At 73.3% G+C, this 57,671-nt stretch carries 39 protein-coding genes and 15 pseudogenes (2 of these 54 cut by a window edge); 32 read left to right on the top strand and 22 right to left on the bottom strand.

All coding sequences use genetic code 11. The features are described from left to right. From recX to UK82_RS37800, 3 genes and pseudogenes are all read left to right on the top strand, one after another. Positions 1 to 17: the 3' end of a recombination regulator RecX gene (gene recX / locus UK82_RS14570; protein ID WP_044883783.1), read on the top strand. It extends 592 nt beyond the left edge of the window; the window shows 17 of its 609 coding nt (coding positions 593–609); its start codon lies beyond the left edge, outside the window; the stop codon is at positions 15 to 17. 347 nt (positions 18 to 364) lie between these two features. Beyond that, the coding region (locus UK82_RS14575; protein ID WP_236705937.1) for an Rnase Y domain-containing protein at positions 365 to 2,058 on the top strand (1,694 nt) is incomplete at its 3' end. A 1-nt stretch (position 2,059) separates the two neighbouring features. After that, positions 2,060 to 2,536 (top strand): annotated as a pseudogene (locus UK82_RS37800) (HDIG domain-containing metalloprotein); the annotation flags it as partial. Positions 2,537 to 2,569: 33 nt separating this feature from the next. Here UK82_RS37800 and UK82_RS14580 read toward each other — a convergent pair. The 6 genes and pseudogenes from UK82_RS14580 to UK82_RS14595 form a co-directional block, all read right to left on the bottom strand. Continuing rightward, positions 2,570 to 3,487: an amino acid ABC transporter permease gene (locus UK82_RS14580; RefSeq protein WP_055407700.1), complete on the bottom strand. Its 918-nt coding sequence runs from the start codon at positions 3,485 to 3,487 to the stop codon at positions 2,570 to 2,572. Further along, positions 3,484 to 3,702 (bottom strand): annotated as a pseudogene (locus tag UK82_RS37805) (amino acid ABC transporter permease); the annotation flags it as partial. The pseudogene UK82_RS37805 and the gene UK82_RS14580, both read right to left, overlap by 4 nt. Position 3,703: 1 nt before the next feature. Further along, positions 3,704 to 4,131, bottom strand: a pseudogene (locus UK82_RS37810) (amino acid ABC transporter permease); the annotation flags it as partial. Between the two features lie 75 nt (positions 4,132 to 4,206). After that, entirely contained in the window at positions 4,207 to 5,193 is a 987-nt protein-coding gene (locus UK82_RS14590; protein WP_044883779.1) for a glutamate ABC transporter substrate-binding protein, read from the bottom strand. 180 nt (positions 5,194 to 5,373) lie between these two features. After that, positions 5,374 to 5,586 (bottom strand): annotated as a pseudogene (locus tag UK82_RS37815) (amino acid ABC transporter ATP-binding protein); the annotation flags it as partial. Position 5,587: 1 nt separating this feature from the next. Further along, positions 5,588 to 6,108: pseudogene (locus UK82_RS14595) on the bottom strand (amino acid ABC transporter ATP-binding protein); the annotation flags it as partial. Positions 6,109 to 6,423: 315 nt separating this feature from the next. On the opposite strand from UK82_RS14595, the gene miaB reads away from it, so the two are divergent. The 7 genes from miaB (at position 6,424) to UK82_RS14630 (ending at position 13,163) form a co-directional block, all read left to right on the top strand. Next, complete coding sequence (gene miaB / locus UK82_RS14600; RefSeq protein ID WP_055407781.1) at positions 6,424 to 7,917, top strand: tRNA (N6-isopentenyl adenosine(37)-C2)-methylthiotransferase MiaB; 1,494 nt, start codon at positions 6,424 to 6,426, stop codon at positions 7,915 to 7,917. Further along, the gene (locus tag UK82_RS14605; protein ID WP_044883777.1) at positions 7,914 to 8,687 is read left to right on the top strand and encodes a class III extradiol dioxygenase subunit B-like domain-containing protein; all 774 of its coding nucleotides are present in this window, start codon (positions 7,914 to 7,916) and stop codon (positions 8,685 to 8,687) included. Before miaB ends, UK82_RS14605 begins: the two co-directional genes overlap by 4 nt. 61 nt (positions 8,688 to 8,748) lie before the next feature. Next, positions 8,749 to 9,561, top strand: a complete 813-nt coding sequence (locus tag UK82_RS14610; RefSeq protein ID WP_236705939.1) for an alpha/beta fold hydrolase — start codon at positions 8,749 to 8,751, stop codon at positions 9,559 to 9,561. Positions 9,562 to 9,630: 69 nt separating this feature from the next. After that, positions 9,631 to 10,542, top strand: a complete 912-nt coding sequence (gene miaA, locus UK82_RS14615) for a tRNA (adenosine(37)-N6)-dimethylallyltransferase MiaA (RefSeq protein ID WP_044883775.1) — start codon at positions 9,631 to 9,633, stop codon at positions 10,540 to 10,542. A 216-nt stretch (positions 10,543 to 10,758) separates the two neighbouring features. Beyond that, the gene (locus tag UK82_RS14620) at positions 10,759 to 11,541 is read left to right on the top strand and encodes an EAL domain-containing protein (protein ID WP_396230560.1); all 783 of its coding nucleotides are present in this window, start codon (positions 10,759 to 10,761) and stop codon (positions 11,539 to 11,541) included. Positions 11,542 to 11,610: 69 nt separating this feature from the next. Further along, positions 11,611 to 12,549, top strand: a 939-nt coding sequence (gene dapF / locus UK82_RS14625) for a diaminopimelate epimerase (protein ID WP_236705940.1), incomplete at its 3' end; no start/stop codon positions are given. Between the two features lie 203 nt (positions 12,550 to 12,752). After that, on the top strand, positions 12,753 to 13,163 hold the full coding sequence (locus UK82_RS14630) for a VOC family protein (RefSeq protein WP_044883773.1): 411 nt from the start codon (positions 12,753 to 12,755) through the stop codon (positions 13,161 to 13,163). Here UK82_RS14630 and UK82_RS37820 read toward each other — a convergent pair. Then, positions 13,151 to 13,384 (bottom strand): annotated as a pseudogene (locus UK82_RS37820) (AraC family transcriptional regulator); the annotation flags it as partial. The gene UK82_RS14630 and the pseudogene UK82_RS37820 overlap by 13 nt on opposite strands. A gap of 1 nt (position 13,385) precedes the next feature. Beyond that, positions 13,386 to 13,984: pseudogene (locus UK82_RS41505) on the bottom strand (DUF6597 domain-containing transcriptional factor); the annotation flags it as partial. Between the two features lie 391 nt (positions 13,985 to 14,375). Between UK82_RS41505 and hflX the strand changes: the two are divergent. After that, the gene (gene hflX / locus UK82_RS14640) at positions 14,376 to 15,836 is read left to right on the top strand and encodes a GTPase HflX (RefSeq protein WP_044883772.1); all 1,461 of its coding nucleotides are present in this window, start codon (positions 14,376 to 14,378) and stop codon (positions 15,834 to 15,836) included. A gap of 164 nt (positions 15,837 to 16,000) precedes the next feature. Here the strand turns inward: hflX and lexA are convergent. Both lexA and UK82_RS37835 read right to left on the bottom strand, forming a co-directional pair. Next, on the bottom strand, positions 16,001 to 16,452 hold a 452-nt coding region (gene lexA, locus UK82_RS37830), incomplete at its 5' end, for a transcriptional repressor LexA (RefSeq protein ID WP_236705941.1). 1 nt (position 16,453) lies between these two features. Beyond that, positions 16,454 to 16,762 (bottom strand): annotated as a pseudogene (locus UK82_RS37835) (repressor LexA); the annotation flags it as partial. Between the two features lie 640 nt (positions 16,763 to 17,402). On the opposite strand from UK82_RS37835, the gene UK82_RS14650 reads away from it, so the two are divergent. The 7 genes and pseudogenes from UK82_RS14650 to UK82_RS14670 all read left to right on the top strand — a co-directional run bounded on the left by UK82_RS14650 (position 17,403) and on the right by UK82_RS14670 (position 23,079). Continuing rightward, a complete protein-coding gene (locus UK82_RS14650; RefSeq protein ID WP_052680960.1) occupies positions 17,403 to 17,708 on the top strand; it encodes a LysM peptidoglycan-binding domain-containing protein in 306 nt (101 codons plus the stop codon). A gap of 386 nt (positions 17,709 to 18,094) precedes the next feature. Then, on the top strand, positions 18,095 to 18,889 hold the full coding sequence (gene nrdR / locus UK82_RS14655) for a transcriptional regulator NrdR (RefSeq protein WP_044883770.1): 795 nt from the start codon (positions 18,095 to 18,097) through the stop codon (positions 18,887 to 18,889). A gap of 382 nt (positions 18,890 to 19,271) precedes the next feature. Further along, positions 19,272 to 19,907, top strand: a pseudogene (locus tag UK82_RS37840) (vitamin B12-dependent ribonucleotide reductase); the annotation flags it as partial. Position 19,908: 1 nt separating this feature from the next. Beyond that, a pseudogene (locus UK82_RS37845) lies at positions 19,909 to 20,202 on the top strand (hypothetical protein); the annotation flags it as partial. Position 20,203: 1 nt separating this feature from the next. Further along, positions 20,204 to 22,289: pseudogene (locus UK82_RS14660) on the top strand (vitamin B12-dependent ribonucleotide reductase); the annotation flags it as partial. Between the two features lie 92 nt (positions 22,290 to 22,381). Then, on the top strand, positions 22,382 to 22,663 hold the full coding sequence (locus UK82_RS14665; RefSeq protein WP_199865328.1) for a hypothetical protein: 282 nt from the start codon (positions 22,382 to 22,384) through the stop codon (positions 22,661 to 22,663). Beyond that, complete coding sequence (locus tag UK82_RS14670) at positions 22,645 to 23,079, top strand: type II toxin-antitoxin system VapC family toxin (protein WP_055407716.1); 435 nt, start codon at positions 22,645 to 22,647, stop codon at positions 23,077 to 23,079. Before UK82_RS14665 ends, UK82_RS14670 begins: the two co-directional genes overlap by 19 nt. Before the next feature lie 41 nt (positions 23,080 to 23,120). Here UK82_RS14670 and UK82_RS14675 read toward each other — a convergent pair whose 3' ends face one another. Further along, on the bottom strand, positions 23,121 to 24,458 hold the full coding sequence (locus UK82_RS14675) for an MGH1-like glycoside hydrolase domain-containing protein (protein ID WP_044883768.1): 1,338 nt from the start codon (positions 24,456 to 24,458) through the stop codon (positions 23,121 to 23,123). Positions 24,459 to 25,186: 728 nt separating this feature from the next. On the opposite strand from UK82_RS14675, the gene UK82_RS14680 reads away from it, so the two are divergent. Next, positions 25,187 to 26,455 carry an RNA polymerase sigma factor gene (locus tag UK82_RS14680; protein WP_082121681.1) on the top strand — a complete coding sequence of 423 codons (1,269 nt, stop codon included), beginning with the start codon at positions 25,187 to 25,189 and terminating at the stop codon, positions 26,453 to 26,455. Positions 26,456 to 26,640: 185 nt separating this feature from the next. Here UK82_RS14680 and UK82_RS14685 read toward each other — a convergent pair whose 3' ends face one another. After that, a complete protein-coding gene (locus tag UK82_RS14685; protein ID WP_044883851.1) occupies positions 26,641 to 28,683 on the bottom strand; it encodes an acetoacetate--CoA ligase in 2,043 nt (680 codons plus the stop codon). A gap of 201 nt (positions 28,684 to 28,884) precedes the next feature. Between UK82_RS14685 and UK82_RS14690 the strand changes: the two genes are divergently transcribed. From UK82_RS14690 to UK82_RS14705, 5 genes and pseudogenes are all read left to right on the top strand, one after another. Further along, positions 28,885 to 30,153, top strand: a complete 1,269-nt coding sequence (locus UK82_RS14690; RefSeq protein ID WP_173667287.1) for an acetoin utilization protein AcuC — start codon at positions 28,885 to 28,887, stop codon at positions 30,151 to 30,153. Beyond that, complete coding sequence (locus UK82_RS14695) at positions 30,150 to 32,795, top strand: bifunctional GNAT family N-acetyltransferase/acetate--CoA ligase family protein (protein WP_044883767.1); 2,646 nt, start codon at positions 30,150 to 30,152, stop codon at positions 32,793 to 32,795. Before UK82_RS14690 ends, UK82_RS14695 begins: the two co-directional genes overlap by 4 nt. Positions 32,796 to 33,628: 833 nt before the next feature. Next, the coding region (locus UK82_RS14700; protein ID WP_236705958.1) for a SpoIIE family protein phosphatase at positions 33,629 to 36,161 on the top strand (2,533 nt) is incomplete at its 3' end. A gap of 1 nt (position 36,162) precedes the next feature. Continuing rightward, positions 36,163 to 36,877 (top strand): annotated as a pseudogene (locus UK82_RS37850) (ATP-binding protein); the annotation flags it as partial. Positions 36,878 to 36,971: 94 nt separating this feature from the next. Next, a complete protein-coding gene (locus UK82_RS14705; RefSeq protein ID WP_044883766.1) occupies positions 36,972 to 37,796 on the top strand; it encodes an ABC transporter ATP-binding protein in 825 nt (274 codons plus the stop codon). 402 nt (positions 37,797 to 38,198) lie between these two features. On the opposite strand, the gene UK82_RS34055 is transcribed toward UK82_RS14705, so the two are convergent. After that, positions 38,199 to 38,978 carry a hypothetical protein gene (locus tag UK82_RS34055; protein WP_152989900.1) on the bottom strand — a complete coding sequence of 260 codons (780 nt, stop codon included), beginning with the start codon at positions 38,976 to 38,978 and terminating at the stop codon, positions 38,199 to 38,201. A 437-nt stretch (positions 38,979 to 39,415) separates the two neighbouring features. Between UK82_RS34055 and UK82_RS14715 the strand changes: the two genes are divergently transcribed. Then, entirely contained in the window at positions 39,416 to 39,757 is a 342-nt protein-coding gene (locus tag UK82_RS14715) for an Lsr2 family protein (RefSeq protein WP_011606763.1), read from the top strand. Between the two features lie 220 nt (positions 39,758 to 39,977). On the opposite strand, the gene UK82_RS14720 is transcribed toward UK82_RS14715, so the two are convergent. Beyond that, positions 39,978 to 41,381: an aminopeptidase P family protein gene (locus UK82_RS14720; RefSeq protein ID WP_055407720.1), complete on the bottom strand. Its 1,404-nt coding sequence runs from the start codon at positions 41,379 to 41,381 to the stop codon at positions 39,978 to 39,980. Between the two features lie 1,175 nt (positions 41,382 to 42,556). On the opposite strand from UK82_RS14720, the gene UK82_RS14730 reads away from it, so the two are divergent. Beyond that, complete coding sequence (locus tag UK82_RS14730) at positions 42,557 to 44,095, top strand: LCP family protein (protein WP_044883763.1); 1,539 nt, start codon at positions 42,557 to 42,559, stop codon at positions 44,093 to 44,095. Here the strand turns inward: UK82_RS14730 and UK82_RS37855 are convergent. The 6 genes and pseudogenes from UK82_RS37855 to UK82_RS37870 form a co-directional block, all read right to left on the bottom strand. Further along, positions 44,089 to 44,781: YihY/virulence factor BrkB family protein (locus UK82_RS37855; RefSeq protein ID WP_236705942.1), on the bottom strand; the 693-nt coding region annotated here is incomplete at its 5' end. The genes UK82_RS14730 and UK82_RS37855 overlap by 7 nt on opposite strands. Before the next feature lies 1 nt (position 44,782). Beyond that, a pseudogene (locus tag UK82_RS37860) lies at positions 44,783 to 45,489 on the bottom strand (YhjD/YihY/BrkB family envelope integrity protein); the annotation flags it as partial. Between the two features lie 208 nt (positions 45,490 to 45,697). Then, entirely contained in the window at positions 45,698 to 45,898 is a 201-nt protein-coding gene (locus tag UK82_RS14740) for a hypothetical protein (protein WP_009742431.1), read from the bottom strand. 159 nt (positions 45,899 to 46,057) lie between these two features. Beyond that, on the bottom strand, positions 46,058 to 47,932 hold the full coding sequence (sepH, locus tag UK82_RS14745) for a septation protein SepH (RefSeq protein ID WP_044883760.1): 1,875 nt from the start codon (positions 47,930 to 47,932) through the stop codon (positions 46,058 to 46,060). Between the two features lie 247 nt (positions 47,933 to 48,179). Further along, a pseudogene (locus UK82_RS37865) lies at positions 48,180 to 48,595 on the bottom strand (ROK family protein); the annotation flags it as partial. 1 nt (position 48,596) lies between these two features. After that, a pseudogene (locus UK82_RS37870) lies at positions 48,597 to 49,049 on the bottom strand (ROK family protein); the annotation flags it as partial. A 381-nt stretch (positions 49,050 to 49,430) separates the two neighbouring features. Here UK82_RS37870 and moaA point away from each other — a divergent pair. Genes moaA through UK82_RS14765 form a run of 3 tightly spaced genes read left to right on the top strand, consistent with a single transcriptional unit; the run spans position 49,431 to position 51,402 of the window. Then, positions 49,431 to 50,417 carry a GTP 3',8-cyclase MoaA gene (moaA, locus tag UK82_RS14755; protein ID WP_055407728.1) on the top strand — a complete coding sequence of 329 codons (987 nt, stop codon included), beginning with the start codon at positions 49,431 to 49,433 and terminating at the stop codon, positions 50,415 to 50,417. Continuing rightward, positions 50,414 to 51,028 (top strand): molybdenum cofactor guanylyltransferase, encoded by a 615-nt coding sequence (locus UK82_RS14760; protein WP_044883757.1) that lies wholly within the window; start codon positions 50,414 to 50,416, stop codon positions 51,026 to 51,028. Before moaA ends, UK82_RS14760 begins: the two co-directional genes overlap by 4 nt. A 2-nt stretch (positions 51,029 to 51,030) precedes the next feature. Continuing rightward, the gene (locus UK82_RS14765) at positions 51,031 to 51,402 is read left to right on the top strand and encodes a DUF6457 domain-containing protein (protein ID WP_173667288.1); all 372 of its coding nucleotides are present in this window, start codon (positions 51,031 to 51,033) and stop codon (positions 51,400 to 51,402) included. Here UK82_RS14765 and UK82_RS14770 read toward each other — a convergent pair. Further along, the gene (locus tag UK82_RS14770) at positions 51,366 to 51,788 is read right to left on the bottom strand and encodes a hypothetical protein (RefSeq protein ID WP_044883756.1); all 423 of its coding nucleotides are present in this window, start codon (positions 51,786 to 51,788) and stop codon (positions 51,366 to 51,368) included. The two genes, UK82_RS14765 and UK82_RS14770, sit on opposite strands and share 37 nt — an antisense overlap. Before the next feature lie 496 nt (positions 51,789 to 52,284). Between UK82_RS14770 and UK82_RS14775 the strand changes: the two genes are divergently transcribed. Both UK82_RS14775 and UK82_RS14780 read left to right on the top strand, forming a co-directional pair. Then, positions 52,285 to 52,944 (top strand): hypothetical protein (locus UK82_RS14775; protein WP_236705959.1); only part of this gene is annotated, 660 nt, incomplete at its 3' end. Positions 52,945 to 53,063: 119 nt separating this feature from the next. Then, the gene (locus tag UK82_RS14780) at positions 53,064 to 55,622 is read left to right on the top strand and encodes an AAA family ATPase (protein WP_370657114.1); all 2,559 of its coding nucleotides are present in this window, start codon (positions 53,064 to 53,066) and stop codon (positions 55,620 to 55,622) included. A gap of 19 nt (positions 55,623 to 55,641) precedes the next feature. Here UK82_RS14780 and UK82_RS14785 read toward each other — a convergent pair whose 3' ends face one another. Further along, a complete protein-coding gene (locus tag UK82_RS14785; protein ID WP_083507200.1) occupies positions 55,642 to 56,997 on the bottom strand; it encodes an MFS transporter in 1,356 nt (451 codons plus the stop codon). 207 nt (positions 56,998 to 57,204) lie between these two features. Here UK82_RS14785 and UK82_RS14790 point away from each other — a divergent pair, with 207 nt between their 5' ends. Next, positions 57,205 to 57,671, top strand: partial view of a DUF222 domain-containing protein gene (locus UK82_RS14790; RefSeq protein ID WP_052680957.1) — the 5' portion only. The gene runs 7 nt beyond the window's last position; 467 of the gene's 474 nt are visible here — the first part of the coding sequence; the start codon lies at positions 57,205 to 57,207; its stop codon lies beyond the right edge, outside the window.

The raw sequence follows: 57,671 nt of genomic DNA on the forward strand, positions 1-57,671 counted from the left end.
TCGACCCCTCCGCCTGAGCGCTAGCGGGAATTCCGCCGATTGTCAATGTGACGAATTTCTTGACCGGAGAATGTGACCCGACTTATTCTCCCAGAAAGGTGACAGGATCCCCCGCGGGGACGCGGTGACGATAGCTCGTTCAACTTCACAAGGAGGCAGCCGCCGCGAGCGGGTGTCCGAGTCGCTATGCCGGGTGGGCCATCACTGTTGATGGTCTGCTCCAGCGTGCCGTCGTGGGCTCCTTATCGTAATGGTGGAGTCCGCGTGCTGCCCCTCCACGGCTGTGATCGCGCCGGGTCGTGGGTCCTTCGCCGCTCCGATCCAGCCCGCCTGGGCGGGTCCGACGATAGCGGAGGGAGCAGCGGTGGACGGCGTTCTCGTCATCCTCTTGTCACTCGTTCTCGTCGTGCTCGCCGCGCTTATCCTCGCCGTGGCGTGGCTGGTGCGCACGGCGCGGGGGGATCGGCATTACGGCGCCGCGATACGCGCAGCCCGGAGCTCCTCGGGTATCGCGGCCTCGGCCGACGCGCTTCCGCTCGACGACGACTCCGAACCCGCGGTGCGGGTGCTGCCCCCCGTCCGGTCCGCGGCCGGTGGCGACCAGCAGGCGCATGACGCTCCCGCTGCGGCCGGCGGTGAGTCAGCGGCCGCACCGGACGCCGGCGCCGACCCCCCAGCCCCCCGGACGCCACGCCACGATGCGGCACCCGCGTCGGGGCCCGGGGCAACGGGCGGTGGCGCGCCCGCGCCGGCCACCGGATCGCCCGCCGACGCGGATGCGGGCCGGATCGCCGAGACGGTCGTCACCGGGGCGACCAGGCAGGATGCCTCGACGGAGGTGGCATCGGTCGATGGGCCGTCGCGGGAGCCGGCGTCGCGGGAGCCGGCGGCCGTGTCGGCGGTGTCAGCGGTGTCGGCGGAGTTGTCGGGGTCGGTGCGGCGGGCGGCCGAGCGGGAGGCGGCGCAGATTGTCGCGCGCGCGGAACGTGAGGCCGCGGAGCGGCTCGCCCGGGTCGAGCGGGAGGCCGCGGAAATCCGCCGACGTGGCGAGGACGAGGTCGCCTCGCTGCGCAACCAGGCCCGCGCCGAGGCCGCAGCCGATGCCTCCCGCGCGGAGGCCGCGGTGCGCGACGCGGCCCGTGTCGAGCTGGAGGCCGCCCGGGCCGAGATCGCCTCGGCCCGGACCTCCTTCGAGGACGAACTACGAGTCCGGCGGGCCGAGCTGCGCGGCCGGGAGGAGGCGCTCGCGGCCCGGGAACAGCGGGTCGAAGAGCGCACCGCCGGTCTGGACGAACACGCCAGCCGGGTCGCCGGGCGTGAGCAGGATCTGCTCGACCGGGAGGACGAGCTGGCCCGCAGGACGGCCGAGGCGGCGGATGTCGAGGCCGCCCGGCAGGCGGCGCTGGAGCGGATCGCCGAGCTGACCGCCGCCCAGGCCCGGGCGGAGCTGGTCTCGACCATCGAGCACGAGGCCCGCCGCGAGGCCGCCCTGCTGGTCCGTGAGATCGAGTCGCGGGCCGAGGAGGAGGGAGAGGAGCGAGCCCGCCGGATCGTGACCACGGCCATCCAGCGGGTCGCCTCCGAGCAGACCACCGAGTCGGTCGTGACCGTGCTGCACCTGCCGGGCGACGAGATGAAGGGCCGGATCATCGGCCGCGAGGGGCGCAACATCCGGACCTTCGAGTCCGTCACCGGGGTGAACGTGCTGATCGACGACACCCCGGAGGCGGTCCTGCTGAGCTGCTTCGACCCGGTGCGCCGGGAGATCGGCCGGATCACGCTGGCGGCGCTGGTGTCCGACGGGCGCATCCACCCGCATCGCATCGAGGAGGAGTACGCGCGGGCCCAGGTGGAGGTCGAGGAGCGCTGCGTGCGGGCCGGCGAGGACGCGCTGCTCGAGACCGGGATCTCCGAGATGCACCCCGAGCTGATCACTCTGCTCGGGCGGCTGCGTTACCGCACCAGCTACGGCCAGAACGTGCTCGCACACCTCATCGAGAGCGCTCACCTCGCCGGAATCATGGCAGCGGAGCTGCGGATGGCGCTGCCCCTGGCGAANCGCGCGGCCCTGCTGCACGACCTCGGCAAGGCGCTGACGCATGAGGTCGAGGGTTCCCACGCGCTCATCGGCGCGGACGTGGCGCGCCGCTACGGGGAGACCGAGGAGGTCGTGCACGCGATCGAGGCGCACCACAACGAGGTCGCGCCCCGCTCCCTGTGCGCCGTGCTGACCCAGGCGGCCGACCAGATCTCCGGCGGCCGACCGGGGGCGCGCCGCGACAGCCTCGAGTCGTACGTGAAGCGGCTCGAACGGATCGAGCAGATCGCCGGTGATCGCCCGGGGGTCGACCGGGTGTTCGCGATGCAGGCGGGCCGGGAGGTGCGGGTCATGGTCGTCCCCGAGGAGGTCGACGACGTCGCCGCCCACCTGCTCGCCCGCGACGTAGCCCGGCAGATCGAGGACGAACTCACCTATCCGGGCCAGATCCGGGTGACCGTGGTCCGCGAGACCCGGGCGGTGGACACGGCCCGCTGACCAGGCGGCCGGCCGGTTCAGGTCCGGGGCGGTTCAGGTCCGGGTACCGCCCGGCCCACCCTGCTCGGGCACCGCTGCCGCCGGCCGGGCGCCCGTGGCCACCGCGCCGTCCACCGGCAGCTCCGCGTGCCCCCCGCCGAGCCGGCGGTTCTGCCGGCGGTCGAGCCATCGGGCCAGTGCCGACAGCAGGTTGTTGGTCACGATGTAGATCACGGCGATCACCGTGTAGATCGGCAGGGCATACCGACTGCCGAGGAACTCCACGGCGCCGCGCCCGGAGCGCAGCAGCTCGCTGTAGGCGATGACGAAACCGAGCGAGGTGTCCTTGAGCAGGGTCACCAACTGGCTGATCAGCGTCGGGCTCATCCGCCGGACCGCCTGCGGGAACTGGATGAGTCGGAAGATCTGCACCGGCCGCAGCCCGAGCGCGGCGGCGGCCTCGGTCTGCCCCCGGTCGATCGAGGCGATTCCCGCCCGGAAGATCTCGCTGATCACCGCCCCGTTGTAGGCGGTCAGGCCGAGCACCAGGGCCCAGAAGGCCGACAGCTTCCAGCCGAGCGCCGGCAGCCCCAGGTAGGCGAATAGGATGAGCATGAGCACCGGCAGGCTGCGAAACAGCTCGACCACGGCGACGGCGGGGATGCGCACGGCCCGGTGCCGCGACATCCGGGCCATCGCCAGCGCGACGCCGAGGATCACGGCGAGGACCATCGCCGTCAGTGCCGCGCGCAGCGTGTCGAGCAGGCCGTTCCACAGCAGGGTCCGCAGGTCGGGCTGGTCGACGAACACGCTCCACAGCTCGCCGTCGAGCTGACCCTTGCTCGCCAGCCGCAGCAGGGCCAGCGTGACCAGACCGGCGATGACGACGAGCGCGATGATGCTGGAGATCAGGATGCGTCGCCGACCCCGGGGGCCGGGCGGATCCGCCAGGACGATCGGCGTGCCGCTCATCGTGCCCTCGCCACCCGTCGTTCGGTCAGGGCCAGCGCGCCCGCCAGCGCCAGGGTGAGGATCAGGTAGGCGACCACGCCGCCGAGCAGCACGGCGATGACCGAGTCCGGGTTGGCCGTCGTCAGCCGCTGCACCACCCCGGTCAGCTCCTGCACGCCGAACGCCGCGGCGATCGAGGTGTTGCGGATCAGGGCGCTGATCACGCTGCCGAGTGGNTGGAGCACGTTGCGGAACGCCTGCGGCAGCACGATCATCCGCAGCGTCTGGGTGAAGGTCAGACCGATCGCGCGGGCGGCCTCGGCCTGTCCCAGGTCGACTCCGTTGATGCCCGAGCGGACCGCCTCGCAGACCAGCGCCGCGTGGTAGATCGACAGGGCGACCACCGCGAAGGTGAAGTAGGAGAACACGATGTCGACCTGCGGCAGGACGAACACGACGAAGAAGAACACCACCGTCAGCGGGGTGTTGCGGACGATCTCCACGTAGGCGGTGCCGAACCAGCGCAGCGGGGGCACCGGGGAGACCCGCATCGCCGCGAGCGCGGTGCCGAGGATCAGCGCCGCGATCGCCGCGAACAGGCTCAGGCCCACCGTGCGGCGGAACCCCTCGGCGAAGATGTCGAGGTTGTCGAAGACGGCGTCGATCGCGATGCTCCCTCGTGCGGTGGAACGCCTGGTCGCGGTGACCGGTGGAACCAGCCGATCACCGCGACCAGTGGGTCAGGAGGTGTAGCGGTCGACGGGCGGCGGAGTCGGCGTGTTCGGCTCCACCTTGCCGACGGTCGAGCTGAACGCCTTCGCCCAGCGGCCGTCGGAGTACGAGGCCTCCAGCGTGTCGTTGATGAAGGTCCGGAAGGCGGTGTCGCCCTTCTTGATCCCGATGCCGTACGGCTCCCTGGTGAAGGTGCCGCCGACGAGCTTGAAGGCGTCCGGATCCTTGTCGATCAGGCCGAGCAGGATCACGTTGTCGGTGGTGACCGCGTCCACCTGCCCGTTCTTCAACGCGTCCGCGCACTTGCTGTACACGTCGAACAGCACCAAGTGGGCGGCCGGCGCCACCTTGCGGATGTTCTCCGCCGGGGTGGAGCCGCTGACCGAGCACACCTTCTTGCCGGCGAGGGAGTCCTTGCCGGTGATGTCGGTGTTCTTCTTCGCCACCATGATCGATTGTCCGGCGACGTAGTACGGGCCGGCGAAGTCGACGACCTTCTTGCGCTTGTCGTTGATCGTGTACGTGGCGACGACCATGTCGACGCGGCCCTGCTGAATGAACGGCTCGCGGTTGGCCGACACCGTCTCGACGAAGTTCACCTTGTCGCGGGGGATCCCGAGGGCATCCGTGATGATCTCCGCGATCTGGACGTCGAAGCCCTCGGGCTTGCCGCTGAGGTTCTTCAGGCCGAACAGGTTCTGGTCGAACTTCGTCCCGACGGTGATCTTCCCTGCGTCGTGGAGGCGGGCCATGGTGGTGCCGGGGGCGAAGCTGGTCGCGGGGGTCGGGGCGGCCGAGTCCCCGCCGTCGTCGCTGCCGCAGGCGGTCAGGCCGAGGGTGGCGAGCATCGCGGCGCCGAGCAGCAGCGCGCCGCCGCGCCGCCGGGCGCGGCCGGCCCCGCCGGACTGTCGGGGCGAGCCCGCGCCGGGCTGCCCGGGGTCCCCGGGAAGACGCCCGGCGGTTGGCCGCCGGCCCCGACTGAACGGTGTACGCATGACCGATCCTCTCGCGATGCCCCGGACCGCCGGATCCGGAGCGGGGGCTGGTGTCGAATGAGGTGTCCCGGTGCTGCTCGGGGCGCGGCTCCCGCCCGGCGCGCGCCGGGCCATGGGGGTGGCCCTGCGCCGGAGCCGAGGCCGTCCCCGTCCCCATCAGTGCTGCGGTCGGTGCTGCGATCAGTGCTGCAGGATTCGGGCCAGGAAGTCCCTGGCCCGTTCGGACTTGGGCGCGCCGAAGAAGTCGTCGGGCGGTGCGATCTCCAGAATGCGACCGTCGGCCATGAAGGCCACGCGGTCGGCGGCGGAGCGGGCGAATCCCATCTCATGGGTGACCACGATCATGGTCATCCCGGTCGCGGCCAGGGACCGCATGACGTCGAGTACCTCGGANATCATTTCGGGATCCAGCGCCGAGGTCGGCTCGTCGAACAGCATGAGAACCGGGTCCATGGCCAGCGCCCGGGCGATGGCGGCGCGCTGCTGCTGGCCGCCGGAGAGCTGCCGGGGCAGCCGGTCGGCCTTGTCCGCGATGCCGACCCGGGCCAGCAGTTCGCGGGCGCGGGCCTCGGCCTGGCCCCGTTTCTGCCCGAGCACCTTCGTCGGCCCGAGCGTCACGTTGTCGAGAATCGTGCGGTGGGCGAACAGATTGAACGACTGGAAAACCATTCCCACCCGGGACCGCATCCGAGCGAGTTCCCGCCCCTCCGCGGGCAGCGGGTTCCCCTCGAACAGGATACGGCCCTCGTCGATCGTCTCCAGCCGGTTGATGCAGCGGCACAGCGTTGACTTCCCGGATCCGGAGGGCCCGATGACGACAACGACCTCCCCTGCCTCGACGGACAGATCGACGTCGCTCAGTACCCGGTTGTCGCCGAAGGATTTCCCGACTCCCTCCAGGGTCACCAGGGGCACATCGACCTCCCGACACAATGGCAGAACGGTGTGGTGGTGGACCGAGCATCCCGGCGGATCCGGGACGGACGGGCCAGGCGCGCGGATAGTCGTGGGTCGGACAGGTGGACGGTCGCTGCGCTGGCGTTTCCGGACCGTTGCAGCGACATTCGCGGATGATACGCGACCGGTCGCCGAAGTCCGCGAATCTGTATATTTAGTGACATTGATTCGGGGGTGCTCGTCCCTCTGGGTGCCGTTCCGGCGCTGTCGTCCGGCCCGGCGGGGCGCCGGTCGCCCGCCGGGCTGCGGGCGACGCGCCGTAGGCTGGTTGACGTGATAGGCCGCAGCTACGAGGTACGCACGTTCGGGTGCCAGATGAACGTTCACGACTCCGAACGGCTCTCCGGACTGCTCGAGTCCGCCGGCTACGTCCCGGCCGCCCCCGGCAGCGAGGCCGACGTCGTGGTGTTCAACACCTGCGCGGTGCGGGAGAACGCCGACAACCGGCTGTACGGCAATCTCGGCCAGCTCGTCCCGATGAAGAAGAGCCACCCGGGGATGCAGATCGCCGTCGGGGGCTGCCTGGCGCAGAAGGACCGCTCGACGATCCTCGACCGGGCTCCCTGGGTCGACGTCGTCTTCGGCACCCACAATCTGCATCGCCTGCCGGTGCTGCTGGAGCGGGCCCGGCACAACGCCGCCGCCGAGCTGGAGATCGCCGAGGCGCTGGAAGTGTTTCCCAGCTCGCTGCCGACGCGGCGGGCCAGCCACCACTCGGCCTGGGTCAGCATCAGCGTGGGCTGCGACAACACCTGCACCTTCTGCATCGTGCCCAGCCTGCGTGGCCGCGAGCGCGATCGCCGGCCGGGCGAGGTACTGGCCGAGGTCGAGGCGCTCGTCGGCGAGGGGGCGCTGGAGATCACCCTGCTGGGGCAGAACGTGAACTCCTACGGCCGTTCGCTGGGCGATCCCGGGGCGTTCGCCAAGCTCCTGGTCGCCTGCGGCCGGGTCGACGGCCTGGAGCGGGTGCGCTTCACCTCGCCACATCCGCGGGACTTCACCGACGACGTCATCGAGGCGATGGCCGCCACGGCCAACGTCTGCCACCAGTTGCACATGCCCCTGCAGTCCGGTTCGGACGACGTGCTGCGCCGGATGCGCCGCTCCTACCGCCGGGACCGGTTTCTCGGCATCGTCGAGCGGGTGCGGGCGGCGATGCCGGACGCGGCCATCACCACCGACATCATCGTCGGTTTCCCCGGCGAGACCGAGGCGGACTTCGCCGACACCCTCGACGTCGTGCGCCAGGCGCGCTTCTCCGGGGCGTTCACCTTCCAGTACTCCCCGCGCCCGGGAACCCCGGCGGCGACGATGGACGGCCAGATCGACCGGGCCACCGTGGCCGAGCGGTACGCCCGCCTGGTCGCACTGCAGGACGAGGTCTCCTGGGAGCAGAACCGCGAGCTGGTCGGCCGGCGGGTCGAGCTGCTCGTCGCGGAGGGCGAGGGCCGTAAGGATGACGCCACCGGCCGGTTGTCCGGTCGGGCGCGCGACGGTCGTCTCGTGCACTTCCGGGCCGGTCCGGGACCCGTGGTGCGGCCCGGTGACGTCGTCGAGACCGTGGTGACGCGGGGGGCGCCGCACCATCTCACCGCCGACGGTTCGCTGCTGTCCCACCGCCGCACCCGCGCGGGTGACGCCTGGGAACTCGGCCGCACCGCTGCCGCCCACACCGGCGGCGAGGGCGGCGGCACTGCGGCGGCCCGGCAGACCGTCGCCCTCGGCATGCCGTCGGTGGGGCCGGCGCCGAGCCCGGACCGCCGGTGACCTTCGTCGCCGCGGCCGTCTGCCCGCACCCGCCGCTGCTGGTCCCCGAGGTCGGCCGCGGCGAGCAGGTCCACGCCCGCGCCGCAGCCGTGGACGCGGTGCGACGGCTGTGCGCCGCGCGGCCGGACCGCATCGTGGTGGTCGGGGACGCGCCGGCCGAGACGCGCTACGGGCCCGAGTCGGCCGGGTCGCTCGCCGGCTTCGGGGTGGACCTGCACGTGCCGCTCGGACCGCCCGCCGCAGGGCCGCCCGCCGCCGCGGCGCCGTCGCTGCCCCTGTCGTTGACCGTCGGCGCCTGGCTGTTGGCGAGCGCCGGCTGGTCCGGGGACCGCACGGCGCTCGGGGTGCCGGCCGGTCATTCCCCGCGGCAGGCAGCCGGCCTCGGTGAACGTCTCGTCGCGCAGGTGCGGCGCGGGGAGCGGCTCGCCCTGCTCGTCATGGGTGACGGGTCGGCGCGGCGCACCCTGAAGGCGCCAGGAGGGCTTGACGAGCGCGCTGCGGCGTTCGACGCCGCCGCCGCGGCGGCCCTGGCCGGACCTGATCCGGCCGCGCTGCTCGACCTCGATCCCGAGCTGGCGGCCGAGCTGCTGGCGGCCGGCCGGGCGTCGTGGCAGGTCCTCGCCGGTGCGCTACTCGCCGCGACTCGGGACGACACGCCAACCGAAGCCTGGTCCAGCGAGCTCATCTATGACGACGCGCCCTACGGTGTCGGCTATCTGGTTGCCGTATGGAATCGGGGGGGCGCGCAACGTGGTAGGGAGTCCGGCTGAACTGCCGCCAGGTGTGTGGCGGACCGATGTCGCCGGCCTGGCCGCGCTGAGGTGCGGGTCGGTGGACGCCCCGGGGGTCCTCCTGCTGCCGGGCTACGCGGCAAGCAAGGAGGACTTCCTGCCGATCATGCCGGCAGTGGCCGCTGCGGGCTTTGCCGCGACGGCGCTTGATCAGCGAGGCCAGCACGAGTCGCCCGGCCCCGACGAGATCGCGGCGTACAGCCTGGAGGCGTTCGCCGACGACGTACATCGCGTGATCGACGCGCTCGGACCGGGGGGTACGGGGGGCGTGCACCTGGTCGGGCACAGCTTCGGCGGCCTCGTCGCCCGCGCGGCGGTCATCGCCGACCCCGGCCGGATACGCACGCTGACCCTGCTGTCCTCCGGACCCGCCGGGATCGTCGGGCGGCGTCAGGCCGCGTTGCGCACGATCCGGCTGCTCCTGGAGCGGGGCGGGCCGGCCGCGGTGTGGGCCGCGCTGCACGCCGTGGAGCGGCCCCGGCCGGCGCCGACGGCCGACTTCCTGCGCCGGCGGTTCTTCGCCCACAACCAGACCGCTCTGATGGCGATCGCCCAGCATCTGCTCGACACCCCCGACCGGGTTGCGGACCTGGCGGAGACCGCCCGCGGCGCGGGCCTGCCGGTGCTCGTCGCGCACGGGGAGAGCGACGACGGATGGCCGGCTGCCGTGCAGGCCGACATGGCCCGCCGGCTCGCGGCCCGCTACGAGGTGCTGCCGGGTGCCCGCCACGACCCGGCGGCCGATGCCCCGGACGCGCTGGTCGCCGCGCTGGTCGGCTTCTGGCGGTCGCCGGGCCTGCCGGTGCGGCGCCCGGCGCCCGCCGGCGCCGAGGCCAGCTCCGGGGTCGGTTGACCGGCTGGGCCGGGACGCCGACCGGGCGGGCGCGCCGGCGCCGCGCCGGCGCGTGGCACGATCGGGGCGATGAGCAAACGGGAGCGGTCAGGGTCGGGACCGGTGGTGGCGGTGGTGGGGCCGACGGCCGCGGGCAAGAGCGATCTCGGCATCGAGCTCGCGCTCGCGCTCGGCGGTGAGGTCGTCAACGCCGACTCGATGCAGCTCTACCGCGGGATGGACATCGGCACCGCCAAGGTCCCGCCAGCGCAGCGCCGCGGGGTGCCCCACCATCTGCTCGACGTCTGGGACGTGACGCGCACCGCCGACGTCGCCAGCTTCCAGGCCGACGCCCGCCGGGTGATCGACGGTCTGCTCGCGGCGGGCCGGACCCCGGTGCTGGTCGGCGGCTCCGGGCTGTACCTGCGCGCCGCTCTCGACGATCTGACCTTCCCGGGCACCGATCCGGCAGTACGGGCGCGCTGGGAGCGGGAGCTGGCCAGCCGCGGCGCGCCGGCGCTGCACGGTGAGCTGGCGCGGCTCGCGCCGCGGGCCGCCGAGGCGATCCTGCCCAGCAACGGTCGCCGCATCGTGCGCGCGCTGGAGGTCGTCGAGCTGACCGGAACCTTCGAGGCCACCCTGCCCGAGCACCGCTCCGTCTACGACGTCGTCCAGATCGGGGTGGACCGGACCGATCTGGACGAACGCATCGTCGAACGGGTGGAGGGAATGTGGGGCGCGGGTTTTCCTGACGAAGTGCGGAGGTTGGCGGAAATGGGCCTCAGGGAAGGTCGTACGGCGTCCCGTGCGCTGGGATACGCTCAACTGCTCGCCTGGTTCGATGGAGCAATGGACTCCGCCGAGGAGGCCAAGCAGGCCACAATTACCGCGACGCGACGCTTTGCCCGACGGCAAAGGTCCTGGTTTCGTCGCGACGAACGGATAGTCTGGCTGGACCAACCGGATGTCACCCAGGTGCTACGGCTGGTGGGTTCGCTCTGACGGGTGATCGGTCAAACGGCTCCGGGGCGACGGGTCGGCGCCGAACCACGGCGTCGCCGACGCCCGGCGTGCGGCGGCCGGTCCCGCTCGGCGTCTGGAGAGATCGATGTGACCGCGCCCTCCGCTGCTGCCGGTTCCCCACCCGACCTGACTCTCGTTCCCNCCCTCTACGCCGCTTTCGACGACGGCTCGTTGCGATTGCATTTCCAACCCGAGGTGGACCTGCGTAACGGGTCGGTTCCGGGAATGGAAGCCCACCCGCGCTGGCAGCATCCTGAGCGCGGCGTGCTCGGCCCGGCGGAGTTCATGCCGATCGCCGCCGCCGCCGGCCTCGTCCACCAGGTCGACCAGTGGGTCCTGCGGATGGCGGTGACGGAGGCGCGCACCTGGCACCGGATGGCCGCGGGCACGCCGATCCGGCCGCCCCGGCTGTGGATCAACGTCGACGGCCGCCAGCTCGCCAGCCCCGCCTTCGTCGCCGAGATCGACCGGTTGCTCTCCGGCCGGCTGCTGCCGGCGGGGGCGATCGGCCTGGAGTTCAGCGAGCGGGACCTCGGGCTCGCCGCGCCGGTGGTGCCCCGCCTGCTGGAGCGGCTGCGCGCCCTCGGCGTCGCGATCGCCGTCGAGTCGTTCGGCACCTGGTTCGGGTCGCTGGCGATGTTCGACCTGCTGCCGCTGGACCACGTCAAGCTCGATGGCGTCTTTCTGCGGGCGACCATGCGCGATCTGGAGGGAGAGGCGGTCGTCGCGGCGATCGCTCGGCTGGCCCACCAGCGGCGGCTCACCGTGGTCGCCGACGGCGTCGACACCGCCCGGCTGGCCATCCGGGTGGTCGACCTCGGCTGCGACCGGGCGATCGGGCCGGTGTTCTGCCCGCCGGTCCCGGTGGAGGACGCCCGGCTGATCGCGCTGGGCCGGGGCCGCCCGGACCGCTGGTACAAGCCGCCGGCCCGGACCGACGACCGGATGCGGGAGTGGGTGCGCGCCGCCGGGGGATGAGCCGCGGCGGCGGCCCGGGCGGCTCGGGCGGCCTGGGCGGCCTGGGCCGCAGCGCCGTACGATCGCCTCGTGCGGGACGACCGGGAGCTGCGCTTCGTCAAGGGCCACGGCACGGGCAACGACTTCGTCGTGCTTCCCGACCCGGACGGCGACCTCGACCTCACCGCGGACCTGGTCCGCGCGCTGTGCGACCGGCGCACCGGCGTCGGCGCGGACGGGGTGCTGCGGGTCGTGCTGTCCGCCGCGGTCCCCGAGGCCGCCTCCCTCGCCGGGATCGCCCGCTGGTTCATGGACTACCGCAACGCCGACGGGTCCGTCGCCGAGATGTGCGGAAACGGCGCCCGCGTGTTCGCCCGCTACCTGGTGGCCGCCGGTTACGCCCAGCCCGGCCGGTTCACCATCGCGACCCGGGCCGGCCTGCGGGTTGTGGAGGTGCCGGCCGCGGGGGATGTCACGGTCGACATGGGGCCGCCGAGGCTGTCCGCCGGGCCCGGGTCGGCGGTGACCGTCGCCGAACGCGACTTCACGGCGGTCGGAGTGTCGATGGGCAACCCGCATGCGGTCTGCTTCGCCGACGATCTCGACGTGCCCGCGCTGCGCGGCCTCGACCTGACCCGCCCCCCCGCGTTCTCCCCGGTGGACTTCCCGGACGGGGTGAACGTCGAGATCGTCGTGGACCGGCCGGGCGGAGTCGCCATGCGGGTCTACGAACGCGGGGTCGGGGAGACGGCCTCCTGCGGCACCGGTGCCTGCGCCGTCGCGGTGGCCTGGGCTGCCCGCCGTGGCCTGCGTCCCGCGCCCGCTCCAGGGGTCGAGGGAGGCGCGGCGGCTGCCCGCCCATCGGCCGCGGCGGGGGTGCGTAACGGCGCCGGCGCGGCGCCGCCGGCGGTCGAGGTCGAGGTCGACGTCCCGGGCGGCGGACTGGTGGTGGTCTGGCGTCCCGACACCGTGCTGCTGCGGGGACCGGCCGAGCTGGTCTTCGACGGCGTGCTGCGCTCGGTGTCCCTGNGCTCGGCGGCCCCGGGCGGGCATGGTGCGGCCGCGAGCGCGGATGCGGCCGGGGTCGGCGACGCCACCGAGATCCTGGCGGCCGCCGGGCTGACCGACTCTCCCACCCGCTGACCCGCTCCGGGGGACCTCGGGCGTGTCCTCCGACGGCGACGTCCGTTTTCGACAAGACCGCCTGGCCTGGGGCGTCCTACGGTGCGGTCATGCCATCCACGTTCAACCTCATCGGCCTGATCGTCGCCGACATGGCCCGCAGCCTGGCCTTCTACCGCCTGCTCGGGCTGGACCCGCCGGCCGGCGCCGAGGCCGAACCGCATGTCGAGGTGACCCTGCCCGGCGGGCTGCGCCTGGCCTTCGACACCGAGGAGACGATCCGTTCCTTCGACCCGGACTGGGCGCCGGCGACCGGCGGTGCCGGGCGGGTGAGCCTGGCCTTCGCCTGCGACAGCCCCACCGAGGTCGACGCGCTCCACGCCGAGCTGCTCGCCGCCGGCCACACCGGCCATCTGCCGCCCTGGGATGCCTTCTGGGGCCAGCGCTACGCGACCGTTCTCGACCCGGACGGCAACCACGTCGACCTGTTCGCCCCGCTACCCGCCGTTCAGGCGCCCTGACCGAGTGGGCCGGCGGGCCCATCCTTATCCGGCAGCCCCGGCGGTTCCGCGAGACCCGCTGGTGCCGGGCTGCTCGGCCGGGCGGGGCCGAGCAGGCTGGTCAGCGCGACGCCGGTCAGAGCGCGCACCTCCCGGGCCAGATGGGCCTGATCGGCGTAGCCGGCGTCGGCCGCCACCACGGCCAGGCGTCGGCCGGTCCGCGCCGAGCGCAGCGCCTCCTGNAGCCGCAGGATGCGGGCGAGCGTCTTCGGGCCGTACCCGAACATCTGCCGGCAGCGGCGCAGGAGCTGACGTTCGCTGAGCGCGGCCGTTCGTGCCACATCCGCCACCGCTGACCCGGCCCGGATTCCGGCGAGGATCGCCGGCACCAGCGGATCGCCCAGTCCCGGATGGCAGGGGCGGGCGGCGACGCATGTCTCGAGCACCAGCGCCGGGTCGCCCGCATCGGCGAGCCGTTCGGCGAGTCGCCGGGCCGGCCCCGCACCCCACAGGTCGGCAAGGTCCGGGCGGCGGTTGCGCAGCTCAGCGGCGGGCACCCCGAGCCGGGCCGGCCCGCGCCCGGGGTCGAAGCGCAGGCCAAGGTGGCGCACCCCCGGCGCCCAGCTCGCGAGCGTGGCGACCGTGTCCGGGCCGGCGACGATCAACCGGCCGTCGGAGCTCCAGATGATGTCGATGCAGCCGTCGGGCAGGATCCGGTGGACCTGCGCGGCCCGCCCGGCGGGGGTCGGATCGCCCGCCGGCAGGCGTGGCCGCGGCGGGCTGGCATCCGCCTGAGCGAGGTCGTAGGGGGGCCCGGACGGGCCTTGCGCGGACCAGAGCATCGCCGGCAGCCGGGTCGTCGGCCGTTCCCGGTACACGGCGTCGACGGTACGCGGCCGGCGACCAGCAGGGGCGCCTCTCCCGTTGGGGTGCCTGTCCCGTTGGGGTGCCTGTCCCGTCCAGGTGCCTGTCCCGTCCAGGTGCCTGTCCCGTCCAGGTGCCCGAGCCGGCCGGTGCGAAGGTCACGGCGTTCCAGCCCGGAAACCGTTCGCGATCGTCACGGCGGCGTGGGACCCTGGTCGGAGACGGGATGAATCCGCAAGCGAAGCGGCCGGCGCCCCGCGCCGACCCTTGCTGCGGACCTCATCAGGTCGCCGGAACCCGCGCGCGTGACCTGGCCGGACGAAGCGGCGCGGAATCTCGCGGCAGCGAGCCGCGTTGAGAACGGATGGTATGACTCTTCCTGCCGACGCCCTGACGGCGTCCACTTTCGACAGATCCTTCATCGACCTCGCCGATTCGGATTCGGCGTACCTCTCGGGTTTCTATGACGATTCGGGGGACGGCTTCGACCTGGAGGAGCGCGCGGCACTGCGCCGCGTGCCCGGTCTGGCCACCGAGCTCGACGACGTCACCGAGGTCGAGTACCGCCAGCTGCGGCTGGAGCGGGTCGTCCTCATCGGCGTGTGGACGTCGGGTTCGCTGCGGTCGGCCGAGGCCTCCATGGCGGAGCTCGCCGCCCTCGCGACCACGGCGGGTTCGGTCGTGCTGGATGCGCTCGTGCAGCGTCGCGACCGGCCGGACGCGTCGACCTACGTCGGGTCCGGCAAGGCCCGCGAACTCGCCGAGGTCGTCACCGCGACCGGCGCGGACACGGTGATCTGCGACGGCGAGCTCACCCCCGGCCAGCTACGCCAGTTGGAGGAGATCGTCAAGGTCAAGGTCATCGACCGGACCGCGCTCATCCTGGACATCTTCGCCCAGCACGCGACGTCTCGGGAGGGCAAGGCCCAGGTCGAGCTTGCCCAGCTTCAGTACATGCTGCCCCGTCTGCGCGGCTGGGGTGAGTCGATGTCCCGGGCCGCGGCCAGCGGTGGTGGGCGCGCGCCCATCGGTACCCGTGGGCCTGGCGAGACGAAGATCGAGACGGACCGCCGGCGGCTGCGTGCCCGGATGGCGCGCCTGCGCCGGGAACTCGCCGGGATGGCGACCGTGCGGGAGACGAAGCGGTCGGCCCGCCGGCGCGGCGAGGTGCCCGCGGTGGCGATCGCCGGCTACACCAACGCCGGCAAGTCCTCGCTGCTCAACCGACTCACTGGCGCCGGCGTCCTCGTCGAGGACGCACTGTTCGCCACGCTGGATCCCACCGTGCGGCGCGCGACCCTGCCGGACGGCCGGGCGTTCACCCTCACCGACACGGTCGGGTTCGTCCGACACCTCCCGCACCAGATCGTCGAGGCGTTCCGCTCGACCCTGGAGGAGGTCGCCGACGCGGACCTCATCCTGCACGTCGTCGACGGCTCCGCCCCCGACCCGGCCGCCCAGATCTCGGCCGTGCGCGAGGTGCTCAACGACATCGACGCGGGCGACGTCACCGAGCTGATCGTCGTGAACAAGGTCGACGCCACCGAGCCGACCGTCCTCGCCGGCCTGCGCCAGCTCGCGCCCGACGCGGTCTTCGTCTCGGCGCGCACGGGGGAGGGGCTGACTGCGCTCGTCGACGCCCTGTGCGTCCGGGTTCCCCACCCCGACGTGGAGATGAAGGTCCTCGTCCCGTACACGCGGGGCGATCTCGTCTCCCGGGTACACGCCCACGGCGAGGTGCTCGAGTTGGAGCACACCGCGGACGGCACCCGACTGCTCGCGAGGGTGTCCCCGTCGCTCGCCGCGGAACTGCACACCTTCCAGCCCTGACCGTCACCCAGCCCTGACCGTCACCCAGCCCTGACCCGTCAGCCCTGATCTGTCGGGACCGGCATCGACCCGCCGTCGGCGAGCACGGCGCGGTCGGCGGGGCACATCGCCCGGTCCACGGCAGCCGAACCGGCCGGCCGCCTCGCGCGGCCGGCCGTCCACGGTCAGACCCGGCGCAGCACGGCGACGATCCGCCCGAGGATCGTCGCCTCCTCGCCGGGGATGTCGCTGAACGTCGGGTTCTCCGGGTGCAGCCAGACCTTGCCGTCGCGGACCCGCAGCCGCTTGACCGTCGCCTCGCCGTCGATCATCGCGGCGACGATCTCACCGTTGTCCGCGACCGGCTGCTGGCGCACCACCACCCAGTCGCCGTCACAGATCGCGGCGTTGATCATCGACTCGCCGACGACCCGGAGCAGGAACAGGGTGCCCTCGCCGACGATCTCCTTCGGCAGCGGAAAGACGTCCTCGATCGCCTGCTCGGCCAGGATCGGGCCGCCGGCGGCGATCCGCCCGAGGACCGGCACGTAGGCCGCGGACCCCTCGCCGCTCGCGCCCGCCGGGGCCGCCGCGGCACCCGGGAACGTCGACACGACCGCCGCCGCGCTGGAGTCTGNCTTGCGCCGCGGCCGATCGGGGCTGAGTACCTCCATCGCCCGCGGGCGGTTCGGATCCCGGCGCAGGTAGCCCTTCTCTTCCAGCACCTTGAGCTGATGCGCCACGCTGCTCGTGCTGGTCAGCCCCACCGCCTCCCCGATCTCCCGCACGCTGGGCGGGTATCCGCGCCGTTCCACCTCGGCCCGGATGACCTCGAGCACCTTACGCTGCCGGGGGGTCAGGCCGGCTGCGTCCGCGGGGTTTTCGGGAAAGGCCCGTACGTTGCCGCGGGCCCCGCCCCGGCGTGTACCCCTGCCTTGGCTGGTCATCGCCTACCGCTCTCCTCGTCGCCTACTCTGTCGCCGGGGGCCGCCGCTCGGTCGCGCGCCGGACGTGCGCGCGGCTGTCGGCGCTCGCCCGGCGAGACCGGCACCCCCACGGCACCCGGCTGTCCGCGACCGGGGGAGACCGCCCGGTGCAAACCTGATCGTCTCGACGGTAACCGCCTGGTCGCGGAATCTCAAACGTCTGTTCGAGCGTGTCCCTTTCCCCGGCGGGACTCCGGTGCGACAATCGATCAGGAGTTCGATCGAACGGGAGTTCGTGGCGTCGACGACGTGGTCCGGGGCGCCTTGGGAGGAAGCCGTGCACAGCGCGCACACCACACAGGTGGTCGATCTGGCGGCTGCCCGGGAGCGGGCGGCGCGCCGGGCCGGGGGATGGCCGGCGGGCGGTCCGGCACGGATGCGGGTGGCCCGGCCGGCCGCCGGGGTCGGTGCCAGGAGGCCGGTTGTGGGGGCATGCCCCCCGCGCTCGCCGGTTCCCCGGTCGACGAGGTCCGAGGCGCAGAACCCCCAGGCGCGGAACTCCCAGGCGTCGAGGTTCGAGGCATCGGGATCGCGGTCGCGGAGGTCCCCGTCGTCGGGTTCGCCGCGGCAGCTTGCCCGCGGACCAGGATCCCGGCCGACGGTGCGCCGCGCCGCCGGCGAACCGCTGCCGCCGCTGCGGCTGACCCACCGCGGCCGGGTGGTCGTGGTCGCCGTCGTCGCGCTGGCGATCGCCGCGGTGCTGGTGCTCGTCCTGCCGCGCGCCTCGATCGCGTGGTCCGGCGAGCCGCCGCGGGGTCACCTGGTCCTCGCCGGGGAGACGTTATGGGAGATCGCCGTCGCGCTCGATCCCGACGCCGACACCCGCGCCGTCGTGGATCGGCTGATGCGGATCAACCATCTCCCCTCGGTCGAGCTCACCCCCGGCCAGTTCCTGTTACTGGGCTGACCCTCCGGTTGGCCGGTCCACTCCGGCACCGTCCGGTCCCGATCGGCGCTCGGCGGCTCGCCGCCGTGACGGGCCGGTGTCCGGCGGCAGCGGGCGGGTGAGGCGCCCTCGCGCAGGGTTGTCGCGCCCCCGCGGGCTGATGTCCTGGTGTGACACGCGGGGGGGTCGGTGTCCCCATCACTGGGGTTGTGCGCTAGGTTGGACACAACATCTGGTGCTTACGAGGGTGTAAGTCATCCACAGGTTGATGCACAGGCTTTCCACAGAGGTGCGGGCGGCTGTCCACAGGGGCGGCTCGGCCGGTGCGGGGGCGCGGGTCGGTTCACGACTCGTCCTCCCGCCACGCCGGGTGGTTCGCGCCGGACCGGACGAAGGAGGCNTATCGCGTGCGATGCCCGTTCTGCCGGCATCCGGACAGCCGTGTCGTCGACAGCCGGGAGGCTGAGGAGGGCTCGGCGATCCGGCGGCGGCGGTCCTGCCTGTCGTGTGGTCGCCGGTTCACCACCATGGAGGAGGCGTCGCTGCGGGTGCTCAAGCGCAGCGGCGTGGCGGAGCCGTTCAGCCGCGCGAAGGTGATCACCGGCGTGCGCAAGGCCTGCCAGGGCCGGCCCGTGCGCGACGACGATCTCGCCCTGCTGGCCCAGCGGGTGGAGGACGCCGTGCGCTCCTCGGGCTCGGCGGAGGTCCCCGCGGAGGCGATCGGCCGGGCGATCCTCGGCCCGCTTCGCGAGCTCGACGAGGTGGCCTACCTCCGCTTCGCCTCGGTGTACCTGGCCTTCGAGTCGCTCGGCGACTTCGAGAGCGCGATCGCGGCGCTGCGGGCCGAGACGTCCGGCACCCGCCGCGGCGCCGAGCCGGACGACCTCGACGACCTTGACGAGCTGGGCGATCCGGCCGTCCGTCCCGCCGGTGGGGCGTTCACCGACCCGGCGGACCCGTCGCAGCGCGCCGGTCCCGCCGGCCCCCCGCCCGGCGGCCGGCGGGTCGACCCGGATACTCCACGCCCCGGCCGTCCAGGCCGGGACACGCTCGCCGCCGTCCGCGAGCCCCCGGAGACCCCGGGCCGCCGCGGCGGCGGAAACCAGTTGAACATCGTCGAGGGCGGGCTCGGCCGGGCCGAGCCGACCACGGGGGAGTACAAGGTCGGCCGGGCGCGCGGCGCCTCGGCCACCCGCACCTGACGGGGTCGCCGAGGCCCCGTTCCGCCCGTCCCGCCAGCAGCTCGCCGCCCCGCCGGCCCGTTCCCGTGTGCACGGGACGACCTGACCCGGCCGGCGTGGGCGTCCGATCCCGCGTGACCCGGTTTCGCGCGTCCTGCCCGCCACCCGTACCCGGCCGCGCCCGTGGCCGGACGGCGCGGGGACGGGGGCCGGACCGCCGGGGCCGGTGTGTTCGTCATGCGTGCCGTTCCCGCCGGACCCGGTCGACCCCGGGGTCCGGCGTCGGCCGGCACGCCGATATGCCCGCGGTCCGCCGTCCACGCGTGCAGTGGACGGGCCCGGGCGGGGATGCCACCACCAGTGCGCCAGCGCGCGCCGATGAGAAGACAGGACGAGGAGCGTCATGACCGAAAGTCGCGGCACGAAGGCGGGCAGGTCTGCGGCCAGGGCGGGCGGATTGAAGATCCGGCGCTCGCGCACCACCGCCGGCGTCCACCCGTACGACGAGGTCACCTGGGAGACCCGGGACGTCGTCATGACCAACTGGCGGGACGGCTCGGTCAACTTCGAGCAGCGCGGGGTGGAGTTCCCCGAATCCTGGTCGGTCAACGCGTCGAACATCGTGACGAGCAAGTACTTCCGCGGGGCGCTGGGCACGCCCGGGCGGGAGTCCTCCCTGCGCCAGCTCATCGACCGGGTCGTGCACGCCTACGGCGCCGCCGGCCGCGAGCACGGCTACTTCGCCGCCGACGCCGACGCCGAGATCTTCGAGCATGAGCTGACCTGGATGCTGCTTCACCAGGTGTTCAGCTTCAACTCCCCGGTGTGGTTCAACGTCGGAACCCCGGCCCCCCAGCAGGTGTCAGCGTGTTTCATTCTTTCAGTTGATGACACCATGGAGTCGATTCTCAACTGGTACCGCGAGGAGGGGCTGATCTTCAAGGGCGGCTCGGGGGCCGGGCTCAACCTGTCCCGCATCCGCTCCTCGAAGGAGCTGCTGTCCTCCGGCGGCACGGCGTCCGGCCCGGTGAGTTTCATGNGCGGTGCGGACGCGTCGGCGGGCACGATCAAGTCGGGCGGGGCGACCCGGCGGGCCGCGAAGATGGTCGTGCTCGACGTCGATCATCCGGACATCGTCGAGTTCGTCGAGACGAAGGCCCGGGAGGAGGACAAGATCCGGGCGTTGCGGGACGCCGGGTTCGACATGGATCTCGGCGGGCGCGACATCGCCTCCGTGCAGTACCAGAACGCCAACAACTCGGTCCGGGTCACCGACGAGTTCATGCGCGCGGTCGTCGACGGAGGGAGCTTCGACCTGCGGGCGCGCCTCGACGNCCGGACGATCGAGACGATCGACGCCAAGGGGCTGTTCCGCACCGTCGCCGAGGCGGCGTGGGCCTGCGCGGACCCCGGCATCCAGTACGACGGCACGATCAACGACTGGCACACCTGCCCCGAGAGCGGCCGGATCAGCGCCTCCAACCCGTGCAGCGAATACGTGCACCTGGACAACTCCAGCTGCAACCTCGCGTCGCTGAACCTGCTGAAGTTCCTGCGCCCGGACCGGACGTTCGACGCCGAGGGGTTCGTCGCCGCGGTCGAGCTGATCATCACCGCGATGGACATCTCGATCTGCTTCGCGGACTTCCCGACGCCGGAGATCACGGCGGTCACCCGCGCCTACCGACAGCTCGGCATCGGGTACGCCAATCTCGGGGCGCTGCTCATGGCCAGTGCCCGCGCCTACGACTCCGACGGCGGCCGCGCGCTCGCCGCGTCGATCACCTCGCTGATGACCGCCACCGCCTACCGGCGCTCGGCGGAGCTCGCCGGCATCGTCGGCGCCTACGACGGCTTCGCCCGCAACGCCGACGCGCACCGCCGGGTGGTGCGCAAGCACTCCGCCGCGAACGACGCCGTGCGGTCCGTGCACACCGAGGACACCCGGGTCCTCGCCGCGGCGTCCAAGGAATGGGCGCGGGCGCAGACCGTCGGCGACCGGCACGGCTGGCGCAACGCCCAGGTCAGCCTGCTCGCCCCGACCGGCACGATCGGCCTGGCGATGGACTGCGACACCACCGGCATCGAGCCGGACCTCGCCCTGGTGAAGATGAAGAAGCTGGTCGGCGGCGCCAGCATGCGGATCGTCAACCAGACGGTCCCGGCGGCGCTGCGCGCGCTCGGCTATCCGGAGGAGACGCTGGAGGCGATCGTCGAGTACATCGCCGAGCACGGCCACGTCGTCGACGCCCCCGGCCTGCGCCCGGAGCACTACGACGTGTTCGACTGCGCGATCGGCGAGCGGGCCATCTCCCCGATGGGGCATGTGCGGATGATGGCCGCGGTGCAGCCGTTCCTGTCCGGCGCGATCTCCAAGACGGTGAACATGCCCTCGACCGCGACCGTCGAGGAGGTCGAGGAGATCTACCTGGAGGGCTGGCGGCTGGGTCTGAAGGCGCTGGCGATCTACCGGGACAACTGCAAGGTCGGCCAGCCGCTGTCCGACGTCCGGGGGGCGAAGCGGGATGCCGCGGCGAGCGCCGCGACCGCCGCGGCCCTGGCGGCGCCCCCGGCCGGCGCGCCCGCGCTCGTCGGGACCGCCGCGGGCGCAGCCGCCGAGATCGAGTACCGGCCCGTGCGCCGGCGGCTGCCGAAGACCCGCCCGTCACAGACGGTCTCCTTCGCCGTCGGCGGTGCCGAGGGCTACCTGACCGCGGGCTCCTACCCGGATGACGGCCTCGGCGAGGTCTTCATCAAGATGTCGAAGCAGGGTTCCACGCTGGCCGGCGTGATGGACGCCTTCGCGATCGCCATCTCGATCGGCCTGCAGTACGGCGTGCCGCTGGAGGCGTACGTCAGCAAGTTCATCAACATGCGCTTCGAGCCGGCCGGGATGACCGACGACCCGGACGTCCGGATCGCCCAGTCGATCATGGACTACCTGTTCCGCCGGCTGGCCCTGGACTACCTCGACGCCGACCGTCGCGCCGAGCTCGGCATCTCCACCGCGGCCGAACGGGTCCGCGAGGTCAACGGCCGCTACGGCCCGCAGGCCGACCCGGCCGTCGACGCCGTCGCGGCGCCCGCCGGGTCGCTCGCGGACGCGCTGCCCGGCGTGGACGCCCCGAACCCGGGCGCGGGTCCTGCTGGGGGTTCCGCGGTGGGTGGTCCTGCCGGAGGTCCGGTCGGCGCCGGGTCGGCGCCGACCGCGGGCCGTCCGGGGACGGGCAGCAACGGGGTGGCCGTCGGTCACGGGCCCGCGCACGTGGCCCGCGAGCTGCGGCTGGCGCCTCCCGGGGAGTCGCTGGTCGCCCAGACGGTCGTTGATGCCCCGCTGTGCTTCACCTGCGGGGTGACGATGCGCCCGGCGGGGAGCTGCTACGTCTGCGAGCAGTGCGGCTCCACCAGCGGCTGCAGCTAGGCCGAACGGCGCCCACCGGGCGTCCTGGCCCGGCCGGGAGGCGATTTCCCCCGGCCGGGCTGCCGGGCGAGGAGTCACCCCTCCTCGCAGGGGTGACCGTCACGCATGTGTCGGCGGAGGCGGCCGGGGTGGTCCGGCTGCGGCCCGGGGGTCGGGTGCGCAAGGTCAGCGTCTCCCTGCCGGAGGAGCTGACCGCCGCCGTGCGGGATCGAGTCGGGCCGGGGGCGTTCAGCCAGTACGTGACCGAGGCCGTGGCCCGGCGCCTGGAGCTGGATCTCCTCGCCGAGCTGGCCGAGCAGCTCGAGACCGAGCACGGCCCCGTCCCGGAGGCGGCGCTCGCCGACGCGGGCGCCGCGTGGCCGGACGCCGAGTAGCCGTCGGCGGGTCGCTGGTCCTCGACAGTGACGGGCTGGTCAAGCTCGCCACGGGTGACGCGAGGGCGCGCGCGTTCCTGCAGACCGCGCACGGCCGGGGTGCGGGGGTCGTCGTCAGCGCGGTCACGCTCACCGAGGTGTTGCGGGGCGGCCCGTGGGATGCGGCCGTGCACCGCGTGCTGGCCAGGATCCGGGTGCTCCCGGTGACGCCGGACCTGGCCCGGTCGGCCGGCGAGCTGCTCGGCGCGACCGGCCTGTCCGGCCACCGGTGCGCCCTTGAGGCGGTGGTGGCCGTCACGGCGCTGCGGGCGGACCGGCCGGCCGTCCTGCTGACCAGCGACGTCGGCGACCTGCACCGGCTCGTCGACGAGCCCGATCGTCCCAAGGACAGTCGGGTCGTCGTCGTGCACGTCTGAGTGCACGTCCGCGGCGCGCCCGGCGTACGGGCGCCGCGCGGTCAGTGGTCGGCGGCGAGCAGGTCGATGAGCAGCGCGGCCGTCCAGGAGAACCGGTTGCTGCCGGCGCCCGAGCCGTCGAGCGGCGAATAGTACTCGAACATCGCTTCGGAGGAGGCGATCACGTCGACCGTGTTGCGGCGCAGGTCCTCGGCGGCGTCGAGCCGGCCGTAGCGCTCCAGCCCGTCGGCGATCAGCCAGTTCATGTTGACCCAGAGCGGGCCCTGCCAGTAGCAGCGGGGCAGGAAGTTCGGGTCGTCCAGGGGAACGCTCGCGACGCCGAAGCGCGACCAGTAACGCGGCGAGGTGATCGTCTTGACCATCTCGTCGACGCGGTCCTCGGGCACGACGCCGGCATAGAGCGGCAGCAGGCCGGCGATCGTCTCGTGGCGCAGCAGGGTCCGGGTCCGAAAGTCGCGGCTGTAGTAGACGCCGTCGACGACGAGCTCTCCCATCGCCTCCCGGGTGCGGCGCGCCGACCGGCGCAGCCTGGCCGGGATGACCTCGCCGATCTCGGCGGCGATGGTGCTCAGGTGCTCGTTGGCGCGGACCAGGATCGCGTTGAACGCCACGTCCTGCACGAGGGGGACGATGGTCCGCCGAATCTCGCGGAAGTTGTAGTGCGCCCGGCGCAGCTCGCGCACGATCCGGTACAGCGTGAACAGGTCCCCCGAGGTGAGCCGCTCATCCGAGGGGACCTCCTTGGAATCGCGGCGCAGCGCGTCCAGGGCGTCGTCGCCGTTCACGCGCCGAAGCGCCCGCACGCCCAGCGGCGCCACCGGCCTGGTGATCTCCATCCAGGTCGGGGTGTTGTCCATCCCGGACTCCCAGGAGTGAACCAGGGACACCAGGCCGTCGTCGTCCGGGTCGCGCTCGTCGTAGAGCCACTGGTGAAAGCGCAGCAGCCCGGGGAACAGCCGGCGGTAGAACTCCCCGCGTTCGGAGTCGGACATCATGGCGCCGACCCGGACCGCGGCCTCGGCGATCATCGGCGGCTGGGTGACGCCGGTGCTCTGCGCGCCGCCGGCGGTGGTCGTCACCCGGTCACAGCGCCAGCGCTGCGGACCCGCGTGGTAGAAGTTGGTGGTTTCCGCGAAGATCACGTGCGGGATCATGCCGTTCGGCCACTGCCCGCGCAGCAGGGAGAGGATCTCGGCGGCGGCGCGCTGCGGGTCGAGGTGGCGCAGCCCGATCGCGATGAAGCAGGAGTCCCACAGCCACTGGTGTGGATACAACGTCGGCGACGGCCGGGTGATGTCGCCGAGGTCGTTGCCGCGCAGCACGGAGACCGCGGTCTCGCGCAACGCCGCCAGCTCTGCCGGGAGGCTGGGGACGGACATCGTGTGAGAGTAGCCGTCACACGCTGTGCACAGGTGAAGGGCGCCCCTGGTGTGGTCTGCCTAACGAAAACCTCGTTGGCGCCCCGCGGCCGCCCCGATGCGCCGGGCGACCGGCCGGCCCACGCCGCGACCGCGGGCTCTCGGAGGCGTGGGGCTCTCGGAGGCGTGGGGCTCTCGGAGGTGAGGTGCTCGCGGGGAGTGCGGCCGGCCGGTCGCCCGATGTCGCCCGAGTGGGCGGCGCGAGTATGCCGATCCGGCCCGATCCGAGTCCGGGGCACGCTGCCGAGCCGGTTCTCGAGGGGGTCTCGGGGGGCATCGGGAGGGCATCGGGGAGACGCGGCGGCACTGTCGGGATTGTCGGATGGCCGACCCCGCCCGATGGCGGTACTGGACGGAAAATGTGGTGCGGACGGCAGCCCCTCGAAAATCCTCACTTCCCGTGAGGGGGCAAGTGCGTAGCGTTCAGTATCTGGGCTCTCGACGGGGGTCTCGCCACGCGAGAAGGTCAAGATAGTTCGCGGAACGCGCCACACCACGGGATCTGCCAGGTAGTCTTCGCGACAGCGAGTTCAGCGTCTCGAGGGCATGGGTCTACACTGCCGGTAGGCCCGGCGACCGCTGATGTCCGGGTGCGCCTGCACGGGGAATGGTTCCGCGACTTCGTTCGTTACCTCCCACGTGCACGGAAACAGACGTCCCACCCGCACCGACCATCGGATTTGCCACTGATGACGCTGCCTGCCCTGGAACTTGCCGAGCGCACCGACGAGAACCGCCCGCGTAGCCCGCGGCGCACTCGCCGGTCCGCTGCCTCTGCCCGTACCGCCCCCAGCCGTTCGCTGGCCGCCGTTCCCGATGACGGCGACGAACTCGATGTGAGTGCCGTCGCCGAGGTCATCGCGCGCGGTCGCGAGTCCGGCGAGATCAGCCGGTCCGAGCTGCGTGACGCGCTCGAGTCCGCGGACATCGGCCTCGAGCTGTTGCCCGCGCTGATCGCCAAACTGAGCGCCGCCGGCGTCGAGCTCCTCGAAGAGGAGGAGACGACCGACGAGGTCACCGCCGCCACCCGCTCCACCGCCGAGCACGCCGGCACCGCCGACCTCGTGCGCATGTACCTGCGCGAGATCGGGAAGGTGCCGCTGCTCAACGCCGCGCAGGAGGTCGAGCTCTCCAAGCGGGTCGAGGCCGGTCTCTTCGCCGAGCACAAGCTGGAGTCCGACCCCGACCTGCCCGCGGACCTCCGCCGCGACCTGGGTCTGCTGGTGAAGGACGGCCATGCCGCCAAGCAGCAGCTCGTCTCGGCGAACCTGCGCCTGGTCGTCTCCGTCGCGAAGAAGTACAGCGGCCGCGGGATGACCCTGCTGGACCTGGTCCAGGAGGGCAACCTCGGGCTCATCCGCGCGGTGGAGAAGTTCGACTACGCCAAGGGCTACAAGTTCTCGACCTACGCGACCTGGTGGATCCGCCAGGCCATCGGTCGAGCGCTGGCCGACCAGGCCCGGACCATCCGGATCCCGGTCCACGTGGTCGAGCAGATCAACAAGATCACGCGGCTGCAGCGCCAGCTCGTCTCGACGCTCGGCCGCGAGCCGACCGACGAGGAGCTCGCCCTCGAGCTGGACATGCCGATCGAGCAGGTCGTCGAGCTGCGCCGCTACGCGCAGGACACGGTGAGCCTGGAGACCTCCGTCGGCGACGACGGTGACTCCGTGCTCGGCGACTTCATCGAGGACTCGGACGCGACCTCCCCCGCCGACGCCGCCTCGTACGGCGCGATGCAGGACGAGATCGAGAACGTGCTCGGTGGCCTCAACCCGCGGGAGCGGGAGGTGATGCGGCTGCGCTTCGGCCTCGCCGACGGCAAGCAGCACACCCTCGCCGAGGTGGGTAACCGGCTCGGACTCACCCGTGAGCGGATCCGGCAGATCGAGCGGGACACGCTGCGTGAGCTGCGCAAGCCCGCCGTCGCCGGCCGGCTGCGGGAGTTTCTCGACTGACCGCTCGCGGCCGAAGACCGCCGGCACGGCGGGCGCGCACAGGGTCACGGGTGGCATCCCCCGCGGGGGGCACGACACGCCGGTGACGGCGTGGCCGTGTGTTCCATGGAAGCCGGATCTTCGCTGGGACCAGCGAAGATCCGGCTTTGCTGTCGGCGGCGGGCGCGGTCCCGGGGTACGGGCGGTCAGTCGTCCGGTGTGGTGATGGGCGCCCCGGCGGCCTGCTCGGCCGTGGCCGCTCGGGCCTGTTCGGCGGTGGCCGCGATGGCCAACAGGGCCTGCGGGTTGGCGACCGCGTCGAGGCTCACCACGTCGGCCAGCGCCGCGCCGGCGAGCAGCCGCTTGACCGGGACCTCCAGCTTCTTGCCGGTGTGCGTCCGCGGCACCGCGGCGATCTCGAGGATCCGGTCCGGCACATGCCGCGGGCTGAGCTCGGTGCGCACCGTCTGCCGGATCCGCTGCGCGAGCTCCGCCGTGAGCCCCGGCTCGGCGAGGGCGACGAACAGCAGCAGCTCTCCGCCGCCGGGGGCGTCCGAGGTATCCACGGCGAGGCTGTCGGTGACCTCGGCAAACTGCTCGACGACGCTGTAGAGCTCGCCGGTGCCGATCCTGATCCCGCCGCGGTTGAGGGTGGCGTCCGACCGGCCCTCGACGACGACGGCACCGTCGGATGTGATCCGCACCCAGTCGCCGTGCCGCCAGACCCCGGGGTAGGTCGCGTAGTAGCTGTCATGCAGCCGGCTGCCGTCCGGATCACCCCACAGGCGCAGCGGCATCGAGGGCATCGGCGCGGTCACGACGAGCTCGCCGACCTCGTCGACGACCTCCTTGCCGTCGGCGTCGAAGGCCGCCACGGCGCAGCCCAGCGCCCGCGAGCCGATCTCCCCGGCGCGCACCGGCATCGTCGGCAGCCCGGCCACCAGCGCCGTGCAGACGTCGGTGCCGCCACTGATCGACGACAGCATCACCTGCGGGCTGACTGCCTCGTACACCCAGGCGTAGACGGCGGCGGACAGCGGCGACCCGGTTGACCCGATGGTGCGCAACAGGGACAGATCGGCATGTTCGCGGGGCACGAGGCCCGCGTCCCGGCAGGACTGCAGGTAAGCCGCGGACGTGCCGAGGCACGTCACCTCCAGCGCCTCGGCCAGGCCGAACAGGGTGCCGAGCGCCGGGTAGCCGGCGGCGCCGTCGTAGAGCACGATCGTCGCGCCGACCAGCAGGCCGGAGACGAGGTAGTTCCACATCATCCAGCCGGTCGTGGTGAACCAGCAGTACCGGTCGTCGGGGCCGAGGTCGAGGTGCAGCGCCAGCGCCTTGAGGTGTTCCAGCAGGATGCCGCCGTGCCCGTGCACGATCGCCTTGGGCGGCCCCGTCGTGCCGGAGGAGTAGAGGATCCACAGCGGCGCGTCGAAGGCGACCCGGGTGAACTCGAGCTCGGCGCTCTCCGCGGCCATCAGCTCGTCCCAGGTGAGCAGGCCCGGCAGCCCCGCGCCGCGGGCCCGGGCGAACGCGTCCGGCGCCAGATAGGGCACGATGACGGTCGCGACGAGTCCGGGCAGGTCGGCGGCGAGGGTGCCGAGTGCGGCGATGGTGTCGTAACCCTGACCGCGGTAGGTATAGCCGTCGACGCCGATGAGTACCTTCGGGGCGATCTGGGTGAAGCGGGCGGCGAGGGCGGTGGCGCCGAGCTCAGGCGAGCATGACGACCACACCGCGCCGATGCTGGCGGCCGCGAGCATCGCCACCGTCGCGTAGACGGTGTTCGGCAGCACGCCGCAGACGCGGTCGCCCTCGGTGACCCCGAGGGCGCGCAGTCCGGCCGCGGCCCGGGCGACCTGGCGGCGCAGCTCGTCCCAGGAGACCACCGCGGTCGCGCCGTCCTCCCGCACGGCGATCACCGCCGGCGCGGCACCGCGCCGGGTGAGCGCGTTCTCGGCGTAGTTGACCCGGGCGCCGGGGAACCACACGGCTCCCGGCATCTTGGCATCCGTGAAGGCGGGGCCGTCGGCGAGGGCGGGGCCGTCGCCGCGCTCGCCCTCGACGGCGCAGAAGTCCCAGATCGACTCCCAGAAGGGGCCGAGCTCGGTGACCGACCACTCCCACAGGGCCGCCTCGTCGCCGAGATCCACCCCGCGTTCGGCGGCGAGCCAGCCGCGGTAGTTCGTCACCGCCGCCTGCTCGATCCGCCGCGCGGAGGGCTCCCACAGCGGCGTGCCGGGACGCACCTGGGTCGAGCCGGCGGCCGCGGGATGCTCCGCGCCTGCCGGCGCCGGACGCTGCGGTGCCGTTCCGTCTGCTGCCACGGGCACTGACCCTAGGGCATTTCGCGCGGATCTACGGTGAACCTCGATCCGCCGACGGTCGGTCGAGCTTGTCACCACCGCTACCGGCACAGGACCCGTTCGGGCTACCGTCGAGGGGTGACGGTGCCGGGCGGAACACAGCGGTCCGGCGGCACCCTGCCGCCGGCGGTCGAACCCACCATCCTGGCGTGGGATCCCGCCATGGCCGACTACGACTTCGGGCCGCAGCATCCGCTGCACCCCGTCCGGCTGGGCCTGACGATGGACCTCGCCGAGAGTCTGGGCGTGCTCGACGCGCCGGGGCTGCGGATCGCCACCCCGACCCTGGCTCCCGACGAACTGATCGAGCTTGTCCACGATCCCCTGTACCTGAACGCGGTCCGTGCCGCGCCCGACCCCACCCGGGCCCGGATGGCGGCCCTGTTCGGCCTCGGCACCGCCGACACCCCCGTCTTCCAGCGGATGCACGAGGCCGCCGCCCTGATCACCGGCGGCACGATCGAGGCCGCCCGGGCGGTGTGGGGGGGGCCGGCGCGCCACGCCGTGTCGATCGCCGGCGGTCTGCACCACGCGATGCCGGGGATGGCCAGCGGCTTCTGCATCTACAACGATCCCGCGATCGCGATCGCCTGGCTGCTCGCCGCCGGGGCGACCCGCATCGCCTACGTCGACGTGGACGTGCACCACGGCGACGGGGTGCAGACGGCGTTCTACGACGACCCGCGGGTGCTCACGATCTCGCTGCACCAGACCGGGCGGACGCTGTTCCCCGGCACCGGCTTCCCCGACGAGGTCGGCGCGCCGGGCGCCGCGGGCAGCGCTGTGAACGTCGCGCTGCCCGCGTTCACCGGTGACGCCGGCTGGCTGCGGGCCTTCTCCGGCGTCGTCCCGGTGCTGCTGCGGTCGTTCCGGCCGCAGGTGCTGGTGACCCAGCACGGCTGCGACACCCACGCCCTCGATCCGCTGGCCGATCTGGAGCTGTCGGTCGACGGGCAGCGGGCCTCCTACGAGGCGTTGCACGCGCTGTCCCACGAGCTGTGCGACGGCCGCTGGCTGGCCTGCGGCGGCGGCGGGTACGCGCTGGACGCGGTGGTGCCGCGGGCGTGGACGCAACTGCTGGCGGTCGCCGCCCACCACCCTCTCGAACCCGGCACCGCGTTGCCGGCGCAGTGGCGCGCCGAGGCCCCGCAACGGGTGCGGGCCGTCACCGGCCACGACTCCGTCGGAGCCACGGCGGGGATGCCCCGGACCCTCGGTGACGGGGTGAGCGTGCGTTACCGGCCCTGGGACGCCGGCGAGGGCGACCCCGACGACCCGCTGGACCGGGCGGTCGCCGCCACCCGGCGCGAGGTGCTGCCCCTGCACGGTCTCGACCCGACCGTGGACCGGTGAGCGCCGCGCCGCTGCCGCCCCCGGCCGGGGACGAGACGCCTCTGGCGTACCCGGCGGAGTGGGAGGCCGATGTCATCCTCACCGACGGCGGCACGGCCCACATCCGGCCGATCCTGCCGACCGACGGCCCGCTGCTGCGGGCGTTCTGGACCCGGCTGTCCCCCCAGTCGATCTACTTCCGCTTCTTCACCGCTCGCCGGGCGCTGAGCGACGCCGACATCCACCGGATGACCGTGGTGGACCAGCGGCTGCGCGGCGCCATCGTCGCCATGATCGGTGACGATCTCGTCGCCGTGGCGCACTGGGAGGGCACCGCGGCCCGGCCGACCGAGGCGGAGGTGGCCTTCCTGGTGGAGGACGCCCAGCAGGGTCGGGGCCTCGGCTCGGTGCTGCTGGAGCACCTCGCCGCCGCGGCCTGGGACCGCGGGATCCGTCGCTTCGACGCCGACGTGCTCGGCGAGAACCGGCAGATGATCCGCGTCTTCCTCGACGCCGGCTACACCGTCGCCCGGGCCTGGGACTCCGGCGCCGTCCGGCTGTCGTTCGAGATCACCCCTACCGAGCAGTCGGTGACGGTGATGCGCGCCCGCGAGCACCGCGCGGAGGCGGCCTCCATCGGCCGGCTGCTGCATCCCCGGTCGATCGCCGTCATCGGCGCCGGGCGGGCCGCGGGCTCCGTGGGCAACTCGGTGCTGCGCCACCTGCTCACCGGCGGCTTCGACGGGCCGGTCTACCCGGTGAACCCGGCCGCCGCGGCGGCCGGCACCGCGGTCGCCTCGATCCGCGCCTACGGCGGCATCGAGGAGGTGCCCCGCCCGATCGACCTGGCCGTCGTGTGCGTGCCGCCGGCCGAGGTGCCCGGGGTCGTCGCCGCGTGCGGGCGGGCCGGCGTGTGGGGGCTGGTCGTGCTCACCGACCAGCGTGACGATGCCGCCGACGCCGCCCTGGCCGCCGAGGCGCGGGCCGACGGCATGCGCGTCGTGGGCCCGGCCAGCATGGGCATCCAGAACCCGGCGGGGGGCCTGAACGCGTCGATGGTGCCCCAGATGCCGCCGGCCGGGCGGGTCGGCTGCTACTCGCAGTCCGGACCGTTCGGCGGGGCGATCCTGCAGGCGGCCGCCGCGCGGGGGGTCGGGCTGTCCGTGTTCGTCTCGGCGGGGGACCGGGCCGACGTCAGCGGCAACGACCTGCTCCAGTACTGGGAGGAGGACCCGGAGACCGACGCGGTGATCATGCACCTCGAGACGTTCGGCAACCCGCGCAAGTTCGCCCGGCTGGCGCGCCGTCTCGGCCGGCGCAAGCCGATCGTGACCGTGTACTCCGGCCGCTCGGCCCTCGACGACGCCCTGCTGCGGCAGGCCGGCGTGATCGGCGTGGACCGTATCTCGCAGGCTTTCGACGTGGCGCTGCTGCTCACCTCGCAGCCGCTGCCCGCGGGAAACCGGGTCGCGGTGATCGGCGACTCCCGGGCGCTGGTCCGGCTCACCGCGCACGCCGCCGACGCCGCCGGTCTGATCGTCGAGGAGGTCCTGCTGCCCGCGGGCAGCGGTTCGGCGGCGTTCACGGCCGCGCTGCTCGCCGCGGCGCAGCGGTCCGACGCACTCATCGTGACGCTGGCCCGCCTGCCGCCCTCGTCGCCGGGCCCGGTCGCCGCCGGGGCCGTCGAGGCGGCCGAGCGCATCACCGTGCCGATTCTGGCCTCTATGCAGGGCGTCGACCTGCCGGGCGAGCTCGCCGGCATCCCGGCCTACGCGTCACCGGAGGCCGCGGTGACCGCACTGCGTCGCGTCGTTGGCTACGCGCAGTGGCGGTCTCGCCCGACCGGTATCGAGCCGGTGACGGCCGTGCGGACCGACGAGGCCCGCGCGATCATCGCCGGCCTGGCCGGTCGGCTGCCCGAGGAGCGGGCCGCCGCGCTGTTGGACTGCTACGGCATCACGGTGCAGCCGGCGGAGCTCGTGACCTCGCCGCGGCGCGCCGTCGAGGCGGCTGCGCGGCTCGGCTACCCGGTGGCCGTCAAGGCCCGGTCCCGCCCGTACCGGCACCGGCCGGACCTGCGCGGGCAGCGCCTCGACCTGCCCGACGCGGCGGCGGTGCGGGCGGCCTGGACGTCGCTGCGCTCCCAGCTCGGGCCGGAGGTGCCGATCGTCGTGCAGCGGATGGCGCCGGTCGGCGTGTCGGTGGTCGTCGGGTCCGAGGAGCATCCGCAGTACGGCCCGCTGGTCTCCTTCGGCCTGTCGGGCCCGGCGACGGAGCTGCTCGGTGACCGCGCCCACCACATCCTGCCGCTGACCGACGTCGACGCCGCCCGGCTGGTCCGCTCGGTGCGGGCGGCGCCGCTGCTGCTCGGCTACCTCGGTTCGACTCCCGTCGACATCGCAGCGCTGGAGGATCTCGTGCTGCGCGTCGGCCGGCTCGCCGACGATATCCCCGAGGTGGTTCATCTCACTCTTGACCCGGTCATCGTGTCGACCGGGCGGGTCACCGTGCTGTCGGCGGAGGTCGTGACCGGCCCTTCCATGCCCAGGGCGGACGCCGGACCGCGGCGTTTCTGGACCCCGGCGCTGCCTGTAGTCGACCGACCTCCCGTCCGGGGCGGTTCGGCACAACATGGTCACACCGTCCACAATCGTCTCCCATGACGTCGCCGTACTCCGGGCAGCCGCCCGTCTGGCCCGCATCCGGCGCCTTTGGGGTGCCGCAGTCCGATTCCGGGGGGCCCATCGAGGCCATGGGTATCCCCGGGGTGAGGGCACCCGGGCAGGCGGAGCTGGTGCCGATGTACGGCCCGGAGCGGGGCGCGCAGCGGCCGCCGGAGTCGGGGGCGACGGGTCCCGCCGGAAGCGGTCCGGAAGACGCCGGGCCGATCTCGACCGGGCCGATCTCGACCGGGCCGATCTCGACCGGGCCGGTCTCGGGGCCGATCATGCCGGGTCAGGTTCCCGGGCCGGGTCGGCCGGACGTGAGCGGCGGGGGTCGCTCGATCGACGGCACACCGACTGCCCCGCCGACCCGCGTGCCCGGCCCAGCTCTCGCGCCGGGCGCCCGCCCCGCGCCGGGCGGCGTCGCCGGCGGTTCCGGCGGCTCCGGCGGCGGGTCCACGCCTGGCCCTGGTGCCGTGGCGAGCCCTGGTTCGCTGGCAAGCCCCGCTTCGCTGGCGAGCCCTGGTTCGACGGCGGCCCCCGGCCCGAGCCTGGTGCCCGGCCAGGATCCCGAGAGCGGCGGGGGCCGAGACCTGCCCGTGCTGCCCGAGGGATGGCCACTGGTCCCGCGGGCCGATCCGCCGGTGGCCGGCACGGCGATGCCGCGCGACGTGATCGACGGGACCGGCCCGCGGCGAGGCCCCGAGGACGTCCCCCCGGAGCGCGGGCCGCTGAGCCTTGCCCGTGGCGGGCCACCGGCACCGGGTGGCGGTGGCAGCGGTGGTGGCAGCGGTGGTGGCAGCGGGGTGGATCCCGCGGTGGCGGCGTACGCGATGTTGGATGCCCTGTTCGCCCGGGCTCCGGTCGGACTCGCCCTGCTCGACCGGGCTGGCCGGTTCGTGCGCGTCAACGAGGCGCTCACCCGGTTGGACCGCCGGTCCGCCCGGGACCACCTGGGCCGCACCGTGTCCGAGGTGCTCGGTGACAGCGATGCCGAACTCGACGCTCTGCTGGCCCGGGTGCTGCGTACCGGCGAGGCCGTGGTGGACCTGGAGGTGGGGGTCGCGGGCCCGGCCGGAACACCGCTGATCTGGCTGGCGAGCTGGTTCCCGGTGAGCGATCCGCAGCTCGGTCCGGTGGGGGTGTCCTTCGTCGCGTTGGACGTCACCGGCCTGCAGATCGCCGATCGGGAGCGGCTGCGGGCGCAGGCGCGCTACCGCGGGCTCGCCGACGCCGCCGGCCTGGATGTGTTCCACGCGACGGCCGACGGCGCCCTCGACGTCGACCTGCCCGGCTGGCGTTCCGCCACCGGCCAGCAACCGGGGGCGTTGGCCGGTGGCGGCTGGCTGTCCGGGGTGCATCCGGATGACCGGGACCGGGTCGCGCGGCTGTGGCGGGGGGCGGTCGAACGCGGCGAGACCTTCGAGGCCGAATTCCGGATCTCCGCGCCGAGCGGCGTGGGCGCCGCCGAGCGTGTCGTCACCGCCCGGGTGCTGCCCGTGCCCGGACCTGCGGTGGATGCCGCCGGCGGTCAGGCCGCCGCCGGCACCGGTCCAGCGCGCGACGGGCGGCCGGCCGAGTGGCTCGGCGTGGTCCGCGACCTCACCGGGGAGCGGGCCGCCGAGGCGGCGCGGGCCGATGCCGATCAGCGGGCCGAGGCGGCCGTCGAACAGGCCGAGGCGGCCGCGCAACGGGCCGAGTCCGGCGGGCTGTTCTCCGTCGCGCTGGCCCGGGCCAGCACGGTCGACGAGGTCCTCGCGGCGATCCTCGACGTCGGCGGTCAGGCGGCGCGGGCGGCCGGGCGCGGGGTCGCGCTGGTCGACGACGGCCAGGAGGAGCTGCGGTTCGTCCGACCCGGCGAGGATCCGGCACAGCGGTCCGGCCGCTGGCCGGACGTGGCGCTGGGAGCGGTGCATCCGGTGGCCGAGGTGGTGCGGGGAGCCCGGCCCCTGTTCCTGGCCGACCGGGAGGAGCTGCTCGCTCGCTGGCCGGTGTCCGGTCTCGCCGACGCCACCGCGGCGGCGGGTGAGCAGGCGTGGGCCATGCTGCCGCTGGTCGCCCCCGACGGTTCGGCCTTCGGCGTGGTGACCTTCGCCTTCCCGGCGCCGCGGACCTTCACCGCCGCGGATCGGGCCTACCTCGGTGGCATCGCCGCGGCCGGCGCCCGCGCGCTGGAGCGGGCCAGGGCACACGAGCGGCTCGTGACCGAGGCGGCGGGGGCCCAGGCGGCGCTCACCGCGGCGGACGAGGAGCGCGAGGCCCGGCAGCGCGCCGACCGGCGGCTGCGCCTGCTGACCCGGGCCACGGAGATCGTGACTGCGGCCGAGGACCCCGAGCCGTCCTTGCGGGCCGTCGCGGAGCTGATCGTGGCGGAGATCGCGGACCTGTGCGCGGTCCACCTGGTCACGGCCCATCCGGCTCTCGCGCCCACCGCGGTTGCGGCGGCTGAGGGCGGCGCGCAGGTCACCGGGACCGAGCAGGACGGCGGTGGGCAGGTCACCGGGACCGAGCAGGACGGCGGTGGGCGAACGGGCGGGACGGCGCAGGCTCCGCGGCTGCGGCCGCTGATTGTCGCGGGTTCCGCCGCGACCGGCGCCGCGCCTTCGACCGGCGCCTGGATCGCGGCGCTCGCCTCGCCGGCGAACCCGATCACCCAGGTCGCGGCCCGTGGGATCGGGGAGGTCGTCAGCCACGCCGGGGACGGCTGGGAGCCGCCGTCCGACATCGCGCGCTGGATCCGTCAGGCCGGCGCCCACACGACGGCCGTGCTGCCCGTGGTGCGGGCCGGCCGGGTCGCGGCCGTGCTCAGCCTGACCGCCGTCGGTGACCGGGCCCCGTTCACCGAGGCCGACCTGGCCTTCCTGACCGAGCTCGCCGCGCGCGCCGGGGTCGCCCTGGAGCGCATCGACCGCGAGCACAGCGCGCACAGCGGCGCCGTGGAGCTGCACGAGGCCCTGCGCGGCGCGGCACCGGTGGTGCCCAAGGGATTGCAGGTGGCTTCCCGCTACCTGCCCGCCGGGGCCGAGGGGGACGCCGGCGGGGAATGGTTCGACGTGATCGATCTGGGGGCGGGCCGGGCCGCCCTGGTGATCGGCGGCGTCCGGGGTCGGGGGCTGCGCACGAGCGCCGTGATGGGGCAGCTACGCGCCGCCGCGCGCGCCTGCGCCCGCCTCGACCTGCCACCCGGCGAGGTGCTGGCGCTGCTCGACGGGGTCGTCGCGGACCTGCCGGGACGCGAGGTCGCGACCTGCATCTACGCGATCGCCGAGCTCGACACGGGAGTGTTGACGCTGGCCAGCGCCGGCCATCCGCCGCCCCTCGTGGTCGCCCCGGACGGGCTCGTCTCGCGGCTGTACATGGCGGTCGNCTCCCCGCTCGGCGATGTCCACCGGGATCCGTCGGGGTACACCGACGCCACCGAGTACACCGTCCGCCTGGGCCGGGGCTACCTCATCGCCCTGTTCACCGAAGGCCTGGTCCGCGGGGGCGGCCGGGACGTCGATGCCGGCGTCTCGGATCTCGCGGCCGTCCTGGCCCGCACCAGCGAGGCACCCGACGACAACCTCGACGCGCTGGCGACCGCGGCCTGCGCGGGCCTTGGCCGCGACAACCAGCCGGCGCCCGCCGACGACGCCGTGGCGCTGCTGCTCGCCCGCCTGCCCGACGAACCGACCGCCGGACCGACGCTGCTCGACGTCACCGTCGACGGTCCGTCCGGGCTGCGCGCGGCGCGGGCACAGTGCCGGCTCGCGCTGGAGAACGCCGAGCTGCCGGTCGAGATCATCGACACCGTCGTCCTGGTTCTGTCCGAGCTGACGAGCAACGCCGTGCGTCACGGCCGGCCGCCGTTGTCCGTGCGACTGCGGCGGCTCGGTGACCGGGCTGTCGTCGAGGTCGCCGACGGCGGCGGCCGGCTGCCCCGGCGCCGGCACGCCTCGCCGGACGACGAGGCCGGGCGTGGGCTCGGCCTGGTTTCCCGGCTCGCCGTGCGGCACGGTTTCCGCCCGATCCCCGACGGCAAGGTGGTCTGGGCGGAGGTTGACCTGGTGGGGCCGGCCCCCGCCGATCCGGGCGCGTCGTGATCGGATCGCCCGGGCGGGCGGCGCAGGGCGGGTGTGGCGGGGTCGGGCTGTCCCGCCGCCGCCGGGCGGGCACGTCTCGCGTAACGTGAGCGGCATGCCGGACGCGGTGCTGCGGCTCGACAATGTCAATGTCGTGCGGGATGGGTCGTACCTTCTGCGAAATGTTGCCTGGGAGGTGTTTCCCGGTCAGCGATGGGTCGTCCTCGGCCCCAACGGTGCGGGAAAGACGACCCTCCTGCAGGTGGCCTCGGGCCGGCTGTTTCCGACCTCGGGCACGGTCGACCTGTTCGGTCACCGGCTGGGCACGGTGAACCTTCTCGAGCTGCGCTACCGGGTCGGCGTCGTCAGCCCGGCGCTGGTCGAGACGCCGCCCCCGGACGAGCGGGTGCTCGACGCGGTGGTCACCGCCGGCTGGTCGGTGCTCGGGCGCGGCGACGAGCCGTACGACGACGTCGACCTCGCCCGCGCCGCCGGCCTGCTGGCCCAGTTCGGCTGCCGGGAGCTGCGGGACCGGCGCTTCGGGACGCTGTCCGAGGGCGAACGCAAGCGGGTGCTGATCGCCCGGTCGCTCATGAGCGACCCGGAACTGCTCCTGCTCGACGAGCCCGCCTCCGGGCTTGACCTCGGGGCCCGAGAGGCACTGCTGCGCCGGCTGACCCGCTTCGCCGCCGACCCCTCGGCGCCCGTCAGCGTCCTCGTCAGCCACCACGTCGAGGAGATCCCGGTGGGCGTCACCCATGCCCTGCTGGTGCGCGGCGGCCAGGTGCGGGCCGCGGGTCCGGCGGCTGAGGTGCTCACCGCGCCCAGGCTGTCCGACTGCTTCGGGATTCCCCTCGACGTCAGCGTCACGGCCGGGCGCTACGCCGCCCGCCTGGCCGCCGGCCCGCCGCCGCGGCGACCGGTGTCCGTCGGCGTCTGAGCCTGCGTCCCGCCCGGTGCCGCCTCGCCCGGCCCCGGCCGGGCGTCCGCACGGCGCGTCTCAGGGACCGCCTGGCGGATCAGGACGAGCCGGGCGTCCGCAGCCGGCGCCGCGCCCGAGGACCGCCGCTCGGGCGATCCTCGCGGGCCTCCGGCCGGGTTTCCCGGGCGATGCGTGGTCGACGCGGCGCGGACTGGTGCGCCAGGGCGACGCGAGGCCCTCAGAAGGCGTCAGACCCGCGCTGGCACCACGGTCGGGTCTTTTTCTCCCATAGCACCCTTCCGGCCCCGCACGCGCGTTGGGAGCCCCGGAAGGGGTATGCCGGACGGGTCGACCCGGAAGCGGCCGGGCGGTGAGCCCGGTGGGCGGAGCCGGGTGCAGCCGAGAACCGCGCGGGCGCGCTTACCGCCGAAGCCGGTCCCACAGCCAGCCGGCGCCACGCACCTCGCCGCCGAGGGCGCGGACGCGGGCGGTGAGCCCGCGATCCGAAGTGATCACGATGACGCCGGGGCCGGCGTCGCGGGCGGCGTCGACGATCGCGTCATCGCCGTTCCCGGGCGCGTGGACGACGGCGAGTGAGGGTGCGGCGCTGTCGTCGTTCGTCGCGTCCGATCGGTCGGCGCCGTTCCCGGAATTGCCGTCGCCGTCGCCGTCGCCAGGCGAGCGGCGGCCCTTCCTCGCGTAGCTGTCACCGTTCTCGGCCGAGTGGTCGCCCTTCCCCGTAGACCGATCGCCCTTCCCGCGTGGCCGGCCGGTGTTCCCGGCCGGCTGGTAGCTGTTCCCGGCCCGCCGGTCCGTGTTCCCGCTCGGCTGATCCGTGTTCCCGCTCGGCTGGTCCGTGCTTCCGCGTGACTGGACATGGTCATCGTCGGGAGCCAGGGACTTCGCCGGAGCCGGCTCGACGACCACCGCGGCGGCGGGAACCCCGGCCCGGGCCGCCCCTTCCAGAACGACCACGATCCCCGTCGGCCATTCCGCTGACCCGGGCGATCCGACGTGCCCGTCGGACCCGGCGATCCAGGCCGAAATATCGGCGAGCAGGCGCCGGGCCGCGCCCGGACGGTCGCGCCACCAGCCGTCGGCCCGGGACCCAATGACGTTGGCACCGTCCACCACCCACGTCCGTGGGTACTCGTCCGTGCGCCGAGCCATAGGGTCGGCGCCGGAATCAGGCGTACTCATCCGCCGCCACGATCGCCTTTGGCATTCGTACCGGTCGGTTCCGCTCGCGGCGCCAGCACCCCAAAGCACCCACCGGCTGATGCCTGCCGATTGCCCGGCAATCGTCCGGGGAGTCGGTAGACGAACACGATCGGTGTCCCAAGGTCGGCGGACATGGTCGCCGCCCGGCCGACGGCGGCCCAACTGTCCGCTTGCGGCCGGCGTTTCGGCTCGGAAGGTGTGATTCGCAGAACATGATCGCCCCTATCATGCCGAGCTTGGCCACCGTCTTTGGGTTCCGCACTCCGACAGCCTCACCAGCGTGCCTAGACCGGTGTCTTCGTGTTCGGCGGCCCCAAGTCTGCGAGTCCGTCGAACCAGGCGTGACAGTTCCCGGTGTTCTCGTGGTAATACTAGACGCGTGAGTTCTGCGGTCCGCTGACCTGAAGGAGTGTGGCATGGCCCAGAAGACCATCGTCTCGTTGATTGACGATCTCAGTGGAGAAGAGGCCGACGAGACTGTCCGCTTCGGACTCGACGGTGCGCAGTATGAGATCGACCTGTCGGAGAAGAACGCGACGAAGTTGCGTGAGTCGCTGGCCCCGTTCGTGACTGCGGCCCGCCGTTCCGGCGGCCGTGCGGCGGGCAGCCGCCGTGGCGTGCGTACCGCTTCGCGGCGTACCGGCGGAACCGACCGCACCGCCGACATTCGCGAGTGGGCGCGCAGCAACGGATACACGGTGAGTGACCGTGGCCGTATCGCCTCCAACATCGTCGAGGCGTACGACAAGGCCCACTGATCCTGGTCTTGACGACTTTTCCGGGTCGAGACTCGAAGCGGTGGACCCCGTAGTACCCGCCGTGCCCGCGGTATTCGGCCGCGGGCCGCAGGCCCCGGCGCCCAAAGACCTGCTGATCAGGTTTTGCCAGGGCAGGTTCCTGCCACACCGGCCTGGCCGGTGTGGCAGGAACGTTTGACCTCCGAGCCGACGCGCGCTGTCGTCGGCTCTGTTCGTTGCGTCAGTTCGGCAGATGCCGGCCCATCCAGTTTTCGACGTCTTCCGAGGTTCGCGGAAGCCCGGCGGACATGTTCCGCCTTCCCTCGCCGGTGACCAGGATGTCATCTTCTATCCGGACCCCGATGCCGCGCAGCTCGGGCGGAACGGTGAGGTCGTCGGGCTGGAAGTACAGGCCCGGTTCCACCGTCAGCACCATCCCCGGCTCCAGTGCCGCATCCCGGTAGGTCTCGTCCCGCGCCTGGGCGCAGTCGTGCACGTCCAGCCCGAGCATGTGCGACGTGGCGTGCAACGTGTATCGGCGGTGGATCCCCGCGCCCGGTGCGTGGGGATCCTCCGACAGCGATGCCTGGGCCCCATCCGGCAGCAGCCCCCAGTCCGCCAGCGCGGTGGCGATGACCTGCATCGCCGCTCGGTGTGGAGCCAGGAACGAGGCTCCCGGGCGGACCGCGTCGATGCCGGCCTGCTGCGCGCGGAGAACCACGTCGTATACCTGGCGCTGCAGGTCCGTGAAACGGCCGGTGATCGGCAGCGTGCGGGTGACGTCGGCGGTGTAGAGCGACCTCCCCTCCACCCCCATGTCCAGCAGGGCCAGCTCACCGGCGCGCACCGGTCCGTCGTCGCGCACCCAGTGCAGGGTGGTTGCATGGTGCCCGCAGGCGACGATGGAGCCGTAGCCGACGTCGTTGCCGTCGACGCGAGCGCGCCGCCAGAAGGTGCCCTCCAACCAGCGTTCCCCGTTGGGCAGCTCCATCGCGCGGCCGATTTCCCCCACGCACTCGGTGAAGCCTCGCGCCGTCGCCGCGACCGCCTCGTCCAACCGGGCGATCTCGAAGTCGTCCTTGACCAGCCGCAGCTCGGAAAGGGCCTGCGCGAGGACCACATCGCGGTCGTCGCCCGATCTGTCGTCGGACCACCGCAGCACCGAGCGGTCGACCAGTGGATCGATTCCCCGCAGCGTCCTGGTGTTTCCCGGCGCCAGTCGGGCCAGCGCGCCCCGCAGATCGGTCAGCGGCCGGCACTCGATCTCCAGGGCGGCGGCTGTCTCGCGAACCCCCGGCCGGGGACCGACCCAGAGTTCCCCGTATCGGCGGTCGGTGTAGAACGCCGAGCTCGACCGGTCCGAGCGGCCGGCGACATACAGCGTGGCATCGTGCTCACCGGCCGCGTTGGGTAGCAGAACCAGCACCGCATCGGGTTCATGACAGCCTGTCAACCAGAAGAAGTCACTTCCCGGACGGAACGGAAAATCCGTGTCGTTTGCCCGTACCCGCAGGCCGCCGCTGGGCACCACGAGGGCATCGGTCGGGAACCGTGAGCCCAACAAGGCGCGGCGTTTCGCGGTGTAGGGTGCACAGTCATCGCGGGATGGCACAGCGTCGTCAATGGGCGCCCAGCCGGTTGCCATAAACCGCCGGAACGCCGCGTGTGGTTCCTCATCGTGGTTGGCCTGGCCGGGTTCGCGGCCGGAAGGCGCCGTCGGTTCGACCGTCGACTCGCCGGTCCCGGCGGTCGCGGGCTCCGAATCCGACTCCGCGCCAGCGGAATCCGTCGTCGCCCCGGGTACATCGATGCGGGGGCGGACAACGTCCGCTTCGCCGGCTGTGCTGACGTTCTGGTCACGCTCCGCCGGGGCTCCCTCGGGTACCCCCGTGCCGGCCGGTGGAGGTGTGCTTTGGTGGGACTGGGCACTCATACCGTTAACGGTAGGCCGGGTCGCGCTCCGGCGGGTAGTGCTGAACCGGTCCGCCGTCCATCGAGACCGCAGCGGACATCTCGCCGGGGTCGGAGCCGGATTTTCGGTACGCCGATCGTCCGGATGATGTGAGCCGATCCGGATGGCGCCCGACCCGATCCGTCGCTCGGCGATCGGGTACTCGTGCGCGCCGTCATCCGTTCGCCGGGGTCGAGGGTCTGTGCCGGCTGCGTCCGGCAACTTCGGAAGGTTACCCAAGGGCTGGCCTTCCCGCTTCGAACGGGTTAACGCGGGCAAGCAATCGGTTGTGCGAGATCCGCCAAATCCGCCGTTACGTAACTTTCTGTCGCTGCCCGTTGACGGGGGTCCCGGACCCCGGGTAAGGGCCCGGGGCGGTGCGCCCGAGGGAGGTTCGGTCCGGGTGCGGACGTCATCGGTCACCGCAATCCCGGCCCGATATCCGCGTGTTCATCCGCCTCCTGCGGCAGGGATCGGGCGGCTCCCGGTGAGCCGGGACATCCGAGTCGACGCGGGTGACTCCACCAGGGTGCTGTAAGTGACCTCACATCCGGCCGATGTCGGCATTTTCGGCCCGATCGTCGATGCGGGTCCGCAATTGCGGTCGACGGCCGCGTCCACGGATTGTGAGTCGGGACCGCGTGCCGCGTGCTGGTCGGACCCGCGGTCGCCGGCGTGCCGGGTCGCCCATCCGACAGCCGCCGAGGACGCCGAGGGTGCCCCACGGCACGGGATCGGTGAGAGGCTGTCCCGGAGTGTTCCGTTCGTCGGCTCGCGGCGCACCGCCGGGACCGGCGGCAACGCGTCGATCGCGGCGCCGGCCGGCGCGGGAGATCTGCTCCCGGTGGATGAGGGAGGGGGAGGCGGCCATGACCTGGCCTCCGGAGCGGCCGGAACGGCACGGGCCGCCCGCGGGACGCCGCGCGGGGGAGGGCGGCGGCCGGCGACGTGATGCCCCCCGACGTGATGCCCCCCGGCCCGCCGCTGAGGAGAACTGGCCCGCGGGGCAGTGGCCGCGCCGCGACGCCGGGTCGCCTCCGCCCGCGGTGGACCGCCCGGCTCGTCCACGGGCCCAGCCGGGCGCCGGCGGCGGTTCCCGCGATCCCTACGGCGATCCCCGTTCGGGCCGTGATCCCCACGCCGGGCGTGATCCCCAGGCTGGTCGCGCCGCGCCGCCCGGCGGCCGTCGGGTTGCCGCTGCGCCCGGCCCGACCCGGCCGGACCTGCCGGAAACCGGCGAACCCGCGCCGCGCCACAGCTCGATCCGCCGCGGCGTCACCGCCGTCGCGGCGGTGCTCGCCGCGGTCGTGCTCGTTCTGGCCACCAGCGGCTGGGCCGTGCTGCGACACTACGACGGCCGGGTCCGACACACCCCCCTGACCTTCTCCGCCGGCGTGGACCGGCCGGCGTCCGCCGCCGGCGGCACCCAGAACATCCTGCTGGTCGGATCCGACACCCGGGCGGGGACCAACGGCGAGTTCGGGGTGGCCGAGGGGCAGCGGTCAGACACCACGATCCTCGCCCATCTCGACGGCAACGGTTCGACGACCCTGATCTCCTTCCCCCGCGACCTGTGGGTGCGGATCCCGGCCTACACCGACGCGCGGGGCGCCCAGCACGCGGCCCAGCGTTCCAAGCTGAACTCGGCCTTCTCCTACGGCGGCCCGTCCCTGCTGGTCGCGACCATCGAGGGCCTCACCGGGATCCGCGTCGACCACTACGTGCAGATCGACTTCGTCGGCTTCCAGGGGATGACCGACGCCCTGGGCGGGGTCACCGTCTGCATCAGGGAGCTGCCGGCCGAGCTGAGGGCGCGCGGCTTCGACAACCTGCATGACCACTACTCGGGGTTCTCCGGCCAGGTGGGGGAGAACCGGCTGAACGGCGCGCAGGCCCTGGCCTTCGTCCGCCAGCGGTACGGCCTACCGGAGAGCGACATCGACCGGATCCGCCGCCAGCAGCAGTTCCTGGGGGTCGTCTTCCAACGGATCGCCTCCACCGACACGCTGCTCAATCCGGCGAAGCTGATCGATGTGGTCGACGCCGCGACCTCGGCGATCACCCTCGATGACGGCACCTCCCTGGCCGATCTGCGCCTGCTGGCGGTCCGCATGCAGTCGATCGGTTCCGGTGGGGTCGCGTTCGCCACCGTGCCGGCCGCGGCCGGTCAACGCGCCGGGCAGAGCGTGCTGGTGCCCGATTCCGACCAGCTCGGTGCCTTCCTGAAGCCCTTCGGCGGTCGCGCCGCCGGGGTGAGTCCGGCGGGCGCGTTGCCCGCCGGTCCGGCCACCACCGCGGCCGTCCCGGTGTCCTGGTCCCGGCCGGCTGTGGCCGTGGGCGACGGAGCGCCGGTCAGCGCACAGTCGACTCCGGCCGCCGCCCCGGCGGGCGTCTCCTGCACCTACTGAGCAGGCCCTCGCCACAGCGGGGTCGTCGGCGTGGTGGGGCCGTCGTCGACGGCGCAACGCTCGAACGAGACGCCGCCGCCGGGGCCGGGCGGATCGGCCTCCCTGACGACCGGGCACGGGCCGTCACCGGTCGGCGAGCCGCCGCCGGCGGACTGACCGCCGGCGGAACGCGGATGCTCCGTGGAAGCCGGGCCGCCGACAGCAGCCGGGCCGCCGACAGCAGCCGGGCCGCCGGCAGCAGGCGGGTTGCCGGCGGGAGGCGGGCTGTCTGGGAAAGGCGGACTGTCGGCGGCGGGCGGACTGTCGGTGGGAGGTGAGGTGTCGCCGGTGGTGGGCCCGCCGTCCCGCCTCCTCCTGCGCTGGGAGGACTGCTCGTCCAGCGCCGCGTTGAGCTCGGCGCCCAGCAGTACCGCCAGAGCGGTGATGTAGAAGAACAACAGCGCCGCCACCGGCGCTCCCAGCGAGCCGTAGACCAGCTCGTGGCTGAACACGATCTCCAGGTACAGCCGCAGCACGTCGCTGCCGACCAGCCAGCACACCAGCGCCAGGGTGGCCCCGGGAAGCGCCCGCCACCAGGGCCTGCGCACCGGTAGGGAGAGGTGGTACAGCGAGGTCAGCATCGACAGCGCGACCAGCCCGACGACCGGCCAGAACAGCAGGGTCAGCAGATGGTCGACCGACGGGTGNTGGTCGGCGTCGAGAATCCGGGAGATCAGCCCAGGTCCCAGGATCAGCGCCGGCAGGATGATCACGCCGCTGGCGACCTGGGCGAGGAACAGCCCCAGCGCCACCAGTCGGCTACGCACCGCGGAGCGCTGGTCGCGCTGGCCGTAGGCGATGGTGATGGTGTTGACGAAGGTTGCCATCGCCGTCGAACCGGTCCACAACGACAGCACGAAGCCGATGGAGATCACATCCGGCCGACCGCGAGAGAGGATCTCGTCCACGGTGGGCCGCACCGCGTCGTCGACCACCGACTCGGTCAGCAGGTCACCGGCTCCGCGCAGGATGCTGTCCCGGATGCTGCTGAGGGCGTCCCCGCCGATGGCGTCGGCGACATAGCCGAGCGCACCGAGCAGGGACAGCAGCAACGGCGGCAGGGACAGCAACTGCCAGAATCCCGCCTCCGCCGCCAGGCCCAGCACCCGGTGGCGCCAGGCGTTGGCGAGCGTCGTGCGGGCCAGGCGCAGCGGCCCCCGGGGGACCCGGCGCTGCTGGCGGTCAAGACGGCGGAACATCGCGCTGCGCCGCACCTTCGCCTGGGCCACCGTGCGACGCTCCCGGGCGTGCGCCACCAGTTCCGGGTTGGCCTCGAGGACGACCCGGCGAAGCAGCACCGACCAGCGGCCCCGCGCCGGGCTGCGAGCCACGAGGGTGGACGCCTCCTTCCCCATGGCGGACACGGCCCCACCGTATGGCCTGGTGGAGTGCCTGGAGGTCAACGGCGCCCACACGGTGTCGGGGTAGATCCCCTGATTGGGGGAGGGGGCGGGGAAACGCTCGGTCTGACGTCACCGTGCCCGCTCTCCACCGTGACTGGGAGCAGCGAAAGGGGCACGCCACGTGGTCGTGGCATGCCCCTTTAATACCTGAGCGTAGGACTCAGGACACGCTGAGCTTGTCGGTCTCGTCGTGGTATTCGACGGCCATCTCACGCAGCTTGGAGTCGTGCGACTTGGCATGATGGCGGCAGAAAAGGAGATCCCCGCCGCCAGGCAGCACCACCCGCACGTATGCCTGGGCACCGCACCGGTCGCAACGATCGAGGTTGGTCAGCGTCGGCTTCGTGGTAGTCCCTGTCACATCTACTCCAACTGTGTTAGGCGGTCAGACGTTCCTGCTGACCATGTGACGGTTTACTCACAGCCGGCTCTCGTGGCGTCATTGCATCCAGAGCGGCGTGGTGTCCGCGGAGCTTCGGACCCGCGGACGGTTACTCGCCCCCGGCGAGCTACGGCCTGATCAGGGCCGTCGGGCGCCGAAGACGATGTCGTCCCATGCTGGCACTGACTTGCGTCCACGTCGACCGCCTGCGGGACGTTCCCCCCCACGGGTGCCGTTGTTCTGGCGGCTTCGTGACGCAGCGGGTGCACTCGACTTCTCTGCGGTCGACTCGTCGGTACCCTCCGTCGTCGAATCCTCCGGATCGGTAGAAGACGGCTCACCCTTGGCCGCTGGCGCCGACGCGCCTCGGCGTTGCCTGGCGGCGGTGGCGGGGGCTCCTTCCGCCGCGCTCGGGACCGCGGGGGAGCTCACCGCGGGTGTCTGGGCCGACTCCTCGGTGGGGGTGGCGGAGGCGCCGCCATCCGCGGATGGCGCTGCGGCGGCGGCATCGTCGGCCTGCCCCGGACGCCGGTCCGGGGGGGTGGCGACCGGCCTGGCCGGGCGGGTGGGTGCCCCGGCGGCGGCGCTCGGGCCGGCGGCCGCGGCGGGCGTCACGCCGGATCCGGCCGGCGACGTGGCGGAAGTCACGGCCGGCGCGCCGGCCTGGGCGACGGCGGCCCGGGGGGTTCCTCCCGTTCGTCCGGATCCGGCTGCGGCCGGTGCGCCCGGTCGGGACGACCGGGCGGCCGGGGCGGCGCGACCGGTGGCGGCTGCCGGCGGCGCGGCGGCGGTCCTGGTGCCGCCCGGCTCGGGGGCGACCCGGCGGCCGGTCCCGCGCGGCAGCGAGCCGACCCGGGTCGCCGCCGTCCGCCGCGGCGTCTGCGGCTCGGGGCGGCGCGCACCAGCCTCCTCGGCGGGCAGGGAAAGGTCAGGAGCCTCACCGGCCGCCTCGCCCCCCGCCGGGGCGGCCCAGGATTCGGCCGGCTCCGGCTCGGGCCGGGTCACCGGGCGGGTCGTGGCGGAGTAGTCGGCGGCCGGCTCGTCACGGCCGGCGGCAGGGCCCGGCTCCGGCACGGCGCGGAACGTCTCGGTCCGGGCCGGCTCGTCCCAGTGCTCCCGGGGCGCCGGCTGCCAGCGGCCGTCGGCACGTGCCGACGGGTGCCGCATCGTGGCGGCGGCCGGCGGCACGGCCGCGGGACGCTGCGGAGGCGTCCCGCCGCCACCGGACGGACGATCCTCGGCGGGGTAGGCGGCCGCCGGGGCGGCGGGAAAGGCGGTGGGCTGGACATGGGGCCGGACCATGGGCTCCTGCGGCGCCGCCGGGGGCGGGGCGGCGGCGACCGTCGGCTGGGCTGGCGTGGCGGGCAGCCCCTGGTCGGACACGAGCGTCAGCGCCGGACCCGCGGCCCGCAGCACGGGCGGCGCGGGCGGCGGCGGTGGGGGCTGCTCGGCGCTTTCCGGGGCGACCAGCGCCCGGGCGGCGTCGTCGTGGGGGCGGACCCGGCGCACGACCGGATCCCACGTCCAGCGGGCGCAGCGGCTGTCCGAGGTGAGCTGAACGAGCCAGATTCCGTCGACGCGGCGCCAGGCGTCCCACTGAGCGGCGGCGGGATTGTCCTGGGCGACGATCAGCCGGGCGTCGACGACCTCGCCGAGCGGCCGCCCGGGCACCCCGCCGGGGTCCTTGGGCAGCAGCGCCGCCCGGGCCTCCTGCACGACGCGGGCGCGCTCGGCCAGCACGGGACCCTCGTAACGCTCCACCCGCTCCACGGGTATGCCGGCGGCTCTGGCGACCTCCGCGGCGGTCTCCCCGGCGCGCAGCCGGGCCTGGATCTCCCGCGGGGTCAGCGCGCTTTCGGTGCGCACCTCGCTGCGGCGCATCCCGCGCAGGGCAGCCCGGAGCCGGTCGTCCACCGGCACTCGGAACTGCTCACCGTCGGTCCTGCCGCCTGCGTCCGCGAGCACGAGGTAGCCGCCGTCCTCGCTGAGTGCGACCGCCCTCAGCTCACGCATGGCGCCTCCTGTTCACTCGAAGCCGTACCGTGCCCGGGTCGGCATGCCGCGGCGCACATCTCGCCGGTCGGCCGACGAGCCTGCGAGCAGATCGGCATGACGCACCTGAACCCGCCTTCGGCCTGTGCGTCCCGGTAGGTGACACCCTGCCATCGATGCGGCCGGCTGGTGGGCTGACGGCGGACGACACGCACAGTCTGACCGAGTCGGGCCTGTCCGTCCGGGCCCGGGAGCCGGCCGGATGATCCTACGGCCGGCGGCCGCCGGGCGGGCGGGTCGCCGGTCCCCGCCGCCGCGTCGGGCGGGCCGACGGGCGCGGGCGGCTCTGATCGGCCAGGCCGGACAGCGCGGCGCCGACGATGCCCGCCTCGTTCTGTAGCTGTGCCGGTACCACTCGGGTGCGCAGGTCGAGCTGGTCGAGGAACTTGTCGGTCTTCTTGCTGACCCCGCCGCCGATGATGATCAGATCGGGCCAGAGCAGTGCCTCGAGCGTGTTGAGGTACCGGGTCACCCGCTTGGCCCACTTCTCCCACGACAGGTCCTCCCGCTCGCGGGCCGCGTCGGAGGCCTTCGTCTCCGCGTCGTGTCCCTGGATCTCCAGGTGCCCGAGCTCGGTGTTCGGGATGAGCTGCCCGTGCAGGAACAGAGCGGTCCCGATGCCGGNGCCGAACGTCGTCATGATGACCAGTCCGGCGGTGTCGCGGCCCGCCCCGAAGGCCATCTCCGCGATCCCGGCCGCGTCCGCGTCGTTCACCGTGGTGATGTCCGCCGCAGTGGCGGATCCGGGCGGCTGCGCCGGCACCGAGGTGGCATCCCCGTCGGTTCGGCCGAGGACGCCGGCGAGCAGGCCGACGATGTCGGTGCCGATCCAGGACGACGCGATGTTCGCCGCCGTCAGCGCCACGCCGTTCTTGACCACCGACGGCAGGGCGACACCCACCGGACCGGACCAGCCGAAGTGGCCGACGACCTCGGCGATGGTCGCCGCGACGGCGGCAGGCTCGGCGGGCTGTGGGGTCGGGATCCGCAACCGGGGCGCGGCCAGCGTGCCGTCCTCGATGTTGACCGGAGCGCCCTTGATCCCGCTTCCTCCGACGTCAACTCCGAAGACCTGCATTGCCCAGCCCCTCCCCGCGCCGAAAGTTCCCGCCTGTGGCGCCGGCGTCGCCGGCCCCGCGGTCGCGTGCGCGGACGGCGCCGCCCGCCGCACATGCGCGGCCGGGTGGGCCGGTCCATCGACCGCCGAGAGCTAAGTCTCGCAGGCCCGCTGACCACGGGCGCCGGCCGCCCGCCCGGCAGCCCCTTCGGCGCGCGACGGCCAGGGGCGGCGCGACGCCCCCGGCCCGCCGCCCGGCGGCGTCCGCGGGCTCGGCCGGGGCGTGGTTCGGTCGGCCCGACCGGGTCTGCCTTGCCGGCATCACCGGTCGGTCCGCCTGGCCGTCCGCCCCGGCCGAAGGGCCCGGTGGGTTGGGGCGCTTGGGCTCTATACGCTGGACCGGTGAGTCTTGTCGACACCCATGGTCGCGTTGCGACGGACCTGCGAGTGTCGCTGACCGACCGGTGCAATCTGCGGTGCGTCTACTGCATGCCCGCCGACGGCCTGCCCTGGCTGGCGCCGGCGCGTCTGCTGACCGACGACGAGATCGTTCGCCTGGTCGGCATCGCGGTGCGGCTGCTCGGCGTGACCGAGGTCCGACTCACCGGCGGTGAGCCCACCCTGCGGCCGGGTCTCGCGGCGCTGGTGGCCCGGCTCGCCTCCCTGCGGCCGCGGCCGGAACTCTCGCTCACCACGAACGGGCTCTCGCTCGTCCGGTTGGCCGAGCCGTTGCGCGCGGCCGGCCTGGACCGGGTGAACGTCTCCCTGGACACCCTGGAACCGACCCGCTTCGCCCGGATCACCCGCCGCGACAGGCACGGCGACGTGCTCGCGGGGCTGCGCGCCGCCGCGGCGGCCGGTCTTGCCCCGGTCAAGGTCAACAGTGTCCTCGTCCGGGGCGTCAACGACGACGAGGCTGCCCGCCTGCTGCGCTGGTCGCTGGCCGGGGGGTACGAGCTGCGGTTCATCGAGCAGATGCCGCTCGACGCCCAGCACGGTTGGCAGCGTTCGGCGATGGTCACCGCGGCGGAGATCCTCGCGGCCCTGCGCGCCGAGTTCACGCTGCGGCCCCTGCCGGGGCGGGGCAGCGCGCCCGCCGAGCTGTTCGAGGTCGACGGTGGGCCCGGTCGGGTCGGGGTGATCGGCTCCGTCTCCGCCCCCTTCTGCGCGGCCTGCGACCGGGTCCGGCTGACCGCCGACGGCCAGGTGCGCAACTGCCTGTTCGCCCGGGAGGAGAGCGATCTGCGCGCGGCCCTGCGCGCCGGCGCGGACGACGAGCGGCTCGCCGCGCTGTGGCGGGCCGCGGTGTGGGGCAAGAAGACCGGCCACGGGATCGGCGAGCGCGGTTTCCGGCAGCCGGACCGGCCCATGTCGGCGATCGGCGGATGACCGCCCCGCGGGCCGGCTGCAGCGCACTCGTGCTCGCCGGCGGTGCCGCCCGCCGCCTCGGCGGTCGGGACAAGCCGGCCGTCGTCGTCGGCGGCACCACCCTGCTCGATCGGGTGCTCGCCGCGGTCGCCGGCGCCGGCACCGAGCGCATCGTCGTCGTCGGCCCCCGCCGACAGCTCGCGGCGCCTCCCGAGGGCGGGGTGTGGTGGTGCCGGGAGGACCCGCCGGGCGGCGGCCCGGTCGCGGCGATCGCCGCGGGGCTGGCCGTGGTCGCCACCCCGTTCGTCGCCGTCCTCGCGGCCGACCTGCCGTTCCTCACCGGTCGGGAGATCGAGCTGCTGCGCCGCGGCGCCGAGGAGCCAGCGGCGCACGCCGCCGTCCTGGTCGACCCGGGCGGGCGGCGCCAGTACCTCGCCGCGGTCTGGCGTACCGCGAGGCTGCGTGCCGCGCTGCCGGCCGACCCGGTCGGGCGGCCGGTGCGCGGCCTGTTCACCGACCAGGTGGTGACGTCCGTGCGCGCGGACGCCCTCGCCTGCCTGGACTGTGACGCGCCCGCCGACGTGGCTCGCGCACGGCGATGGGCCGGCCGGGTCCGGCCGGGCACGATGTGACGATGACCTCCGCTCACACCCCGCCCCCCGGGGACAGCCCGCCGCCCGGTGGTGGCGGCGACGTCCTGGACCGATGGCTCGCCCAGGTCGGCGCCGAGCTCGGTCTGGAGATGACGGGCGTCGACGTCGCCGCGATCCTCGATCTCACTCGGGACGTCGCCCACGGGGTCGCGCGCCCGGCGGCGCCGCTGACCGCCTTCCTGGTGGGACTCGCGGCGGGCCGAGACGCCGCCGTCGGCGGCACCGACACGGTGGCGGCGGTCCGTGCGGTGACGGCCGCCGTGCACGGTCTGCTTGACCGGCAGGCGGTGCTCGACCGGCGGGCGGACGAGACCGCTCAGCCCATCCGGCCGGGGCCCGCCTCGTCGAGGTAGCCGCGCATGTCGATCGCCATGGTGCGCACCGCGTCCTGGTCGGGCTCCTCGTACTGCTCGCCGCCGCTCGTCGCCCGGGCGTAGCCGAAGGTCAGCCGGGGCAGCACCTGCGTCGGGGTGTCGAGGTCGTCGGCCCACTCGGGCTCGTCGCCGGTGAAGGCGGCCGGGCCGGAGGGCAGGTCGTCCGCGCCGGGCGCGGCCGTCACGACGGCCCAGTCGATCACGCCGAGCACGATGATCGCCGCCAGCGCGGGCACGGCCGCGATCGGGTTCCACGCCGTCAGCCCCACCAGGGCGAACACCGCGACCACCGTCAGCCCCCCGACGAGGTGACGTCGAGTGGGACGAAGCGCAGGAACCTTTCGACCACGCCGATAGTGCGCCATACCGACAGTGTGCCCCACGGTCGGCGTGTCCTGATGTGGTCGGTCGGGCCCGCGGGGTGTGGAGCCGGCTCCGGCCGGGAAATCGACCGGCACGCTCGTCCGATGGGTGAGGCCCGGTGTGGGTGAGCGGGAACGTGGGTCGCGTCCCACCGATTCGGCCGAGGCCTTCCGGGTATCCACCATGGACCTGACCGGCGCGACGCGACCCCGCGGCGATGCTCGCCGGACCCGGGTGACACCCGGGCCGACGACCGGGCCGGCACGGGACGGTGATTCTGGCCGCCCGAAAGTTCGGCCGCGGGGCGTCGGACCGGCCGGCGGGAGCCCTCCGTGGGCAGGTGGCGCGGTTGCGCGTGACGGTGGCGCCGCCGGTCGAGGCCCGACAGCGGAGGGNATGGAGCCTCACCCTTTTTGGTGAAGGTTGTGCACGTCGGGCGGCTTCTGGNCCACACTTTTCGGAGGAAAGCGATATGGACCCATGGCCCGGCGCCGCACCATGCGTTCGACCTTGCGAGGCGGGAGGTTTGCCGTGGCGGCTCGACGTCGGACGACCCGTCCGCGCCGAAAGTCTCTCCCAGGCACCCTGCTACTGCTCACGGTAGCGGCGGCGGTGCTTTTGGTCGGCGGCTGCGGCTCGCCGAGTTACGAATATGTGACAAACAAGAAGGACGGCGCGTTTCTCCGGGTTCCGAACGGGTGGAATCACCAGGAGATGCCCGGCCCGGCCCTGTTCGGTATCGATGCCCGCAACGTCAGTCCCGAGATGCTGCAGGGGTTGATGTCGCGGGAATGGGTCGTGGGCATCGACGCGGCCCGGCGATTCGACGACTCGCGCCTGCTCGTCCCGGACGCCACCCTGCCCAAGGGGTTCGCGCAGGTTCGCCACCTGCTGCCGGAGGAGGCGAACGCGGTGTCGACCAACGACCTGCGCAACTTCGTCCTGTCGGTGGACGACGCGGTGGCCGCGCAGGAAAAGGCCGTGCGCCAGGACCCCTACGGCGCCCGGCTGACGCCCGACTTCCTGCTGCTGGCGGACGAGGTCGTGCACAAGAAGGACGGCGTGCACGGGGTGCACCTCGTCTACCAGGTGCAGACCGACGCCGGCCTGGTCACCATCGACCAGACGAGTCTGCTCGACAACGGGCAGACGGTTCTCNACCAGCTCATCCTCGCGTGTTCGTCGCTGTGCTATGCGCAACACGCAGACCAGATCGGCGATGTGGCCAAGTCCTTCACGATCGAGCCGACGGACCGAGGGCAGTAGGGATGGGCGTGATGGACCACGCAGACGGGATCCGCGCGGACGGGATCCGCGCTGACGGGCCGGACGGCCCTGTGCCGCCCGGCGGGCCGACGGCGTCGACTGCGACGGCGCAGCCGGAGACGACGGCCAAGGGCGACGGGAAGCCGCGCCGCCGACCGCTCCCGCTGTGGGACCGGGTGAAGTTCCTGATCCTGCTCGGCGCCGTGTTCCTGTTCGTGGTGGCTGCGGACGTCTCCGGCGATCCGCTGATGACCTGGGGCGACGCGTTCCGGATCCAGGCCAGGAAGAGCGCCTGGGTGCTCGTCCTGTTCGGCCTTGAGGTGCTGCATCAGCTCCACATGCTCATCGCCGAGCGGTGGTCGGCCTACCACGTGTTCTGGACCGACCGGGTCTTCGGCCGGGCGGAGCGCCGGATGCTGCGGCTCAACGACTGGAACCGCTACCGGCTCAGCCGCGCGGCGAAGTGGGTCGTGGCGCTCGCCCTCGCCCTGTTCGTCTACGCCCGGCTGTCCCACACCTCGGTCTTCGACGCGCTCGTGCAGGTGCCGGGTGATCTGTGGAAGGCCATCCCGTTCGTCCTGCAGATCGTCCTGCTGATGGTCCTGGTCGTCGGCCAGTTCGTCGTCATGTTCTGGTTCCTGTCCAAGGGCGGGGTCGACACCTACTTCCCGGAGGACATCACCACCCGCTTCGCCGACGTGTGGGGTCAGGACCACGTCGTCAGCCGAGTACAGGAGAACGTCTTCTACCTGGAACGGCCCGAGGAGATCGAGAGTCGCGGCGGGCACGTGCCCGGCGGCATCCTGCTGTGGGGGCCGCCCGGCACCGGCAAGACGCTCATCGCGGAGGCGGTGGCCGGGGAGACCGGCAAACCCTTCGTGTTCGTCGACCCGGGCGCCTTCTCGGCGATGTTCATCGGCGTGGGCATCCTCAAGGTGAAGTCGCTGTTCCGCAAGCTGCGCAAGCTCTCGCTGCGCTACGGCGGCGTCATCGTCTTCTTCGACGAGGCCGACACGCTGGGCAGCCGCGGCGCGCTGAACGGCGGCTTCGGTGGGATGGGCAGCGGGGCGCGGTCGTGGTTCGCCCGCCAGGGCGCGCCCGCGGCCGGGGCGTCCCGGATGGCGTCGGGCATGGCCGGATCGGGCCCGGCGGGACGCCTCGCCGACCCGTTCGGCGCGCGGGGCGACGGCGGATCGCGTGACCTGTGCAACGGCCTGTCCTACCTCAGCTCCGCCGCCCGCTCGGAGATCACCCGGGAGCAGGCGCGGGAGCAGTTCGTGATGGGCGGTGGTGGCGGCGGGTTCGACGGCACCCTGCAGGCGCTGCTCACCGAGATGTCGGGGCTGAAGAAGCCGCGTGGGTTCCTCAACCGGGTGGTGCGCCGCACGCTCGGCATGCGTCCGAAGCCGCCGCCGAAGTACCGCATCCTGGTGATGATGGCGACGAACATGCCGCAGTCGCTGGACGAGGCGCTGCTGCGTCCCGGCCGTATCGACCGCCAGTACAAGGTCGGCTACCCGAGCAAGGAGGGCCGGATCCGCACCTTCGAGGGGTACCTCGCGAAGGTGCGCCACGAGCTCACCCCAGAGCAGATCGACCGGCTTGCCATCATGAGCCCGGAGTCCACCGGCGCGACCATCAAGGACACCGTCAACGAGGCGCTGGTGCAGGCGGTCAAGGACGGCCGCGAGGTGATCACCTGGCAGGACATGCTCCGGGCTCGGGTGATCAAGGAGTACGGCCTCGCCGACGACCACGAGCACATCGACCGGGAACGGCACAGCATCGCCCTGCACGAGGCGTGCCACGCCGTCGTCGCCTACCGGATGCAGCGCGGTCGCGTGATCGATCTGGCGACCATCGAGCGGCGCGGCGGTGTTGGCGGCTTCGTGGCCCACGTCGCCGTCGAGGACCGGATGTTCATGTGGAAGTCCGAGATCGAGATCCAGGTGATGGTCTCGCTGGCCTCCCTCGCCGGGGAGCGGATGTTCTTCGAGGGAGACAACACCGTCGGGGTCGGCGGCGACCTGCGCAGCGCCACCCTGCTCGTCGCCAACTTCATCTCCTCGGCGGCGATGGGCGAGACCCTGGCCTCCCGGCTGTCCATGCTCGAACAGCAGATGGGTAACGCCTCCATCGACGCCGACCGGCCCTTCGGCGAGCAGGTCGAGGTCAAGCTGCGCGAGCTCTACGAGCGCACCGAGGCGGTGCTGGGCGCGAACCGTCGGGAGATCCTCGCCCTGACCCACGCCCTGGAGACCCACAAGACGATCACCGGCGAGGATGTGGAAGCCATCATGGAGGGCCGCACGGGGCCCACCGTCGACGGCCGTCGATACCACGAGCCGGACTTCCTCAACGTCGCCGAGCGCTACCATTCCGACGCCGTGCGGGCGCATCGCGGCCAGACCCGGGAGCTGCACAAGCTGCCCGAGCTCGGCCGCGCGGCGGCGAGCAGCTCCGCCGAGGCGGCAGGGTCGTCGTTCACGGTCCCGGCGGCGGCCCCGCCGACCCCACTCGCCGGCCGGCCGTCGGCCACGGGTCAGGGCCAGGAGGCCCCCGGCAACTAGGTCGAGTGACCGCTGAGGGTCATTCGATCGCCTTCGCCCGCCCCGCTCTGCCCCGTGCCGGGGGCTGGGTGTCGGCGGCCGGGGAGGGGCGTAGCGAGGCGAGGGCGAACACGGCCGCGGCGAGGGCCGCGCCGGCGGCGAGTAGCAGGCCGGCGCGCGGGCCGAAGGTCTGCGCGACCCAACCGGCGATCGGCCCGCCGAACGGGGTCGTGCCGAGGAACGCCACCGACCACAGCGCCAGCACCCGCCCGCGCATGGCCGGGTCGGCGGAGAGCTGCACGGTCGCGTTCCCCGTCGAGATGAACGCGACGCTCGTCCCGCCCACCAGCACGAGCGCGGCCAGCTCCAGCTCGATGGAGGGCGCGGCGGCGGCGAGCAGGAACGCGATGCCGAAGGCCCCGGCGATCACTCCGAGCGGCCGGACGCCGATGCGGCGGCGACGGGCCACCAGCAGCCCGCCGATGACCGCGCCGGCTCCCATGGCGGAGGTCATCATGCTGTAGGTCGCCGCGTTGCCGCCGAAGGTCTCCCGCGCCACCAGCGGCAGCACGACCTGGAACTCGTACGACAGCGCGCCGATGACCAGCATCATGATCAGCGGAATGCGCAGCGCCGGGGTGCGTCGGACGTAGGCGAAACCGGCCCGTAGCTGCCCCGGCGCCCGGTGCACCGGCGGCCTCTCGTACAGCGCCGAGGTGTCCATGCGGTGCAGGGCGACCAGCACCGCGCCGAACGACGCCGCGTTGATCAGGAAGCACCCGGCCGTGCCGACGGCCAGGATGACCACGCCCGCGATGGCCGGTCCGACGATGCGGGCCGCGTTCACCGTCACCGAGTTCAGGGTGATCGCGTTCGGGAGGTGATCGGAACCGACCATCTCCTGCACGAAGCTCTGCCGGGCCGGGTTGTCGACCGCGCTGCACAGGCCGATGAGCGCCGCGGCCACCGCGACCATCCACAGCCGGGCGGTGCCCGTCAGATCCAGCACGCCCAGGGCCAGCGCGGCGAGCCCGGAACCGACCTGGGTGATCATCAGTAGCTGTCGTCGGTTGGTCCGGTCGGCGATGAGGCCGCCGTAGGGCCCGAAGAGCAGCACCGGCAGGAACTGTGCGGCCGTCACCAGGCCGAGGGCGGTTCCCGAGGCGCCCAGCGACAGCACCAGCCAGCCCAGGGCGATGGTCTGCATCCAGGTCCCGCACAGCGAGACGACCTGCCCGGTGAGGAAGCGGCGGAAGTTCGGTATCCGCAGGGCGGCGAAGGTGCCGCCGCTCGGTGCGGCCACCACGGCTGATCCAGCCGTGGCACTGGTACCGGGGTCCGGCCGGTCCGGCTCCGTCGCCGGGGGCCGGCCGGGACTGTCGACCTGCAGGGACATGCACACACCTCCAGGCGGATCAACGCCTGGCGGCGAATCGTTATTTCGCAACAGGTAAACATCTTGCCCGATGGTGACGGAGCTGAGTCGGCGGTTGGCTTTCGCCGCAACCCGCTCTACTATGCGAACATACGTTCGATTGATGCGCCGTGGGGTGGGCAGAGTTCCGCCCGAGTCCGGTGCGGTGCATCGGTGCGGGAGGGGTTGGTGATCGTGATCGATGTCGAGGCGTTGCTGGGCGGGGTCGTCGCCGTCGACGCGCGCGAGCTGCCCGATGCGGAGGTCGCCCTGCTGGTCGTCGACGTCCGCCGGCTGGTCGACGCCACCGACGCGCTGTGGATCCGGCTGCTGGCCGAATTCGACCGGCGCGGGCTGTGGCGGCTCGACGGTGCGCGGTCGGCCGCGGCCTGGCTGCGGCGGGAATGCCGGCTGGTGCACCCCACGACGGCCACGGCACTGGTGGTCGCGCGTGCCGTCGAGGCGCTGCCGGCCTCCGGTGAAGCCTTCCGCGCGGGCAGTCTCAGCTTTGAGCACATGCGGGCGATCGCGCCCGCCGCCGCACCGGAGCGGCGTGAGGTCGCCTTGCGGGCGGATCCGATCTTCGCCCGCGCCGCCCTGTGGATGAACCCGCGGCAGATGAGCAACGTCGTGCGCACCTGGATGCAGTTGGCGGA

The sequence above is a fragment of the Frankia sp. ACN1ag genome (assembly GCF_001414035.1).
Lineage (GTDB): Bacteria > Actinomycetota > Actinomycetes > Frankiales > Frankiaceae > Frankia > Frankia torreyi.

Excerpts from the sequence above, each read along its gene's own strand:
- UK82_RS14580 (WP_055407700.1), bottom strand. The coding sequence starts at position 3,487 with ATGAGCGGCACGCCGATCGTCCTGGCGGATCCGCCCGGCCCCCGGGGT.
- UK82_RS14590 (WP_044883779.1), bottom strand. The coding sequence starts at position 5,193 with ATGCGTACACCGTTCAGTCGGGGCCGGCGGCCAACCGCCGGGCGTCTT.
- miaA (WP_044883775.1), top strand. The coding sequence starts at position 9,631 with ATGAGCAAACGGGAGCGGTCAGGGTCGGGACCGGTGGTGGCGGTGGTG.
- UK82_RS14630 (WP_044883773.1), top strand. The coding sequence starts at position 12,753 with ATGCCATCCACGTTCAACCTCATCGGCCTGATCGTCGCCGACATGGCC.
- hflX (WP_044883772.1), top strand. The coding sequence starts at position 14,376 with ATGACTCTTCCTGCCGACGCCCTGACGGCGTCCACTTTCGACAGATCC.
- UK82_RS14675 (WP_044883768.1), bottom strand. The coding sequence starts at position 24,458 with ATGTCCGTCCCCAGCCTCCCGGCAGAGCTGGCGGCGTTGCGCGAGACC.
- UK82_RS14680 (WP_082121681.1), top strand. The coding sequence starts at position 25,187 with ATGACGCTGCCTGCCCTGGAACTTGCCGAGCGCACCGACGAGAACCGC.
- UK82_RS14705 (WP_044883766.1), top strand. The coding sequence starts at position 36,972 with ATGCCGGACGCGGTGCTGCGGCTCGACAATGTCAATGTCGTGCGGGAT.
- UK82_RS34055 (WP_152989900.1), bottom strand. The coding sequence starts at position 38,978 with ATGAGTACGCCTGATTCCGGCGCCGACCCTATGGCTCGGCGCACGGAC.
- UK82_RS14715 (WP_011606763.1), top strand. The coding sequence starts at position 39,416 with ATGGCCCAGAAGACCATCGTCTCGTTGATTGACGATCTCAGTGGAGAA.
- UK82_RS14720 (WP_055407720.1), bottom strand. The coding sequence starts at position 41,381 with ATGGCAACCGGCTGGGCGCCCATTGACGACGCTGTGCCATCCCGCGAT.
- UK82_RS14730 (WP_044883763.1), top strand. The coding sequence starts at position 42,557 with ATGACCTGGCCTCCGGAGCGGCCGGAACGGCACGGGCCGCCCGCGGGA.
- sepH (WP_044883760.1), bottom strand. The coding sequence starts at position 47,932 with ATGCGTGAGCTGAGGGCGGTCGCACTCAGCGAGGACGGCGGCTACCTC.
- UK82_RS14760 (WP_044883757.1), top strand. The coding sequence starts at position 50,414 with ATGACCGCCCCGCGGGCCGGCTGCAGCGCACTCGTGCTCGCCGGCGGT.
- UK82_RS14765 (WP_173667288.1), top strand. The coding sequence starts at position 51,031 with ATGACCTCCGCTCACACCCCGCCCCCCGGGGACAGCCCGCCGCCCGGT.
- UK82_RS14770 (WP_044883756.1), bottom strand. The coding sequence starts at position 51,788 with ATGGCGCACTATCGGCGTGGTCGAAAGGTTCCTGCGCTTCGTCCCACT.
- UK82_RS14780 (WP_370657114.1), top strand. The coding sequence starts at position 53,064 with ATGGACCACGCAGACGGGATCCGCGCGGACGGGATCCGCGCTGACGGG.
- UK82_RS14785 (WP_083507200.1), bottom strand. The coding sequence starts at position 56,997 with ATGTCCCTGCAGGTCGACAGTCCCGGCCGGCCCCCGGCGACGGAGCCG.